General features: G+C 71.4%; 43 protein-coding genes and 2 tRNA genes (2 of these 45 running past the window's edge). 31 read left to right on the forward strand and 14 right to left on the reverse strand.

All coding sequences use genetic code 11. The features are described from left to right. Window positions 1-985, forward strand: partial view of a LysR family transcriptional regulator gene (locus V2J85_RS13535; protein ID WP_261951453.1) — the 3' portion only. 32 nt of this gene lie to the left of the window's left edge; 985 of the gene's 1,017 nt are visible here — the last part of the coding sequence; the start codon falls outside the window, past its left edge; the stop codon is at window positions 983-985. Window positions 986-1,072: 87 nt separating this feature from the next. Next, window positions 1,073-2,218, forward strand: coding sequence for an allantoicase (alc, locus tag V2J85_RS13540; RefSeq protein WP_261951454.1), 1,146 nt, complete (start codon window positions 1,073-1,075; stop codon window positions 2,216-2,218). 282 nt (window positions 2,219-2,500) lie between these two features. Here alc and pepN (V2J85_RS13545) read toward each other — a convergent pair whose 3' ends face one another. Next, window positions 2,501-5,077, reverse strand: a complete 2,577-nt coding sequence (pepN, locus tag V2J85_RS13545; protein ID WP_330821716.1) for an aminopeptidase N — start codon at window positions 5,075-5,077, stop codon at window positions 2,501-2,503. 209 nt (window positions 5,078-5,286) lie between these two features. Here pepN (V2J85_RS13545) and V2J85_RS13550 point away from each other — a divergent pair, with 209 nt between their 5' ends. Next, window positions 5,287-5,808 carry a DUF1203 domain-containing protein gene (locus V2J85_RS13550; RefSeq protein ID WP_261951456.1) on the forward strand — a complete coding sequence of 174 codons (522 nt, stop codon included), beginning with the start codon at window positions 5,287-5,289 and terminating at the stop codon, window positions 5,806-5,808. A 20-nt stretch (window positions 5,809-5,828) separates the two neighbouring features. Here the strand turns inward: V2J85_RS13550 and V2J85_RS13555 are convergent, their stop codons facing one another. Beyond that, the gene (locus tag V2J85_RS13555) at window positions 5,829-6,860 is read right to left on the reverse strand and encodes an aspartate-semialdehyde dehydrogenase (protein WP_330821717.1); all 1,032 of its coding nucleotides are present in this window, start codon (window positions 6,858-6,860) and stop codon (window positions 5,829-5,831) included. Between the two features lie 508 nt (window positions 6,861-7,368). Between V2J85_RS13555 and V2J85_RS13560 the strand changes: the two genes are divergently transcribed. Then, the gene (locus V2J85_RS13560; protein ID WP_330821718.1) at window positions 7,369-9,108 is read left to right on the forward strand and encodes a TIGR03767 family metallophosphoesterase; all 1,740 of its coding nucleotides are present in this window, start codon (window positions 7,369-7,371) and stop codon (window positions 9,106-9,108) included. Window positions 9,109-9,739: 631 nt separating this feature from the next. Here V2J85_RS13560 and V2J85_RS13565 read toward each other — a convergent pair. Both V2J85_RS13565 and pepN (V2J85_RS13570) read right to left on the reverse strand, forming a co-directional pair. Beyond that, window positions 9,740-10,759, reverse strand: a complete 1,020-nt coding sequence (locus V2J85_RS13565) for a hypothetical protein (protein ID WP_330821719.1) — start codon at window positions 10,757-10,759, stop codon at window positions 9,740-9,742. Between the two features lie 124 nt (window positions 10,760-10,883). Continuing rightward, window positions 10,884-13,487 (reverse strand): aminopeptidase N, encoded by a 2,604-nt coding sequence (pepN, locus tag V2J85_RS13570; RefSeq protein ID WP_261951460.1) that lies wholly within the window; start codon window positions 13,485-13,487, stop codon window positions 10,884-10,886. 134 nt (window positions 13,488-13,621) lie between these two features. Between pepN (V2J85_RS13570) and V2J85_RS13575 the strand changes: the two genes are divergently transcribed. Beyond that, window positions 13,622-14,266, forward strand: a complete 645-nt coding sequence (locus tag V2J85_RS13575) for a DsbA family protein (RefSeq protein ID WP_261951461.1) — start codon at window positions 13,622-13,624, stop codon at window positions 14,264-14,266. 129 nt (window positions 14,267-14,395) lie between these two features. Here the strand turns inward: V2J85_RS13575 and V2J85_RS13580 are convergent, their stop codons facing one another. The 3 genes from V2J85_RS13580 to V2J85_RS13590 form a co-directional block, all read right to left on the reverse strand. After that, window positions 14,396-15,037 (reverse strand): superoxide dismutase, encoded by a 642-nt coding sequence (locus tag V2J85_RS13580; RefSeq protein ID WP_261951462.1) that lies wholly within the window; start codon window positions 15,035-15,037, stop codon window positions 14,396-14,398. A 210-nt stretch (window positions 15,038-15,247) separates the two neighbouring features. After that, window positions 15,248-16,687: an amino acid permease gene (locus tag V2J85_RS13585; protein WP_261951463.1), complete on the reverse strand. Its 1,440-nt coding sequence runs from the start codon at window positions 16,685-16,687 to the stop codon at window positions 15,248-15,250. Between the two features lie 224 nt (window positions 16,688-16,911). After that, entirely contained in the window at window positions 16,912-18,396 is a 1,485-nt protein-coding gene (locus tag V2J85_RS13590; protein WP_261951464.1) for an amino acid permease, read from the reverse strand. Window positions 18,397-18,742: 346 nt separating this feature from the next. Here V2J85_RS13590 and V2J85_RS13595 point away from each other — a divergent pair, with 346 nt between their 5' ends. Further along, the gene (locus V2J85_RS13595; protein ID WP_330821720.1) at window positions 18,743-19,339 is read left to right on the forward strand and encodes a biotin transporter BioY; all 597 of its coding nucleotides are present in this window, start codon (window positions 18,743-18,745) and stop codon (window positions 19,337-19,339) included. 76 nt (window positions 19,340-19,415) lie between these two features. On the opposite strand, the gene V2J85_RS13600 is transcribed toward V2J85_RS13595, so the two are convergent. Continuing rightward, complete coding sequence (locus V2J85_RS13600; RefSeq protein WP_330821721.1) at window positions 19,416-20,837, reverse strand: amino acid permease; 1,422 nt, start codon at window positions 20,835-20,837, stop codon at window positions 19,416-19,418. A gap of 222 nt (window positions 20,838-21,059) precedes the next feature. On the opposite strand from V2J85_RS13600, the gene V2J85_RS13605 reads away from it, so the two are divergent. From V2J85_RS13605 to V2J85_RS13620, 4 genes are all read left to right on the forward strand, one after another. After that, on the forward strand, window positions 21,060-21,545 hold the full coding sequence (locus V2J85_RS13605; RefSeq protein WP_261951467.1) for a ribose-5-phosphate isomerase: 486 nt from the start codon (window positions 21,060-21,062) through the stop codon (window positions 21,543-21,545). A 75-nt stretch (window positions 21,546-21,620) separates the two neighbouring features. After that, the gene (locus tag V2J85_RS13610; protein ID WP_330821722.1) at window positions 21,621-22,484 is read left to right on the forward strand and encodes an Fpg/Nei family DNA glycosylase; all 864 of its coding nucleotides are present in this window, start codon (window positions 21,621-21,623) and stop codon (window positions 22,482-22,484) included. Window positions 22,485-22,642: 158 nt separating this feature from the next. Beyond that, window positions 22,643-23,788 carry a PP2C family protein-serine/threonine phosphatase gene (locus V2J85_RS13615; RefSeq protein ID WP_261951469.1) on the forward strand — a complete coding sequence of 382 codons (1,146 nt, stop codon included), beginning with the start codon at window positions 22,643-22,645 and terminating at the stop codon, window positions 23,786-23,788. 164 nt (window positions 23,789-23,952) lie between these two features. Beyond that, window positions 23,953-24,693 carry an ABC transporter ATP-binding protein gene (locus V2J85_RS13620; RefSeq protein WP_261957123.1) on the forward strand — a complete coding sequence of 247 codons (741 nt, stop codon included), beginning with the start codon at window positions 23,953-23,955 and terminating at the stop codon, window positions 24,691-24,693. On the opposite strand, the gene V2J85_RS13625 is transcribed toward V2J85_RS13620, so the two are convergent. Then, a complete protein-coding gene (locus tag V2J85_RS13625) occupies window positions 24,678-25,859 on the reverse strand; it encodes an acyltransferase family protein (protein ID WP_419836777.1) in 1,182 nt (393 codons plus the stop codon). The two genes, V2J85_RS13620 and V2J85_RS13625, sit on opposite strands and share 16 nt — an antisense overlap. Window positions 25,860-26,442: 583 nt before the next feature. Here V2J85_RS13625 and V2J85_RS13630 point away from each other — a divergent pair. Continuing rightward, window positions 26,443-26,637: a hypothetical protein gene (locus V2J85_RS13630; RefSeq protein WP_030415520.1), complete on the forward strand. Its 195-nt coding sequence runs from the start codon at window positions 26,443-26,445 to the stop codon at window positions 26,635-26,637. An 83-nt stretch (window positions 26,638-26,720) separates the two neighbouring features. Here the strand turns inward: V2J85_RS13630 and V2J85_RS13635 are convergent, their stop codons facing one another. Together V2J85_RS13635 and V2J85_RS13640 are read right to left on the reverse strand one after the other, a co-directional pair. Next, window positions 26,721-27,101: an arsenate reductase family protein gene (locus tag V2J85_RS13635; protein WP_330821724.1), complete on the reverse strand. Its 381-nt coding sequence runs from the start codon at window positions 27,099-27,101 to the stop codon at window positions 26,721-26,723. A 106-nt stretch (window positions 27,102-27,207) separates the two neighbouring features. Beyond that, window positions 27,208-27,278, reverse strand: a tRNA-Gly gene (locus tag V2J85_RS13640). Between the two features lie 216 nt (window positions 27,279-27,494). On the opposite strand from V2J85_RS13640, the gene V2J85_RS13645 reads away from it, so the two are divergent. The 5 genes from V2J85_RS13645 (at window position 27,495) to clpX (ending at window position 32,304) form a co-directional block, all read left to right on the forward strand. After that, window positions 27,495-27,571: transfer RNA gene (locus V2J85_RS13645), tRNA-Pro, on the forward strand. A gap of 251 nt (window positions 27,572-27,822) precedes the next feature. Then, a complete protein-coding gene (gene tig / locus V2J85_RS13650) occupies window positions 27,823-29,205 on the forward strand; it encodes a trigger factor (RefSeq protein WP_261951472.1) in 1,383 nt (460 codons plus the stop codon). Window positions 29,206-29,501: 296 nt separating this feature from the next. Beyond that, the gene (locus V2J85_RS13655; protein ID WP_030415517.1) at window positions 29,502-30,104 is read left to right on the forward strand and encodes an ATP-dependent Clp protease proteolytic subunit; all 603 of its coding nucleotides are present in this window, start codon (window positions 29,502-29,504) and stop codon (window positions 30,102-30,104) included. Between the two features lie 67 nt (window positions 30,105-30,171). Next, window positions 30,172-30,849 carry an ATP-dependent Clp protease proteolytic subunit gene (locus tag V2J85_RS13660; RefSeq protein WP_030415516.1) on the forward strand — a complete coding sequence of 226 codons (678 nt, stop codon included), beginning with the start codon at window positions 30,172-30,174 and terminating at the stop codon, window positions 30,847-30,849. 171 nt (window positions 30,850-31,020) lie between these two features. Beyond that, window positions 31,021-32,304, forward strand: a complete 1,284-nt coding sequence (gene clpX, locus V2J85_RS13665) for an ATP-dependent Clp protease ATP-binding subunit ClpX (protein WP_030415515.1) — start codon at window positions 31,021-31,023, stop codon at window positions 32,302-32,304. Between the two features lie 568 nt (window positions 32,305-32,872). Here clpX and V2J85_RS13670 read toward each other — a convergent pair. Continuing rightward, on the reverse strand, window positions 32,873-33,823 hold the full coding sequence (locus V2J85_RS13670; protein ID WP_261951473.1) for a hypothetical protein: 951 nt from the start codon (window positions 33,821-33,823) through the stop codon (window positions 32,873-32,875). 149 nt (window positions 33,824-33,972) lie between these two features. Here V2J85_RS13670 and V2J85_RS13675 point away from each other — a divergent pair, with 149 nt between their 5' ends. Next, window positions 33,973-36,594, forward strand: coding sequence for a valine--tRNA ligase (locus V2J85_RS13675; RefSeq protein ID WP_261951474.1), 2,622 nt, complete (start codon window positions 33,973-33,975; stop codon window positions 36,592-36,594). Here the strand turns inward: V2J85_RS13675 and V2J85_RS13680 are convergent. Then, window positions 36,560-37,741, reverse strand: coding sequence for a hypothetical protein (locus V2J85_RS13680; protein ID WP_261957124.1), 1,182 nt, complete (start codon window positions 37,739-37,741; stop codon window positions 36,560-36,562). The genes V2J85_RS13675 and V2J85_RS13680 overlap by 35 nt on opposite strands. Window positions 37,742-38,074: 333 nt before the next feature. On the opposite strand from V2J85_RS13680, the gene V2J85_RS13685 reads away from it, so the two are divergent. The 9 genes from V2J85_RS13685 to rodA all read left to right on the forward strand — a co-directional run bounded on the left by V2J85_RS13685 (window position 38,075) and on the right by rodA (window position 49,030). Beyond that, window positions 38,075-39,529 carry a peptidoglycan D,D-transpeptidase FtsI family protein gene (locus tag V2J85_RS13685; protein WP_330821725.1) on the forward strand — a complete coding sequence of 485 codons (1,455 nt, stop codon included), beginning with the start codon at window positions 38,075-38,077 and terminating at the stop codon, window positions 39,527-39,529. A gap of 90 nt (window positions 39,530-39,619) precedes the next feature. Further along, entirely contained in the window at window positions 39,620-41,134 is a 1,515-nt protein-coding gene (gene folC / locus V2J85_RS13690; RefSeq protein WP_330821726.1) for a bifunctional tetrahydrofolate synthase/dihydrofolate synthase, read from the forward strand. A 2-nt stretch (window positions 41,135-41,136) separates the two neighbouring features. Next, window positions 41,137-41,457 carry a DUF4233 domain-containing protein gene (locus tag V2J85_RS13695; protein ID WP_261951477.1) on the forward strand — a complete coding sequence of 107 codons (321 nt, stop codon included), beginning with the start codon at window positions 41,137-41,139 and terminating at the stop codon, window positions 41,455-41,457. Between the two features lie 544 nt (window positions 41,458-42,001). Further along, window positions 42,002-42,415 carry a nucleoside-diphosphate kinase gene (gene ndk / locus V2J85_RS13700; RefSeq protein ID WP_261951478.1) on the forward strand — a complete coding sequence of 138 codons (414 nt, stop codon included), beginning with the start codon at window positions 42,002-42,004 and terminating at the stop codon, window positions 42,413-42,415. A 294-nt stretch (window positions 42,416-42,709) separates the two neighbouring features. Then, window positions 42,710-43,729 carry a rod shape-determining protein gene (locus tag V2J85_RS13705; RefSeq protein ID WP_003985182.1) on the forward strand — a complete coding sequence of 340 codons (1,020 nt, stop codon included), beginning with the start codon at window positions 42,710-42,712 and terminating at the stop codon, window positions 43,727-43,729. Between the two features lie 290 nt (window positions 43,730-44,019). Next, window positions 44,020-44,952, forward strand: a complete 933-nt coding sequence (gene mreC, locus V2J85_RS13710; protein WP_261951479.1) for a rod shape-determining protein MreC — start codon at window positions 44,020-44,022, stop codon at window positions 44,950-44,952. A gap of 3 nt (window positions 44,953-44,955) precedes the next feature. Further along, window positions 44,956-45,672: a rod shape-determining protein MreD gene (mreD, locus tag V2J85_RS13715; RefSeq protein ID WP_261951480.1), complete on the forward strand. Its 717-nt coding sequence runs from the start codon at window positions 44,956-44,958 to the stop codon at window positions 45,670-45,672. Beyond that, window positions 45,669-47,819, forward strand: coding sequence for a penicillin-binding protein 2 (gene mrdA, locus V2J85_RS13720; RefSeq protein ID WP_261951481.1), 2,151 nt, complete (start codon window positions 45,669-45,671; stop codon window positions 47,817-47,819). The genes mreD and mrdA overlap by 4 nt, the downstream gene beginning before the upstream one ends. A gap of 29 nt (window positions 47,820-47,848) precedes the next feature. After that, window positions 47,849-49,030, forward strand: coding sequence for a rod shape-determining protein RodA (rodA, locus tag V2J85_RS13725; protein ID WP_261957125.1), 1,182 nt, complete (start codon window positions 47,849-47,851; stop codon window positions 49,028-49,030). Window positions 49,031-49,054: 24 nt separating this feature from the next. Here the strand turns inward: rodA and V2J85_RS13730 are convergent, their stop codons facing one another. Then, window positions 49,055-49,522: an ATP-binding protein gene (locus V2J85_RS13730; RefSeq protein ID WP_261951482.1), complete on the reverse strand. Its 468-nt coding sequence runs from the start codon at window positions 49,520-49,522 to the stop codon at window positions 49,055-49,057. A gap of 188 nt (window positions 49,523-49,710) precedes the next feature. Here V2J85_RS13730 and V2J85_RS13735 point away from each other — a divergent pair, with 188 nt between their 5' ends. From V2J85_RS13735 to V2J85_RS13755, 5 genes are all read left to right on the forward strand, one after another. After that, the gene (locus V2J85_RS13735; protein WP_330821727.1) at window positions 49,711-51,360 is read left to right on the forward strand and encodes a CYTH and CHAD domain-containing protein; all 1,650 of its coding nucleotides are present in this window, start codon (window positions 49,711-49,713) and stop codon (window positions 51,358-51,360) included. Between the two features lie 92 nt (window positions 51,361-51,452). Continuing rightward, complete coding sequence (locus V2J85_RS13740) at window positions 51,453-53,375, forward strand: TIGR03960 family B12-binding radical SAM protein (protein ID WP_330821728.1); 1,923 nt, start codon at window positions 51,453-51,455, stop codon at window positions 53,373-53,375. Window positions 53,376-53,451: 76 nt separating this feature from the next. Continuing rightward, a complete protein-coding gene (locus V2J85_RS13745; protein WP_330821729.1) occupies window positions 53,452-54,051 on the forward strand; it encodes a GNAT family N-acetyltransferase in 600 nt (199 codons plus the stop codon). A gap of 133 nt (window positions 54,052-54,184) precedes the next feature. Further along, complete coding sequence (locus V2J85_RS13750; protein WP_261951499.1) at window positions 54,185-54,985, forward strand: TIGR03936 family radical SAM-associated protein; 801 nt, start codon at window positions 54,185-54,187, stop codon at window positions 54,983-54,985. A 223-nt stretch (window positions 54,986-55,208) separates the two neighbouring features. Next, window positions 55,209-57,671: the 5' portion of an Rne/Rng family ribonuclease gene (locus tag V2J85_RS13755; protein WP_330821730.1), read on the forward strand. 1,362 nt of this gene lie beyond the right edge of the window; only the first 2,463 of its 3,825 coding nucleotides appear in the window; the start codon lies at window positions 55,209-55,211; the stop codon falls past the right edge of the window.

Consider the following 57,671-nt stretch of genomic DNA (forward strand, 5'->3'; position numbering starts at 1 on the left):
CCTGCGCACCCTCCAGGAGCGGGGCACGGTCACCGCGACCGCCGAGGCGCTGCACATGACGCCGTCGGCGGTCTCCCAGCAGCTGACCGGACTGGCCAAGGCGCTCGGCGTGACACTCCTGGAGGCGCACGGCCGGCGGGTGCGGCTGACCGGCGCCGCCCAGCTGGTGCTGCGGCACGCCGAGGCGGTCTTCGCCCAACTGGAGCGCGCCGACGCGGAGTTGCTCGGCTACCTCCAGGGCGACGCCGGCCAGGTGCGGGTCGGGGCGTTCTCCACCGCCATCCCCGCGCTCGTGGTCCCCGCCGTCCAGGAGCTGCGCCGTACGCACCCGGGACTGTCGGTCGTCGTACGCGAGGCGGAGGCGGAGGCCGCGTACGAGCTGCTGGCGGAGGGCAGCGTCGATCTGGCGCTCTCGCTGGCGGCGCACGCACCCACCCCGCGCGACCCCAAGTTCAGCCGGGTCTCGCTGCTCGCCGATCCGCTGGACGTGGCGCTGCCGGCCGGGCACCCGCTGGCCGGCGAGCCCGGGCTGCGCCTCGCCGACCTGGCGGGCGAGCCGTGGATCTTCGGCAGCAGCGGGCCCTGGTCCCAGATCACCACCACCGCCTGTGAGAACGCCGGGTTCGTGCCCGAGCGGGCGCATGCCGCGGCCGACTGGAACGCGATCTGGGCGATGGTCGCGGCCGGGATGGGCGTCGCGCTGGTGCCCCGGATGGCGATGGCGGGCGGCATCGGCGCCCTGGAGCGGGGCGGCCCCGGTGACGGCGAAGGGCGTGGCGGGTCCGGCTCCGGGGTCGCGCTGCGGGTGCTCTCCGGCGACCAGCCGCGCCGCCATGTCGTCGCGGCCGTCCGGCGCGGCTCCGAAGGGGCGCCGGGGCTGGCCCGGGTGCTGGCCGCGCTGCGCCAGGCGGCGGTCGAGCAGGCGCCGGGCGAGGCCGGTGCCGACGGTCCCGGCTGGCACACCCAGACCATTCAGCCCAGCTGAATACATTCCTCAAAAACTTTCGATGGACCTGTGGGGTGGCCGCTGCGACCGTGGAGTGGTCCGCACCTCCTGCCACGAAGGGCAACGATGACCACCACCCCGGCCGCCCACTCCACTGATCCGCACGCCAACGACGCCCAGCCGTACGCCGGCGGCGACCCGTACGCCGACTACCGCGGCGGGGACTTCGCGTTCACCTCGCTCGTCGACCTCGCCGACCGCCGCTTCGGCGCCGGCGTGATCGCCGCGAACGACGAGTTCTTCGCCGAGCGCGAGAACCTGCTGAAGTCCACCCCGGCGGTCTTCGACCCCGAGCACTTCGGCCACAAGGGCAAGATCATGGACGGCTGGGAGACCCGGCGCCGGCGCGGTGCCGACGGCGACCACCCCTTCCCGACCGACGACGAGCACGACTGGGCGCTGATCCGCCTCGCCGCCCCCGGCGTGATCCGCGGCATCATCGTCGACACCGCCCACTTCCGCGGCAACTACCCCCAGCAGGTCACCGTCGAGGCCACCTCGCTCCCCGGCAGCCCCGGCCCCGAGGACCTGCTCGCCCCCGACGTGAAGTGGGAGGAGCTCGTCCCGCGCACCCCCGTCCGCGGGCACGCCGCCAACGGCTTCGAGGTCAGCACCGAGCGCCGCTTCACCCACCTCCGCCTCAAGCAGCACCCCGACGGCGGCATAGCCCGCCTCCGGGTCCACGGCGAGGTCGTACCGGACCCGGAGTGGCTGGACGTGCTCGGCACGCTCGACCTGGCCTCCGTGATGCACGGCGGCACCGTCGAGGACGCCTCGGACCGCTTCTACTCCTCGCCCACCCAGATCATCCAGCCCGACCTGTCCCGCAAGATGGACGACGGCTGGGAGAACCGCCGCCGCCGGGTCAGGGGCACCAACGACTGGGTGCGCTTCCGCCTCGCCGCACAGGGCGAGATACGCGCGGTGGAGATCGACACCGCCTACCTCAAGGGCAACTCCGCGGGCTGGGCCGCCCTGTCGGGGTGCGACGGCGACCCGGCCGACGAGTCCTCCTGGTTCGAGATCCTGCCGAAGACCAAGCTCCAGCCGGACACCCCGCACCGCTTCACGCTGCCGCAGACCGTCACGGCCACCCACATCCGCCTGGACGTCTTCCCCGACGGCGGCCTCGCCCGCATGCGGGTGCACGGCACCCTCACCGAGGCCGGCCGCGCCGAGCTCGGCCGCCGCTTCGACGCGCTGAACGGCTGAGCGGCGCAGCGGTCCAGCGGCCGAGCAGCCCATCGCTCGGGCGGTTGGGCCACTGAGCCGCACCTCGCTCGCCCACCGGGCCCGTAGGAGGGGCCCGGGCCCGGGGGCCACGGCTCGCCCGGCGGACGGCAGCGCATCAGGCGCCCTCCCCCAAGCTCTCAAGGAGCAGGGGGGACCCCCACGCCGGGCGTCACCAACTCCGGCGGAATGACCGGCCGGTCACTCCGGCCGGTCGTTCCGCCGGTGACGTCGGCCGGTCACCCCGGCCGATGACGTCGCCGGTTACGCCGCGCCGGTCGCCGCGTCCGCCGCCTGGGCCTTGAGCGCCCGCTCGATCCCGGCCCGGGACTCGGTGACCAGCCGGCGCAGCGCCGGGCTCGGGTCGGCCGCGTCCAGCCAGGCGTCCGTGGCGTCCAGCGTCTCCTGCGAGACGTGCAGCGACGGGTAGAGACCGACCGCGATCTGCTGGGCCATCTCGTGGCTGCGGGCCTCCCAGATCTCCTTCACCGCGGCGAAGTACTTCATGGTGTACGGCGCCAGCAGCTCCCGCTGGTCGGTCTGCACGAAGCCGCCGATGACGGCCTCCTGCACGGCGTTGGGCAGCTTGTCCGACTCCACGACCGACGCCCAGGCCTCGGCCTTCGCCTCCGCCGTCGGACGCGCCGCGCGCGCCGTCGCGGCGTGCTGCTCGCCCGCCGACGTCCGGTCCCGCTCCAGCTCCGCCGCGATGGCCTTCTCGTCCGCCCGGCCGGTCGCCGCCAGCCGGTGCACCAGCGACCAGCGCAGCTCGGTGTCCACGGCCAGCCCGGCGATCTCCTCGGAGCCGTCCAGCAGACCCTGCAGCAGGGCGAGCTGCTCGTCCGTACGCGCCGCCGCGGCGAACGCCCGGGCCCACGCCAGCTGGTGGTCGCTGCCCGGCTCGGCCGCCCGCAGGTGCGTGAGCGCGGCCTCGGTCCAGGCGGCCAGGCCCGTCTCGCGCCACTCCGGCGCCGCGTACAGGTCCAGGGCCAGCTTCACCTGGCGGTGCAGCGACTGGACCACGCCGATGTCGGACTCCTTGCCGATGCCCGACAGCACCAGCGACAGGTAGTCACGGGTGGCCAGTTCGCCGTCCCGCGTCATGTCCCACGCCGACGCCCACGACAGCGCCCGCGGCAGCGACTCGGTGAAGTCCCCGAGGTGCTCGGTGACCACCTTCAGCGACTCCTCGTCGAGCCGCACCTTCGCGTACGACAGGTCGTCGTCGTTGAGCAGGACCACGGCCGGGCGCCGCTGGCCCACCAGCTGCGGGACGGCGGTCAGTTCGCCGTCCACGTCCAGCTCGATCCGCTCGGTGCGGACCAGCTTGCCGGCGCCGTCCAGCTCGTACGCGCCGATCGCGATCCGGTGCGGCCGCAGGACCGGCTCGCCCTTGGCGCCGGCCGGCAGCGCCGGGGCCTCCTGCCGCACCGCGAACGAGGTGATCACGCCGTCCGCGCCCACCTCGATCTCCGGCCGCAGGATGTTGATCCCCGCGGTCTCCAGCCACTTCTTCGACCAGGTCGCGAGGTCCCGGCCGGAGGTCTCCTCCAGCGCGCCCAGCAGATCGCTCAGCCGGGTGTTGCCGTAGGCGTGCCGCTTGAAGTAGGCCTGCACGCCCTTGAAGAACTCCTCCATCCCCACGTACGCGACCAGCTGCTTCAGGACCGAGGCGCCCTTCGCGTAGGTGATCCCGTCGAAGTTCACCAGCACGTCGTCCAGATCACGGATCTCGGCCATGATCGGGTGGGTGGACGGCAGCTGGTCCTGCCGGTACGCCCAGGTCTTCATGGAGTTGGCGAACGTGGTCCACGAGTGCGGCCACTTCGAGCCCGGCGCGTACGCCTGGCAGGCGATCGACGTGTAGGTGGCGAACGACTCGTTCAGCCACAGGTCGTTCCACCACTCCATGGTGACCAGGTCGCCGAACCACATGTGCGCCAGCTCGTGCAGAATCGTCTCGGCGCGCACCTCGTAGGCCGCGTCGGTCACCTTCGAGCGGAAGACGTACTGGTCGCGGATGGTCACCGCGCCCGCGTTCTCCATCGCACCGGCGTTGAACTCCGGCACGAAGAGCTGGTCGTACTTCGCGAACGGGTAGGCGTAGTCGAACTTCTCCTGGAACCAGTCGAAGCCCTGCCGGGTGACCTCGAAGATGGCGTCCGCATCGAGGTGCTCGGCCAGCGACGGACGGCAGTAGATGCCCAGCGGCACGGTCCGCCCGTCCTTCTCGTACGTGCTGTGCACACTGTGGTACGGGCCCACGATCAGCGCGGTGACATACGTCGAGATCCGCGGCGTCGGCTCGAACCGCCAGATGTTGTCGGCCGGTTCCGGCGTCGGCGAGTTCGAGATCACCGTCCAGCCCTCCGGGGCCTTCACGGTGAACTGGAACGTGGCCTTCAGGTCCGGCTGCTCGAACGACGCGAACACCCGCCGGGCGTCCGGCACCTCGAACTGCGTGTACAGGTACGCCTGCTGGTCCACCGGGTCGACGAACCGGTGCAGGCCCTCGCCCGTGTTGGTGTAGGCGCAGTCCGCGACGACGGTCAGCTCGTTGCGGCCGGCCCGCAGCCCCGGCAGCACGATCCGCGAGTCCTCGAAGACCGAGGCCGGATCCAGCAGCTCGCCGTTGAGCGCCACCTTGTGCACGGCCGGCGCCACCAGGTCGATGGACGAGTCCGCGCCCGCCCGGGCGACGTCGAACCGCACCGTGGTCGTGGACCGGTACGTACCACCCTGCTGCGCGCCGGAGAGGTCGAGATCGATCTCGTACGCGTCCACGCTCAGCAGCTGCGCCCGCTGCTGCGCCTCGTCGCGGGTCAGATTCGTGCCAGGCACCAGGTCATCTCCTCGTAAGCGTCCTCGTATGCGCGTATCCCGCCATCCTTCCACGGCAGGGGCGCCACCCGATCGTGGACAGTGGCGAACATGCCGGCCCGGTCGTCCGGGCGTCTCGTCGGAGCGGACGACGAGGCGTGGTGCCGGGCCCCGGGGACGTCGTCCGATACCCGCCGGCGCCCGGCCGGTCCGCGCGGGAGCGTGGACCCATGACGACCTACACGCCGCTGCCCATCCCGCCCGCCGCGCTCAAGGAACTCCGCGAGACCGATGACGCCGGGCGGGCCGCCGAGCCGTACACCGCCCGGGAGGACGGCGTCCCGGTGGACTGCGTCGGCAGTCCGCTGCGGTGCTGTCTGCGGGCCATCCGGGCCGGGGAGCGGGTGGCGCTCGTGTCGTACGCGCCGCTGCGGCGGTGGGCGGCGGGCACCGGGGCCCGGCCCGGGGCGTACGACGAGCAGGGGCCGGTGTTCATCCACGCGGAGGACTGCGGGGGACCGGACGCCGGCGCGGACCGGTACCCCTTCGACCGGCCCGGCGCCCTGCGCACCCTGCGGCGCTACGACGCGGCCGGCCGGATCGTCGGCGGGCGGCTCCTGGAGATCCCCGAGGACGCCACGGCGGGCTTCGACACCGCCCTGGACGAGGCGTTCGCCGACCCGGAGGTGGCGCTGGTGCACGTCCGGGCCGTGGAGTACGGGTGCTTCCAGTTCGAGGTGCGGCGGGGCTGACCGGCCCGCGAGCGGACGGGTCAGCCGCGCAGCTCGGCGGCGACCAGCTCCGCGATCTGCACGGCGTTCAGCGCCGCGCCCTTGCGGAGGTTGTCGTTGGAGACGAACAGCGCCAGGCCGTGCTCGACGGTCTCGTCGGCGCGGATCCGGCCCACGAAGGAGGCGTCCTGGCCGGCGGCCTGGAGCGGGGTCGGCACGTCGGAGAGGGTGACGCCGGGGGCGCCGGCCAGCAGCTCCTGGGCGCGGGCCGGGCTGATCGGCCGCGCGAAGCGGGCGTTGATCTGGAGCGAGTGGCCGCTGAAGACCGGCACGCGGACGCAGGTGCCGGACACCTTCAGGTCCGGGATCTCCAGGATCTTGCGGCTCTCGTTGCGGAGCTTCTGCTCCTCGTCGGTCTCGCCCAGACCGTCGTCGACGATCGAGCCGGCCATGGGGAGCACGTTGAAGGCGATCGGGCGGACGTACTTGTCCGGCTCGGGGAACTCCACCGCGGAGCCGTCGTGGGTGAGCTTGGTGGCGTCCTGCTCGACGGCCTTGCGGACCTGCCCGTCCAGCTCCTCCACGCCCGCCAGGCCGCTGCCGGACACCGCCTGGTAGGTCGCGACGACCAGCGAGACCAGGCCGGCCTCGTCGTGCAGCGGGCGCAGCACCGGCATCGCGGCCATCGTCGTGCAGTTCGGGTTGGCGATGATGCCCTTGGGGCGGTCCGTGATCGCCTGCGGGTTGACCTCGGAGACGACCAGCGGGACGTCGGGGTCACGGCGCCAGGCCGAGGAGTTGTCGATCACGACCGGACCGGCGGCGGCGACCTTCTCCGCCAGCGCCTTGGACGTCGCACCGCCGGCCGAGAAGAGGACGATGTCCAGTCCCGAGTAGTCGGCGGTCGCCGCGTCCTCGACGGTGATCTCGGTGTCCTGCCACGGCAGCGTCCGTCCGGCGGACCGGGCCGAAGCGAACAGCCGCAGCTGCTCGACCGGGAAGTTCCGCTCGGCGAGAATGCCCCGCATCACGCCGCCGACCTGTCCGGTGGCTCCGACGATTCCGACCCTCATGGGACTCCTTCTTTCTGACCTGACTTAGGTGTCTGCTCGGAACACCTGCTCAGTAGTGCCTCCATCATGTGTGTGACACCCGTCGCCTTGTCCAATCCATTCCATTCTGTGGCGGTCGAGGTACGGGAGCGTGACGGTACGCATACGTAGCCGCGCGGTGTGTCGCGACTGCGAAGGGTGCGGCGCCCCGGGGGGTGGGATCGGCGATCACGGAAAGTGATGAGTGCGTGCGGTGCGTGGCGGCGACGGGCGGTGATACCCCGTGCGGTGAACGCGCGGTGACCGGCGGTCGCACCGCGGGACAGGGGGCCGTGGCGGTCCCGTGACCGGCAGATCCCTGTGCGGTGATGGGTTCCCGGCGTTGCGATGGCGTTCACGCGCAGGTCATTCCCGCTGCCAACGATCCCAGGTGACAGGGCAGTTGTGCCGCCGGAGGGCCGCGGGGAGTCCCACCCCCGCCGGCCACCGGTCCCGGCCGCCTTCGCGTTCGCACTCGGGGAGCTCGCGCATGTCCCGCATCCGGTCCACCGCCCGCATCGACCGCCGCACGTTCCTCACCGCCACCGGAGCCGCCGGCGCCGCCACCGGGCTCGGCCTCGCCTTCGGCATCGGCCCCGACCGGGCCGCCCAGGCCGCCACCACCGTCACCCCGGGCCCGGCCCCGGTCTCCGTCGAGGCCCCGGCCGTCCCGCGCGTCCCGTACACCAAGGGCACCACCCTCGGCGGCGTGGCCACCCCGCGCGGCAGTGGCGGCTACCGGCGGCTGGCCGACGGCCCGGGCTGGGGCCGGGTGGTCCGCACCGAGCTGGCCGCCGCCCACGGCGGACGCGACCGGCGCCGCACCGCCCTGGCGTCGTTCGTGCAGCTCACCGACCTCCACCTGGTCGACGTGCAGAACCCGCTGCGCTACGAGTACCTGCGCGCCCAGACGGCCAGCGCCTGGCGTCCGCAGGAGGCGCTGTCCGTGGCCGGCGTCGTCTCGCTGATCGAGCGGGTCAACGCGCTGCCGGGCGGGCCGGCCACCGGCGCCCCGCTGGCGTTCGTGATGACCACCGGCGACAACACCGACAACAACTCCAAGCTGGAACTGGAGTGGTTCCTCACCGCGATGAGCGGCGGGCGGATCACCCCCAACTCCGGCGACCCGCGCCGCTACGAAGGCGTCCAGGACAGCGGACTGGCCCTCTACTGGCAGCCGGACAGCCCGCTGCGCGACGCCGACAAGAAGCTGGGCTTCCCGCGGCTGCACGGCTTCCTGGACGCGGCGATCCGCACCGTCCACAGCCCCGGGCTGCGGCTGCCGTGGTACTCCACGGTCGGCAACCACGACTCGCTGCCCGGCGGCTGCTACGCCCCCGGTGACCCGTTCTGGACGGAGATCGCCACCGGGCACCGCAAGCTGGAGACGCTGCCCGCCGCCGAGGCCGCCAAGGTCTGGAAGGCGGTCAAGGACGGCCTCGACCCCAAGGGCGCGGACTTCAAGCGGCTGCTGAAGGCGCACGCGAAGCAGGCCAGGACGGTCACCCCCGACGAGCGCCGCGCCCCCTTCACCCGTGCCGAGTACCTCCGCGCCCACCTCGACCCGGCGCACACCGGCCACGGCCCGCACGGCCACGGCTACACCGCGGCCGCCCTGGAGGAGAACCGCCTCTACTACACCTTCCGGGTCTCCGACGACGTACTGGGCATCAGCCTGGACACCACCGATCCGGGCGGCCACTACACCGGCTCGATAGGCGAGACCCAACTGCGCTGGCTGGAGCGGACCCTGAAGGCGAACGAGCGGGGCGAGAAGGCGCACGTGCTGGTCTTCAGCCACCACACCGGCAAGACCATGACCAACACCCGGCCCGACCCGGCCCGTCCGCACGAGAAGCGGCACGGCGGCGCCGAACTGATCGAGCTGCTGGCCGCCCACCCCCGGGTCGTCGGCTGGATCAACGGCCACAGCCACAAGAACGAGATCGTCCCGCACGGCACCTTCTGGGAGGTCTCCACCGCCTCGCACATCGACTTCCCGCAACTGGCCCGGGTCATCGAGCTGGTCGACAACCACGACGGCACGCTGTCGCTGATCGCCACCCTCGTCGAGTCGGCCGCCCCGCACCGCACGGACTTCACCGACCTCTCCCAGACCGGCCTGGCCGCCCTCTACCGCGAACTGTCCTTCAACGCCCCCGAGGCCCGCACGGACCTGGCCGGCACGGCCCGCGACCGCAACGTCGAACTGCTGCTGAAGCGGGCGTGAGGGGCGGGAGTCGGGGGGCGGACCGGGCGTGGCCGGCCGGCGCCTGAGGGGCGGCGCGGCCTTGCGGGACACCGGGCCTCGGGACACCTAGGGCCTGGCCGAACGGATCCCGTAGGGGACACGAGCACCCCCTACGGGGCCACAACGAGGCGGGGTGGGGCGGGTATTCCGGGAGCGGGGACGCACCTGTCCCGGGGTCGCACCGCGAGGGGCCGGACCGCGAGGGGCCGGACCGGGCGGGGACGGCGTACGACGAGGGGCCGGGCCGGGCGGGGACGGCGTACGACGAGGGGCCGGACCGGGGCGTGGGACGGCGCACCGGGGCGAGGCCGCATCGGGAGCGTGGCCGGGTCGGGGCCGTATCGGGAGCGTGGCTGGTTCGGGGACGGCGTGCCGGGACGGGGCCGTATCGGGCGCACGGCCGGGGTCGGGGACGGCGTATCGGGGCAGGGGCGCACCGGGAACGTGGCCGGGCCGGGGACGACGTACCGGGAGCGTGGCCGGGCCGGGGACCGCGTACCGGGGCAGGGCCGGACCAGCCGCGCGGCCGGATCGAGGACCGCGTACCCGGGCAGGGTGCACCGAGTGTGTGGCCGGAGCGCGAGTTCAGGTGTCGGGTCGGGACGGCCGCTCAGCGTGGCAGTGCCACCACGTACGCGCTCGGTTCGCGGTCCGGGGCGGCCATGAGGGCCGTGCGGACGACGGCGGCCTGGTGGGCGGGGGTCTCGCGGAGGGTGCGGGGGAGGCAGCGGACGACGGTGATGCCGAGGCGCTCCAGGTGTTCGCGCTTGTGGTCGAAGGCCGAGTGGAGCGGGTCCTCCTCGGGGCGTGGTGCGCGGGTGTCGATCTCCAGGGCCACCCCGTGCTCGGGCCAGAAGGCGTCCACCCCGCCCAGGTGCGGTCCGCCCGGCAGCCGCAGGTCGACGTTCCACAGCGGGTCCGGCAGGTCGTGGTCGCGCACCATCGCGTACAGCCGCTGCTCGGCCAGCGCGCGGCCCTCGGCGAGCAGGGTGTCGACCGCGTCCACCACATGCGGACGGGTCAGCAGCCGGGCCCGGCTCAGCTCGCGCACCACCACCGGCGCCTCGCAGTGCCCGCCGCGCACCGCCTCGGTCAGCAGCCGGCGCACCGCCGAGGCGTCGGTAAGCCCGGCGACCGCGTCGGCCAGGGCACGCGCCACCGGGGCGGTCGGCACGCCGGTGACCTGCTGCGGCACCGGCAGCTCCACGGTCCGGACGATCTGCGCGAAGCCGGTCGAGCGCAGCCGCCGGGTACGGGCGACCAGCACCTCGATGCGGTCCAGGGCGAGCAGCGGGGGCGCCTCCGAGAAGCCGTGCAGGGCGAGCGCCGCCAGGCCGGTGATCATCGCCTCGGCGGGGGCGTCGGAGGAGCTCTGCCGGGGCACCGTCGGCCCCCGGTGACTGGCGTACAGCAGCACCGCCTGCAGCCGTTCCTCGCTGGTGGGCGGCCCGGGATGGAGCAGATAGATACCGGGGAGCACCTGCTGCCAGCAGCCGCCGGGGCGGCAGCGCTCGGTGGTCTCGGCCGCTGTCACACCGTGCTGGCGGAGCTGATGGGTGGTCAGGACCTTGCAGCGGACATCGGAGAGGTGACGGAGGGGAAGGGGCGAGAGCGGGGTGTCGTGGTTCATGCCGTGGCGATTCCCGCGCCCGCTCCGCCCCCTAACCGCTGTTACACGCCCGTGCCAGGAACCGGACAATCCTGGGCTAAAGTACGGGCGTTCGACTGCCGAAAAGAGCTGGTCGGCAGGGAGGTTACGGCCTCGCCCCGGCCGCCTCGTCACAAGCCTGTGCGCGCAGCGCCCGGGCCAGGTCGTCCCGCTCCTCCAGCACGATCCGGCGCAGCGCCGGCGCGGCCTGCGGATGCCCGTCCAGCCAGCCGTCCGCCGCCTCCAGGGTGGCGTGCTCCACCAGCCAGGCCGGGAACAGCCCGCGCACCACGTCCATCGCGATCTCGATGGACCGCTCGCGCCACACCCGCTCGATCGCGGCGAAGTAGCGCGGCGCGAACGGCGCCAGCAGCTCCCGCTGGTCCGGCTGCGCGAACCCGGCGATGGTCGCCTCCACCAGCGCGTTGGACAGCGCGTCGGACTCCACCACGTCCGCCCACGCCTGCTCCTTGACCTCCGCCGACGGCCGGGCCGCCAGGCACCGCACCTGGTGGCGCTTGCCCGACGCGGTGTCGTCGCGGGCCAGCTCCGCGGCGATCACCGCCTCGTCCGCCACCCCGTGCGCGGCCAGCGGCGCCAGGAGTGCCCAGCGCAGCTCCTGGTCCACCTCCAGCCCGTCGATCGTCCCGGTGCCGTCGAGCAGCCCCTGGAGCAGCGCGAGGTCCGCCGGCGAGGCGGCCACCGCGGCGAAGTGCCGCGCCCAGGACAGCTGATGGCCGCTGCCCGGCTCGGCCCGCCGCAGCTCCGCCAGCGCGCCCTCGGCCAGCTCGCGCCCGGCGGCCTCCTGGTGGTCCGGCGCGGTGTACTGCTCCAGCGCCGCCTGGGCCTGCCCGTGCAGCGACTGCAGCACGCCGATGTCGGTCTCCCGGCCGGCGAACCGCCGCACCAGGCCGAGGTAGTCCCGGGCCGGCAGCAGCCCGTCGCGGGTCAGCCCCCACAGCGCCGCCCAGCACAGCGCCCGCGCCATCGGGTCGGTCAGTTCGCCGAGCCGGCTCCGCAGCGTCGCCAGGGAGTCCGCGTCGAAGCGGACCTTGCAGTACGTCAGGTCGTCGTCGTTGACCAGGATCAGCTCGGGCCGCTCGGCGCCGGCCAGCTCCGGCACGGCCGTCCGCGGCCCGGCGACGTCCACCTCGGCCCGGGCGTACCGCACCAGCGCCGGGTGGCCGCTCCCGGACGAGGCGTCCTGCCGGCGGTAGAGGCCCACCGCGACCCGGTGCGGCCGCAGTTCGGGCTGCTCGGGCGCCGCCTCCTGGCGGACGGCCAGCTCCGCGATCCGCCCCTCGGCGTCGTAACGCACCTCCGGGGTGAGGGAGTTGACGCCCGCGGTCTCCAGCCAGGCCCGCGACCAGGCCGCCATGTCCCGGCCCGAGGTCTCCTCCAGTACGGCCAGCAGGTCCGTGAGCCGGGTGTTGCCGTACGCGTGGCGCTTGAAGTAGCGCCGGGCGCCCTCCAGGAACGCCTCCTGCCCCACGTACGCCACCAGCTGCTTGAGCACCGCGGCGCCCTTGGCGTACGTGATGCCGTCGAAGTTGAGCTTGGCGTCCTCCAGGTCACGGATGTCGGCGGTGACCGGGTGGGTGGACGGCAGCTGGTCGGCGCGGTACGCCCAGGCCTTGCGGCGGTTGGCGAAGGTGATCCAGCCGTTCGCGAAGCGGGTGGCCTCCACCAGCGCGAAGGCGCCCATGAAGTCCGCGTAGGACTCCTTGAGCCACAGGTCGTCCCACCACTGCATGGTCACCAGGTCGCCGAACCACATGTGCGCCATCTCGTGCAGGATGACGTTGGCGCGCCGCTCGTAGGACGCCTCGGTGACCTTGCCGCGGAAGATGAACTCCTCGCGGAAGGTGACGCAGCCCGGGTTCTCCATCGCGCCGAGGTTGTACTCCGGCACGAACGCGGTGTCGTACTTCCCGAACGGGTACGGGAAGTCGAAGTGGTCGTGGAAGAAGTCCAGGCCCTGCTTGGTGACGGTGAAGACGTCGTCCGCGTCGAAGTGCTTGGCCAGGCCCTTGCGGCAGAGCGCGCCCAGCGGGATCTCCAGCTCGGTGCCGTCGTCGAAGGTGCGGTGGTAGCTGTCGGAGACGTAGTGGTACGGCCCGGCGACCACGGCCGTGATGTACGTGGAGATCGGCTGGGTCGTGGCGAACCGGTGCGCCCCGCCCTCGGCCTCGCCCTCCTGGGCGCCGTTGCTCAGCACCACCCATCCCTCGGGGGCGGTCACCTCGAAGGTGAACGGCGCCTTCAGGTCCGGCTGTTCGAAATTGGCGAAGACCCGGCGGGCGTCGGCCGGTTCGTACTGGGTGTAGAGGTAGACCTCGCCGTCCTCGGGGTCCACGAAGCGGTGCAGGCCCTCGCCGGTCCGGCTGTAGGCGCACCGCGCGTCGACGACGAGGGTGTTCTCGGCGGCCAGGCCGTCCAGCGCGATCCGGGTGCCGTCGAAGACCTCGGCGGGGTCCAGCTCCCGGCCGTTGAGGGTGACCGAGGTGACCTCCGGCGCCAGCAGATCGGCGAAGGTGGCGGCGCCCGGCTCGGCGCAGCGGAAGCGGATCGTCGTGCGCGACCGGAACGTGGCCGCGGCGTCCCCCTCGGCGACCGCTGAGCGGACGTCCAGCGCCACGTCGTAGGCGTCGACGCTCAGCAGCCGGCCCCGCTGACGTGCCTCGTCCCGGGACAGATTCTCACCTGGCACGACGTGACTCCCTCGTCCTCGTCTCGAATATCGAACACGGGGAATCATGGCACGCCCGCCCGCGGTTGAACCGTCCGCGGCAGAACACCACCGATACACCATCGATCACACCGCTCTCACGAGGAGACGACGACGTGTCCGACACCCCGAAGACCCCGGCAGACTTCTGGTTCGACCCGCTGTGCCCCTGGGCCTGGATGACCTCCCGCTGGATGCTGGAGGTGGAGAAGGTCCGCCCGGTGGAGGTGCGCTGGCACGTGATGAGCCTGGCGGTCCTCAACGAGGACAAGCTCGACACGCTGCCCGAGGAGTACGCCGAGAACATGCGCCCCGGCGGCAAGGCGTGGGGCCCGGTCCGCGTGGTGATCGCCGCGCAGCAGCTGCACGGCGACGAGGCCGTCGGCCGGCTCTACACCGCGCTCGGCACCCGCTTCCACAACGAGGGCCTCGGCGTGACCCCCGAGAGCATCGCCGCCGCCCTCGACGACGCCGGCCTGCCCGCCGAGCTGATCGAGTACGCCGACAAGGACACCTACGACCAGGAGCTGCGTGCCTCCCACAAGGCGGGCATCGACCTGGTCGGCCAGGAGGTCGGCACCCCGGTCATCGCCGTGCCCGGCTCCGACGGCGAGCAGATCGCCTTCTTCGGGCCGGTGGTCACCCCCGCTCCCAAGGGCGAGGACGCCGCGAAGCTCTGGGACGGCACGCTGATGGTGGCGTCCATCCCCGGCTTCTACGAGATCAAGCGCACCCGCACCCAGGGGCCGATCTTCGACTGAGCCGCGGCACCCGACGTACCGCCCGCATGGGCGAGGCCCCACGAGTCACGTCCTCGTGGGGCCTCGCCGTTTTTCCGCCTGCCAGGTGAAGGGTGAGAAGACGATCACGAGGCAGGAGCCTGCCGGGTGTTACGGCGCCAGCAGCAGGTTGTGCGCGCGCTCCTTGGCCGACGCGTACCGCTTGGCCACGTCCTGCCAGTTCACGACCCGCCACATGGCCTCGATGAAGTCCACCTTCTGGTTCTTGTACTGCAGGTAGAACGCGTGCTCCCAGGCGTCGAAGACCAGGATCGGCACCGAGCCCTGGCCGACGTTGCCCTGGTGGTCGTAGATCTGCTCGACGATCAGCCGGCCGGTGACCGGCTCGTAGGCCAGCACGCCCCAGCCGGAGCCCTGGGTGGTCGCCGCGGACTTCGACAGCTGCGCCTTGAACTTGGCGAAGGAGCCGAAGGACTCGGCGATCGCGTCGGCCAGCTCGCCCACACCGTCCTTCTCCAGCGGCTCACCGCCGCCGTCACCGGTCATGTTGTGCCAGTAGATGCTGTGCAGGATGTGGCCGGAGAGGTGGAACGCGAGGTTCTTCTCCAGGCCGTTGATGCTGCCCCACTGGTCCTTGTCGCGGGCCTCGGCGAGCTGCTCCAGGGTGTCGTTCGCGCCCTTGACGTAGGCCGCGTGGTGCTTGTCGTGGTGCAGCTCGATGATCTCGGGGCTGATGACCGGTGCCAGCGCCGCGTAGTCGTACGGAAGTTCAGGAAGTGTGTAGGTGGCCATGCCGATCCCGCCTCCAAGCTGCGTCAAAGCAGTAGTTGCAATCAATGTGCAAGAGCACGCTACCAGCAGGAGCGATCTTCGGCCGGGTACGGGCACGGACCCGGTCCCAAAGACGTAAGGCGGGGCGGGACCTCGGATGGAGGTCCCGCCCCGCCTGCGCGGAATGCCGGGATGGGCGCCGGTGCGCGGCCGTTGGGCCGGCCGGGCCGGCTAGAAGTCGGCCGGCTCGCTCCGCCTGTTGCCGAGCGACTGCTGCCGCAGCAGCCCGACCAGGGTCAGCACGACCCCGAAGCCGCCGGTGAACAGCAGCTGGATGCGCTGGTTGTCGTCCCGCAGCATCAGCAGCAGCACGGCGACGATGCCCGCCAGCGCCACCCACGTCAGCACCGGGAAGGCCCACATCTTCACCACGAGCTTCTCCGGCGCCTCACGCTCCAGCTGACGGCGCATCCGCAGCTGGGCGACGGCGATGAAGCCCCACACCACCAGGACGGCGGCGCCGACCATGTTCAGCAGCCACTGGAAGACCGTGGTCGGCCACAGGAAGCTGAACAGCACCGCGAGGAAGCCGAACGCCGAGCACAGCAGCACCGCGCGGCGCGGCACCCCACCGCTGACCTTGCCCAGCACGGCCGGGCCCTGTCCGCGGGAGATCAGCGAGTACGCCATCCGCGAGGAGCCGTAGATGTTGGCGTTCACCGCGGACAGCAGCGCCACCAGGATGACCACGTTCATGATCTGGCCGGCCGCCGGGATCTTCAGGTAGTCCAGGACCGCCACGTACGGGCCGGACTTGGCGATCGACGGGGCGCTCCAGGGGATGACGGTGACGATGACGGCCATCGAACCGACGTAGAACAGGGCGATCCGCCACATCGCGGTGCGCACCGCGCGGGCCACCCCGCGCACCGGGTCCTTGGACTCGGCGGCCGCGATGGTCACCGTCTCCAGACCGCCGTACGCGAACACCGACGCCAGCAGACCGACCATCAGGCCGTCCACGCCCTTGGGCAGGAAGCCGCCGTCACCGGTGAGGTGCGAGGCGCCGGGCGCCTGGGTGCCGGGCAGCACGCCGAGGATCGCCAGCACGCCCAGGACCAGGAAGATGCCGATCGCGGCGACCTTCAGGGCGGCGAACCAGAACTCGAACTCACCGAAGTTGGAGACCGCGGCCAGGTTCGTCCCGGTGAAGATCACCATGAACAGCAGGACCCACATCCACGGTTCGGTGGACGGGAACCACTGGTGCATCACGTCCGCGGCGCCCAGCGCCTCGGCGGCCACCGCCACGCACAGCAGCGCGGTGAACATCCAGCCCACGGTGAAGCCGGCCCAGGAGCCGATGGACCGCTCGGCGTGCACGGAGAAGGAGCCGGAGGCCGGGTTGGCCGCGGCCATCTCGCCGAGCATCCGCATGACCAGCATGACCAGGGCGCCGGAGACGGCGTAGGCCAGCACGATCGAGGGGCCGGCCGCCGCGATGCCCTCACGCGAGCCGACGAAGAGGCCGGCGCCGATCACCCCGCCCAGGGCGATCATCGAGAGGTGGCGCTGCTTGAGGCCGTTGGACAGCGAGGGGCCGCCGTCGGCGCCCGCCGCCAGGTCGGTCTGCTCGCGCGCGGGTGCGGCGGACGAGGGTGTCCGATTCATGTCGTACCTGTCCCAGTAGATGAGAGCGGAGCAAGAGCGTTACTGCGTTCTCCCGGTGCCGCGACCGGCGCGACGTGCTGCCGGGTCCCCGGGCGGGCCCCTGCCGGGGCAGGCGGTCGCGCGGGGGCCGCCGACGGCTCAACTCCGGGGTCCTCGGCAAAGCTGGCTCAGTTTGGGTGCCGGTGTCCGCTCAGGGCAACAGTCGTGCAGCGAATGTTCGGTATTCAGACGTGATCGTCACCGTGCGTGCCTGAATCAGCGTCGATTGCGACACCCGGTGAAACCGGACCGGTGGCTTCACGGGTCCGCCGGCGCCGCTCCCGCAGCTCCCGCCCGCCGGCCACCAGCAGCACCGCCGTGGTCGCCCCGGCCGACCACAGCAGCTGCGGCCGGGCCGTGTCATCGGTCAGCATCAGCACCACGACCCCGCCCATGGCCAGCAGCGCCACCCACGTCAGATACGGGAACGCCCACATCCGCAGGGTCAGCTTCTGCGGTGCCTCGCGCTCGATCCGCCGGCGCAGCCGCAGCTGGGAGACGGCGATCAGCCCCCACACGAACAGCAGTACCGCGCCGACCGCGTTGAGCAGATAGAGGAAGACCGAATCCGGCCACTTCAGATTCAGCAGCACCGACACGAACCCGAACGCCACCGACGCCAGCACGGCCCGGCGCGGCACCCCGCCCGACACCGCCAGCAGCCAGCGCGGCGCCTCGCCCCGCTCGGCCAGCGAGAACACCATCCGCGACGAGCCGTAGAGGTTGGCGTTCAGCGCCGACAGCAGCGCCACGAACACCACCACGTTCATGATCTGCCCGGCGCCCGGCACCCCGATGTGGTCCAGCACCGCGACGTACGGGCTCTGGCCCGGCCGGATCGACGACCACGGCAGCAGCGCCACGATCACCAGCATCGAGCCCACGTAGAAGAACAGGATCCGCCACACCGCGCTGCGCACCGCCCGGCCCACCGCCCGCGCCGGGTCGTCCGACTCGGCCGCGGCGATGGTGACGACCTCCAGCCCGCCGAAGGCGAACACCACGGCCAGCACGCCGGAGACCACCCCGGCCCAGCCGTGCGGCAGGAACCCGCCCTGCCCGGTGAGGTTCGACGTCCCCACCGGTGCGGTCCCGGGCAGTACCCCGAAGACCGCCAGCAGGCCCAGGCCCAGGAACAGCACGATCGCGAAGACCTTCAGTGCCGCGAACCAGAACTCGAACTCGCCGAAGTTCTTCACCGCCGCGAGGTTGGCCGCGGTGAAGACGACCATGAAGAGCAGCACCCAGCCCCACTGCGGCACCGCCGGCAGCCAGCCGTGCGCGATCTGCGCCGCACCGGTCGCCTCCACGGCGAGCACCACCACCAGCAGGAACCAGTACAGCCAGCCCACGCTGAACCCGGCCCAGCGCCCCAGCGCCCGCTCCGCGTGCACCGAGAACGCCCCCGACGCCGGCATCGCCGCCGACATCTCGCCGAGCATCCGCATGATCAGCATCGCCAGCGCGCCCGCGATCAGGTACGACAGCACGATCCCCGGGCCGGCCACCGCGATCCCCGCGCCGGACCCCACGAACAGGCCCGCGCCGATCACCCCGCCCAGCCCCAGCATCGTCAGATGGCGCTGCTTGAGCCCGCCGGACAGGGGCTCCTTCTCGCCGGCGCCCGCGCCGGACGCGGTCGGCCCGGCGGTGGTCGGTGTCTCGTGCATGGGTGCGTAACTCTCACAGGGGCGAAGGCGGCCGGGCACACGCTCCGGGCCGCCGGCGGGTTTGGGGGAACTCCACAGGTCACCGCGGGGCGGACCCAGTGTCGCCGCACCTCGCGCGCTACCACAAAACCGGCGCCCGGAAGCCGCCCGCTCCGTGATGAGCATCACGTGACCTGCAAAGACGCCGCGCGCCCCAACTGAGGCGGGCATTCTGGCGGTTGTTCGGAAGTCTCCAAGCGGGCCCCCGCGGCTTTGTCGCCGCCACACGATGATCGCCGGCGGCCCGCTGGACTAACGTCACAGCGTCCCCACCCGTCCCGATCCCTCTCACACCCGCGGAGTCCCGATGAGCACCGCCGCCCTCACCCGCCCCGGCACCGTCCTGGCCGACCTGCTGCCGGCCGCCACCGCCTCCCGCGCCCGCGCCCGCGACGCAGCCCTGGTCGCCGGCGGCGCCGTGCTCACCGGCCTCGCGGCCCAGATCGCCCTCCCGGTCCCCGGCTCCCCGGTCCCGGTCACCGGCCAGACCTTCGCCGCCCTCCTGGTCGGCACCGCGCTCGGCGCCCGCCGCGGTCTGCTCTCCCTGGCCCTGTACGCCCTGGCGGGCATGGCCGGCATGCCCTGGTTCGCCGACGGCACCTCCGGCTTCGCCGGCCCCACCTTCGGCTACATCGTCGGCATGCTGCTCGCCTCCGGCCTGGTCGGCGCGCTGGCCCGGCGCGGCGGGGACCGCGGGGTGCTGCGCACCGCCGCCACGATGGCCGCCGGCACCGCCGTGATCTACGCCCTCGGCGTGCCCTACCTCGCGCTGAGCACCGGCATGTCGCTCGACAAGGCCGTCGCCGTCGGCCTCGTTCCCTTCCTGTTCGGCGACGCCCTCAAGGCCGCGCTGGCCATGGGCGCGCTGCCGACCGCGTGGAAGCTCGCCGGCCGCCGCGACTGACCGCCGGCCGGACGACGACGAAGGGCGGGGCCCGCACCGATCCCGGTGCGGGCCCCGCCCTTGCCTGTTCCCGCGGTTACCCGCGGTCGGCGGCCTCGACTGCCTCGGCGGCATCGCCGGGTACCACCGTCGGCTTCTCCCGCCCCCGCCGCCGCTCCAGCACCAGCCCGACCGCCAGCACCACCACGGCCGCGACCACCGAGAGCACCATCTGCTCCCGGCCGTCCGGGTCGTAGAACATGTAGCCCACGACGAACACGATCAGCGCGATCGTCGCGTACGTCAGCCAGGGGTACAGCCACATCCGCACGGTCAGCCGCTCCGGCGTCTCGCGCTCCAGGGTCCGGCGCATCCGCAGCTGCGAGAAGCAGATGACCAGCCACACGAACAGCGCCACCGCGCCGGACGAGTTCAGCAGGAACTGGAAGACGGTGTCCTTCGACGTGTAGCTGAAGATCGTCGCGATGAAGCCGAACGCGACCGACGCCCAGATCGCCACCGCCGGCACCCCGCCCTTGTTGACGGAGGCGAACGACTTCGGCGCATCGCCGCGCTGCCCCAGCGAGAACGCCATCCGGGAGGCCGTGTACAGCCCGGAGTTCAGACAGGACAGCACCGCGGTCAGCACCACGACGTCCATCACGGTGCCGGCGTACGGGATGTCCAGCGACTTGAGCACCGCCACGTAGGGGCTCTTGTTCACCGCCGGGTCGTTCCACGGCAGCAGCGTCACGATCACCGCGATCGAGCCCAGGTAGAACAGCGCGATCCGCCAGATCACGCTGTTGACGGCCTTGCGGACGGCCTGCACCGGGTTGGGCGACTCGCCCGCCGCCAGCGTGACGATCTCGCTGCCCATGAAGGAGAAGACCACCAGCAGCATGCCGGAGAGGATCGCGCCCGGCCCGTGCGGCAGGAACCCGCCGTGCCCGGTCAGGTTCGTCATCCCCACCGCGCCGTCCCCCGGCGGCAGCCCGAAGATCGCCAGCGCGCCGACCACGATGAACACCACGATCGCCACGACCTTGATCCCGGCGAACCAGAACTCGAACTCGCCGAACGAGCCCACCGAGATCAGGTTGGTGCCGGTCAGCACGATCATCACCAGCAGCGCCCAGGCCCACTGCGGGACGGCCGGGATCCACCCGGTGAGGATCGCACCGGCCGCGGTCGCCTCGACGGCCAGCACCACCGACCAGAAGAACCAGTACAGCCAGCCGATCGTGAACCCGGCCCAGCGGCCCAGCGCCCGGTCCGCGTACGCCGAGAACGACCCGGACGTCGGTGAGGCCGCGGCCATCTCGCCCAGCATCCGCATCACCAGCACGACCAGCAGCCCGGTCAGCGCGTAGGAGAGCAGGATGCCCGGCCCGGCGGCCGCGATACCGGCGCCCGAGCCGACGAACAACCCGGCTCCGATCACCCCGCCGATGGCGATCATCGACAAATGGCGGTTCTTCAGACCGGCCTGCAGCCCGTCCGGCGGGTGCGCGCCCATGGGCACCGTCCTTCGTGGTTGGCGGATGCAACCCCCGCATTAGATCTTCGTTGACCCGATGATTGGAAGGTCCAATCCGGGATTGTTGTCCGAAACACTGGGCAGTTGCGCCTTGAGCATGCGTACGGAAGGCGGGGGGCGGTTCCCTGCGCGATTTCGGGGGCACGACCACCGGCGGACCCGGCGGCGCCTACCCCGGGCGGCGCGTGTCACACTCATCGCATGCGCGTGTACCTCGGTTCCGACCATGCCGGCTTCGAACTCAAGAACCACCTCGTCGAGTGGCTCAAGGCCAACGGCCACGAGCCCGTCGACTGCGGTCCTCACCTCTACGACGCCCAGGACGACTACCCGCCGTTCTGCCTCCGCGCCGCGGAGAAGACCGCTGCCGACCCGGACAGCCTCGGCATCGTGATCGGCGGCTCCGGCAACGGCGAGCAGATCGCCGCCAACAAGGTCAAGGGCGTACGCGCCGCGCTGGCCTGGAGCGAGGAGACCGCCAAGCTCGGCCGCGAGCACAACAACGCCAACGTCATCTCCGTCGGCGGCCGGATGCACACCCAGGACGAGGCGACCAGGTTCATCGAGGTCTTCCTCAACACCCCGTACTCCGGCGAGGAGCGGCACACCCGCCGCATCGAGATGCTCTCCGCGTACGAGACCACCGGCGACCTCCCGGCCATCCCCGCACACCACCCGCAGGGCTGACCCACCCGTTCGTCGCCGCCGCCCGCCCGCCCCGCCGCCCCGGGGCGGGCGGGCGCGCCCACCGGAGGACACCGCGTGCCCGAGGGCCACACCATCCACCGCCTCGCCGCGGACTACGCCGAGCGCTTCCTCGGGCAGCAGGTCCGGGCGACCAGCCCCCAGGGCAAGTTCTCCGACGGCGCGGCCCTCGTCGACCGCCAGGTGCTCGACACCACCGAGGCGCACGGCAAACACCTCTTCCTCGGCTTCGGCCCGGACCGCTGGATCCACATCCACCTCGGTCTCTTCGGCAAGGTCGGCTTCGGCACCGCCCCGTCCCCCAAGGACCTCCGACAAGCTCCGGTCCAGGGGGGACCCCCCTCGCCGCCCACCGACACCGTCCGGCTGCGGCTGGCGAACCCGGACGCCTACGCCGACCTGCGCGGCCCCACCACCTGCGCACTGATCACCGACGCCGAGAAGCAGGCCATACACGACCGGCTCGGCCCCGACCCGCTGCGCCCCGACGACGACGGCGGCCGCGCCTGGCTGCGGATCTCCCGCAGCCGGACGACCATCGCGGCGCTGCTCCTCGACCAGAAGATCATCGCCGGGGTCGGCAACGTCTACCGCGCGGAGGTCCTCTTCCGCCACGGCATCGACCCGTACCGCGCCGGCCGCGACCTCACCCGCGCGCAATGGGACGCCATCTGGTCGGACCTGGTCGCCCTCCTGCGCGAAGGCGTCCGCCACAACCGCATCGACACCGTCCGCCCCGAGCACACCCCCGAGGCCATGGGCCGCCCGCCCCGCGTCGACGACCACGGCGGCGAGGTCTACGTCTACCGCCGCGACCGGCAGGGCTGCCACATCTGCGGCACCGAGATCCGCACCGCCGGCCTCGCCGCCCGCAACCTCTTCTGGTGCCCGGGCTGCCAAGGGCCTGGCGGCGCCGCGTAATACCCGCGATCGCACCGCCCCACACCCCCTCCGACCACGGCTCATCGGACGATCCCCGGCCGCGCGACCGCATTTCGAACGGGGTTTCCCGGCAATTGGCCGGCGCGACGTGCGGCGAATCGACGCGCCGCCGAACGGGTGGATAAGGTCCCAGAGCGATGACGAGTGGCCCGGGAACCGAAACCCTGACGGCCCGGGTGCACAAAGGTCTGCACCGGGCCCGCGTCGGCGTGCGCAAGGCCGGGGTCGACTACTTCCGCGGCGAGGGCTCCGACCACTTCGCACTGGCCGCCCTGCTGTTCGCCATCCCCGCCATCGCCGCCGGCACCCTCTGGCGCCCCGAATGGATCGCCCCGACCGCCCTGGTCCTCCCCGTCATCGCCGGCGGCCTGCTCCTCCGCCCCGCCAACCTCCTCGTCCTCTACGGCGCCTCCGCCGCCGCCCTCGTCGTCGAGGCCGCGCTCTTCGGCCCGTACGAGGAAGGCCCCGACCGGATCACCCCGGGCACCGTCCTGGTCGTCGCCGCGGTCGGGCTCTTCGGCCTGCTCATCGCCCAGTTCCGCAGCCGCGTCGGCGTGCCCTGGCGGCGCGGCGGCACCATGCTCTTCGACCTGCGCGAACGCATCCGGGTCCAGAGCAAGCTGCCCCGGCTCCCGAAGGGCTGGCACCACGAGATGGCGCTGCGCCCGGCCGGCGGCCAGTCCTTCTCCGGCGACTTCGTCGTGGCCTCCCGCACGCACGGCGGCAACATCCTCGAAGTCGTCCTCACCGACGTCTCCGGCAAGGGCATGGACGCCGCCTCCCGCGCCCTGCTGCTCTCCGGCGCCTTCGGCGGACTGCTCGGCTCCCTCCCGCCGCACGGCTTCCTCCCGGCGGCCAACGGATACCTCCTCCGCCAGGACTGGGACGAGGGCTTCGCCACCTCCATCCACCTCGTCCTCGACCTGGAATCCGGCGACTACGAACTCCTCTCCGCGGGCCATCTGCCGGCCCTCCAGCTCAGCGCCGGCAGCGGCCGCTGGGAGGAGAAGCCCGGGGACGGGCCGCTGCTCGGCGTCTACGACGGCGCCCAGTTCGACCCGGTCAAGGGCACCCTGCGGCCCGGCGACGTCCTGATGCTCTTCACCGACGGGCTGGTCGAGGCCGCCGACCGCGACATCGCCGAGGGCATCGACCGCCTCACCGGCGAGGCGGACCGCTACGTCGCCAGCGGCTTCGCCGGCGCCGCCTGGCACCTCATCGAGGCCGTCGCCAAGGACGTCAACGACGACCGCGCCCTGCTCCTCATCTGCCGCGACGCCTGACGCCCACGAGGCCCGTCCGGGGGCTCCCGGTGGGGTTTCCCCCAGTCCGGCCCGGCGGCCCTCCCCATGGCCCGCCCCGCCCCCGGCTCCCTACCGTGAATCCGACGCCGGGCCGCCACGACGGCCGGGCCGAGCCCCCACCGGACACCACGGAGCGCCCCGCCATGCCCCCGACCGCACCCGCACCCACCTCCGCACCCACGTCCGCGCCCGCCGTCGAACTGCGCGGCGTACGGCGCCGGTACGGCCGCGGCCCGGCGGCCGTCGACGCCCTGCGCGGTATCGACCTGGCGCTGCCGCGCGGCTCGTTCACCGCCGTCACGGGCCCCTCGGGATCCGGCAAATCGACCCTCCTGCAGTGCGCGGCCGGCCTGGACCGCCCCACCTCCGGGTCCGTACGGGTCGCCGGCACCGAAATCAGCCGAATGAGTGAGCGCCGCCTCACCGCCCTGCGCCGCAGCCGGCTGGGCTTCGTCTTCCAGGCGTGCAACCTGCTGCCGGCCCTCACCGTCGAGGACAATGTCCTGCTGCCGATGCGCCTGGCCGGACAGCGCCCGGACCGCCGCCGGGCGGCCGACGTCCTCGCCCGGGTCGGCCTGGCCGACCACGCCCACCGCCGCCCCGGCCGGCTCTCCGGTGGTCAGCAGCAGCGCGTCGCGCTCGCCCGGGCCCTGGTCACCGCGCCCGACGTGCTCTTCGCCGACGAGCCCACCGGCGCCCTGGACACCGCCACCGCCGCCGAGGTGATCGGCCTGCTCCGGCACGCCGTCGACACCCTCGGCACCACGGTCGTCATGGTCACCCACGACCCGGTGGCCGCCGCCCGCGCCGACCAGATCCTCGTCCTCACCGGGGGCACGCTCACCGACCGCCTGCTCCCCGGGACGCCTCAGGCGGGGGACTGAGGCTGCTGCTGCCGCGGCACCGCGGGCGCCGGCTCGCCGGCCGGCTTGCGGAACGCCCAGTCCATGGTCGGTTCCATCGCGAACCGGAAGAGCCGGCGGACCGGCGGCGTGCACAGCGCCGTCACGATGCCGCCCGCGAGCAGCGTGACCGCGATCTCGCCGAGCGGCGAGTGCAGCCAGTCGTAGTCGTCGAACCAGCCCCAGAACCGCGAGCCCTTCGCCAGGAAGCCGTGCAGCAGATAGCCGTACAGCGTCCCGGCGCCCAGCACCGTGAACCAGGTCCGCCGCGTGGGCACCCAGGAGAAGAAGCAGGCCACGAGCACCATCGAGCACCCGAAGAGCGCCAGCGTCATCACGATGCCGACCCACCAGGTGGTGCCCAGCTCCTGGGCGCTGTCGCGGTGGTAGAACCACGCCGAGCTCATCCGCGGCGCCGCCCAGTAGGCCATCACCAGCGCCGCCGCGAAGATCGGCACGGAGGCGATCCGGACCGCCCGCCGCTGGACGAGCCGGAAGTGCTCCGGCCGCAGCGACAGTCCCAGCACGAAGAACGGCAGGAACTGCAGCACCCGCTGGAGGTCCAGGTCGTCACCGATGTCCGGCGAGATCGACGCGAGGACGGCGATGACCACCGCGAGCGGAATCGGCCAGCGCACGACCTTCCACAGCGGCGTGGTCAGCCGCCAGATGAACAGGGCGATCAGGAACCAGGTCAGGAACCAGGGGTCCAGCAGGCTGATCGGGTGCCCAGGATCGTCGTCCGCCCAGCGCTTGAAGAACGCGTACGCGGTCTCGAAGAGCACGTACGGGACGGCGACCCCGGTGACCAGGCGCTGCAGCCGGTCCCGGCGCATGTCGAAGCTGCGGGAGAAGTAGCCGGAGATGATGATGAACGCCGGCATGTGGAAGGTGTAGACGGTCATGTAGAGCGCCTCGGCGGCGCGGCTGCCGTCGGTCAGCGGCTCCCAGGCGTGCCCCATCGCCACCAGCACGATGGCCAGGTACTTCGCGTTGTCGAAGAAGGGGTTCCGCCCCCCGCTCTTCGCCGGAGGCGCCGGTACCCCCTCCGACTGCTCGGCGGCCTCCGTACGGCCGGAGTTGTTTGTACCCGCCGCCTCCCGGGCAGGCGGGAGCACGCGTCGCGGTGTGGGGGCAGCGGGAAACATTCCAGGCACGATAGCGGCGCCCGGCGAATGCGTAAAACCGCCGCCATGGCCTTCGCTATTTCATCCGGGGGGCCCGTCGATATGACCTGGATAAATGCTGCACGGGCGAGCGGTTGACGGGACGTCGCCGGCCACTCCGTTGCCCCTTTTGCGGCACTTGATACCTTCAAATCTGGTCATATCCCCTGAGAACGACGCCGAGGGAATGTCCACTTTCATGGTGTTGTGCGACGTCACACGTTCCCCCGTAGTGATGCTTTCCACTGCGCCCGTAAAACAGTGGCGGAGCTCACGGATAAACAATTGCCGGAGTGCGCGGCGAGTGATCGTTAATGGTCACGGAATGCGCGCGAGGCGTTAATTGCGGGGGAGGGGCGACGGGAGGAGGGTGCGGGAGTCGTCGCCGGCCCGCGGTGGCCCGGCCGCCCGCCGCCGCACCGACGGCCGGAATCGGGCAAAGCGTTGGCCGATGATTCGTCACCGGCCTGCAGTGGGCATGGAGTTGGTGGCACGATGGGTGCCGGGGGGTGTGCGCGGCATGCTCCCGGGCCGGTGAGGCGTTCCGACCAAGGGTGTGATCAGTGTGGCTCTGTCGCTGTCAGTTGTGCTGCTGTTGGGGATCATCCTGATCGTGCTGATCAGAGGAAAGTCGATCAAGGCGGGCCCGGCGCTCGTCGCCATACTGTTCGGCTTCTTCCTCGCCTCCACGGGCATGGCGCCGTCCATCAACAGGTTCCTCAACTCCCTGGCGGACACCATCAACCACATCACCTTCTAGGCGTCCGGACGCCCGGACATCGTCCGGCTGACCGGCCGCCCGGACGTCCCTCCGCCCACAAGGCTCCTCACGGCTCACGACGTTCAGAGGTCCTGTTCGCGCCCGGTCCGCGCCACCGCCTCGCGTACGGCTTCCGCGCTGCGGCCCACCACCGCCGAACCGTCGTCCGCGGTGATGATCGGCCGCTGGATCAGCCGGGGATGACCGGCCAGCGCCGCGATCCACCGCTCGCGCGCGGCCTCGGTGCGCTCCCACCCCCCGAGCCCCAGCTCCTTCGCCTCGGCCTCCTGGGTGCGGGTGATGTCCCACGGCTCCAGGCCCAGCCGGGTCAGGACCGCGCGCAGTTCCTCCGCGCTCGGCGGATCGTCGAGGTACCGGCGGACCGTGTACTGCGCGCCTTCGTCGTTCAGGATGTCGACCGCGGAACGGCACTTGGAACATGCGGGATTGAGCCAGATCTCCATGCGGCCACTTTATGGAAGCCGCCGCGCCGGGGGCGTAAAGGTCCGGCCGTTCCGGAATGCGGAAAGCGAAAGGCCCCGGCCGGAGGGGCCAGGGCCTTTCGTCGAGAGCGGGCGACGGGAATCGAACCCGCGTAGCTAGTTTGGAAGACTAGGGCTCTACCATTGAGCTACGCCCGCAGGCGCCACAGGTCGTCGGACCGCGGCACGCAGTGCATCCTAGCGGGTCGCGGCGGTGTCCCGCACACCCCTTCCCGCGGACGGCGCCCCGTGCCGCGTACGCCGGCGCAGGTGTTCCGCGCGCCGCGCGCCGGGCGTCCGCCTTGCCGCTGCCCGGGCCTCGCAATAACTGGCAGCCGTACCGCGTCCGGCCATGTACCCTACGTGTCGCACCGACGGGGTGTGGCGCAGCTTGGTAGCGCGTCCGCTTTGGGAGCGGAAGGTCGTCGGTTCGAATCCGGCCACCCCGACCAGCAGGACCCTTCTCCGGCAAGGGCCCGTCCGGTCTCCGGCGGGGCCCGTCCAGCGGAACCCGGCCGGCCGGTCGGTCCGCCCGAGCGCCGGGCGTGCAAGATCACGTTGTCGGCGTCATCCTCCTTGCGGTTACTATGCAAACTGCGTGCCCGTGTGTCTGTGTACCGGGCGGATCGGCAGGGCCCGGATCAGCCGGGTGCCGGCGGATCTCAAGCAGAACCCCAGAAGTCAGCCCCAAGGAGACCGAACCGTGAAGAGCGCCGTGGAGACCCTGAACCCGACTCGGGTTCGGCTCACTGTCGAGGTGCCCTTCGAGGAGCTCAAGCCCAGCCTCGACGCGGCGTACAAGAAGATCAACCAGCAGGTCACGGTGAAGGGCTTCCGCCAGGGCAAGATCCCGGCGCGCGTCATCGACCAGCGGTTCGGCCGTGGCGCGGTGCTGGAGGAGGCCGTCAACGACGCGCTCCCGAAGTTCTACACCGAAGCGGTCAACGAGGCCGAGCTGAACGTCCTCGGCCAGCCCGAGGTCGACATCACCGAGCTGAAGGACGGCGAGACGCTGAACTTCACCGCCGAGGTCGACATCCGCCCCACCCTGGAGATCCCGGACTACTCCGGCATCGAGGTCGAGGTCGACGCCGTCGAGGTGTCGGACGAGGACGTCGACAAGTCGGTCGAGCAGCTGCGTGAGCGCTTCGCGACCACCAGCCCGGTCGAGCGCGCCGCCCAGGACGGCGACGTGCTGACCGTGAACCTCGAGGCCAAGGTCGACGGCGAGGTCCTGGAGGACGGCGTCGCCGAGGGCGTCACGTACACCGTCGGCTCCGGCGAGCTGCTCGACGGCATCGACGACGCGGTCACGGGCCTGGAGGCCGGCGGCAGCGCCACCTTCACCTCCGAGCTCAAGGGCGGCTCCGCCCAGGGCAAGGAGGCCGAGGTCAAGGTCGAGGTCACCGAGGTCAAGGCCCGCGAACTCCCCGAGCTGGACGACGACTTCGCGCAGCTGGCCAGCGAGTTCGACACCCTTGAGGACCTCAAGGCGGACAGCCGCAAGCGCCTCGCGCAGATGAAGAAGTACGACCAGGCCACCCAGGCCCAGGAGAAGGTCCTGGACGAGCTGCTGAAGCTCGTCGAGGTGCCGATGCCGGAGAAGCTGCTCGCGGACGAGATCCAGACCCGCAAGCACAACCTGGAGCACCACCAGCTCGGCCAGATGGGTCTCGACCTCGCGAAGTACCTGGAGATCCAGGGCAAGACCGAGGAAGAGTTCGACGCCGAGACCAAGGAGCAGGCGGAGAAGGGCATCAAGACCCAGTTCATCCTGGACGAGCTGGTCAACAAGGAGAAGCTGAACGTCAGCCAGGAGGAGCTCACCGAGCACCTCATGCGCCGCGCCCAGTCCTCCGGCATGTCCCCCGACCAGTTCGCCCAGGCCGTCGTCGAGGGCGGCCAGGTGCCGATGCTCGTCGGTGAGGTCGCCCGCGGCAAGGCCCTCGCGGTCGTCGTCGAGGCCGCCACGGTCAAGGACACCAACGGCGAGGTCGTCGACCTCGACGACGAGGACGAGACGGCCGAGACCGTCGAGGCCGAGGGTGCCGAGGCCGAGGCTGCGGACGAGAAGCCCGAGGCGTAAGCCCCGGCCGGTCCGCGACCCGCGCAGAACGACTGATCAACGGGCCCGAACACGCACGTCCGCGTGTTCGGGCCCGTCCGTCGTACCGGTCGGTGAGCCTGCGCTCACAGCGAACAGTTGACAATGCGGGATGGCGTTGTCCGACCTGCGCGTTAGGGTCCGTAGATACGAGGGCAGGGGAGTCCCTGAAACCGCGCCGGGGCGACATACGGCGCCCGATCCCCGCGCCCCAGAAGACGACGCTGTGACGGCCCCGAGCCGTCCGACAACGAGCAGGTGGACACGTGACGATCCCGATGCCTTCCGCCGCCGCTGAGCCGACCTTCGGTGGCCTCGGCGACCAGGTCTACAACCGGCTGCTCGGCGAGCGGATCATCTTCCTCGGCCAGCCGGTCGACGACGACATCGCCAACAAGATCACCGCGCAGCTGCTTCTCCTCGCCGCGGACCCGGACAAGGACATCTTCCTCTACATCAACTCCCCGGGCGGCTCCATCTCGGCCGGCTTGGCGATCTACGACACCATGCAGTACATCAAGAACGACGTGGTGACGATCGCGATGGGCCTCGCCGCCTCGATGGGCCAGTTCCTGCTGAGCGCCGGCACCCCGGGCAAGCGCTTCGCGCTGCCGAACGCCGAGATCCTCATCCACCAGCCCTCCGCGGGTCTGGCCGGCTCCGCGTCCGACATCAAGATCCACGCCGAGCGGCTGCTGCACACCAAGAAGCGGATGGCGGAGCTGACGGCCTTCCACACCGGCCAGACGGTCGAGCGGATCACCCAGGACTCCGACCGCGACCGCTGGTTCTCCGCCGATGAGGCCAAGGAGTACGGCCTCATCGACGAGGTGATGACCTCCGCCGCCGGCGTTCCGGGCGGGGGCGGCACCGGGGCCTGAGCCCCGTACCACTCGCCCCTCAGCCACCCCAGCCCACTTGATCGCCACCAGGACGGTGAACACCACGATGAACAACTTCCCCGGCAGCGGCCTCTACCAGCGCCCGGAGTCCGAGTTTTCCGGCCCGCGCGCGGAGTCCCGCTACATCGTCCCGCGCTTCGTCGAGCGCACGTCCCAGGGCGTGCGCGAGTACGACCCGTACGCGAAGCTGTTCGAGGAGCGAGTGATCTTCCTCGGCGTGCAGATCGACGACGCCTCGGCCAACGACGTCATGGCGCAGCTGCTGTGCCTGGAGTCGATGGACCCGGACCGCGACATCTCGATCTACATCAACAGCCCCGGCGGCTCGTTCACGGCGCTCACGGCCATCTACGACACGATGCAGTTCGTGAAGCCGGACATCCAGACGGTCTGCATGGGCCAGGCGGCCTCCGCCGCGGCCGTGCTGCTCGCGGCCGGTACGCCCGGCAAGCGGATGGCGCTGCCGAACGCCCGCGTGCTGATCCACCAGCCGTACAGCGAGACCGGCCGCGGTCAGGTCTCCGACCTGGAGATCGCCGCCAACGAGATCCTGCGGATGCGCACCCAGCTGGAGGACCTGCTGGCCAAGCACTCCTCGACGCCCATCGAGAAGATCCGCGATGACATCGAGCGTGACAAGATTCTGACCGCCGAGGAGTCCCTGGCGTACGGTCTGGTCGACCAGATCGTCTCGACGCGCAAGTCGTCCGTCTCGATCGGCTAGCGGTTCTGCGCACAACGCGCCGGAGCGTTGCCTCCTTGGACCGGTTCGGGATCGAGTGAACCGAGTCGGTCCAAGGGGGGCCCGTACGGGGGGCCCGGCAAGGTACCGTCGATAGGCAAGCACCCGGGTCCGTTGGAGCAATGCGGATCCCAGGCGAAGGGGAAGCACCTCGTGGCACGCATCGGTGACGGCGGCGACCTGCTCAAGTGCTCATTCTGCGGAAAGAGCCAGAAGCAGGTGAAGAAGCTCATCGCGGGACCTGGTGTGTACATCTGCGACGAGTGCATCGACCTCTGCAACGAGATCATCGAGGAGGAGCTCGCCGAGACCTCCGAGGTGCGGTGGGAGGAGCTCCCCAAGCCCCGGGAGATCTACGAGTTCCTGAACGGCTACGTCGTCGGCCAGGAGCCCGCCAAGAAGGCGCTGTCGGTCGCCGTCTACAACCACTACAAGCGGGTCCAGGCGGGCGAGAACGGCCCCGGCCGCGGGGACGACGGCATCGAGCTCGCCAAGTCCAACATCCTGCTGCTCGGCCCCACCGGCTCCGGCAAGACCCTGCTCGCGCAGACCCTCGCCCGGATGCTGAACGTCCCCTTCGCGTTCGCCGACGCCACCGCGCTGACGGAGGCCGGGTACGTCGGCGAGGACGTCGAGAACATCCTTCTGAAGCTGATCCAGGCCGCGGACTTCGACATCAAGAAGGCCGAGACCGGCATCATCTACATCGACGAGATCGACAAGGTCGCCCGGAAGAGCGAAAACCCGTCGATCACCCGTGACGTCTCCGGCGAGGGCGTCCAGCAGGCCCTGCTGAAGATCCTGGAGGGCACCACCGCCTCGGTCCCGCCCCAGGGCGGCCGCAAGCACCCGCACCAGGAATTCATCCAGATCGACACGACGAACGTGCTGTTCATCGTGGGCGGTGCCTTCGCCGGCCTGGAGAAGATCATCGAGGCCCGGTCCGGCGCCAAGGGCATCGGCTTCGGCGCGACGATCCGCTCCAAGCGGGAGATCGAGTCCAAGGACCAGCTCCAGGACGTCATGCCGGAGGACCTGGTCAAGTTCGGCATGATCCCCGAGTTCATCGGCCGCCTCCCGGTCCTCACCTCGGTCCACAACCTCGACCGCGAGGCGCTCCTGCAGATCCTCGTCGAGCCGCGCAACGCGCTCGTCAAGCAGTACAAGCGCCTCTTCGAACTCGACGGTGTGGAGCTCGACTTCGACCGCCCGGCCCTGGAGGCCATCGCCGACCAGGCCATCCTCCGCGGCACCGGCGCCCGTGGCCTGCGCGCCATCATGGAGGAGGTCCTCCAGGCGGTGATGTACGAAATCCCGTCCCGCAAGGACGTGGCCCGCGTCGTCATCACCGAGGACGTCGTCCACTCCAACGTGAACCCGACCCTGGTCCCGCGCACCCGCGGCGACTCGGGGGAGCCGCAGGAGAAGAGCGCGTAGGACGCGCCCTCCGCGACGGACATACGAGAGCCGCCCGGCAGCTGGTGCTGCCGGGCGGCTCTGTGCTTACTAGATGTGACCCGAGGGGCCGTCGGTACCGAGTTCACAGGCCCTCTGGGAGATCACCCACTTGATCCCGAGTGACGTCAGGGAAGCTGCGCAGAAGGGGACGTTGTTATTCCGTACTATGAAGCCACCCTCTCCCGTCATCTTGCATGCTGCGCGGACCTTCGGCCCCACCTTGTACCCGCCTTCGGCAATGAATGACGTGCACTGCTTCGTCGTGGCTTGAGCCGATCCGGTCGCCACGAGCGGAAGTGCCGCTGCCGTCAGCAGCACCCCTGTGGCCGCGGCCAGGCGGCGGGTTGTCTTACGCATGGCAAACCCCCTTGTTGTTGATCTTGGGTCGGCATGAACATATCAGCCGATAGGTCAGCCCTCCGGACTTAAAGGGGATTTCCGCCATTGATTGGCCAGGGTGCATAGTTTCGGCGACCGACAAAGAAAAAGCGCTCGACGGGGGAGATCCCCGTCGAGCGCCGTGAAGGAGCCAGCGCCGAGCGCACAGCTACTTCTCCTTGCGAACCTCGTTGCGTACCTTGGCCGCCTTCTCCGACAGCTGCTCGGCGCTCAGGGCCTCGGAGGACGGGACGCCGCCAGACGCCGACGGCGGCGCGGCGTGCGATTGCACGATGCCGATCGCGCTGCTGTCCCCCCAGATGCACATGGAGAACTTCTGTGACGCGGTGACACCGCCCATCGAGGCGGTTGCCTTCTGCACCTTGCACTTCATCACCGCGCCGTCGAAATCGTCGGGTGAGTACTCGGTCTCGGGCGTGACGGTTTCGATCTTGGCGTTGCCTGCCGACTTCTTCTGGTTCTCGTCGAGCTTGGCGTACAGCTGGTCCACTGCGCTCTCCGGGTCGTTCACCTTCCCGTAGATGCCCGCCACGCCGAGGATGAGCTTGCTGTCGTTGGCGTAGGCGCCCTGCACGAACTTGCCGTCCACGATGCCCATGGCTCGGAGTTCCTTGTCGTTGGAGAAGTCCTCCGGCGTCTTCCCGGCAGCGTTGCCCGGCGCCTTGCTGTACTCGTTGTTCAGCAGCTTCTCCGGCAGCGAGATCGTGTACGGCTTCACGTCGCCGCCCGAGCCGAAGACGAAGTACGCGCCGACGCCGATGGCGGCGACGACGGCGACGGCGCCGATGATGAGGCCGATCTTCTTGCCGTTGCCGCCGGACTCCTCGGGGCCCTGGGGGATGACGCCGTAGGGGGTCTGCTGGCCGCCGTACGGGGCCTGCTGGCCGTAGGCGGGCTGGGCGGGCTGCTGGGGGTAGCCGTAGCCCTGCTGAGGGGCCTGCTGCGGGTAGCCGTAGCCCTGCTGACCGGGCACCTGGCCGCCTTGCTGCGGGTAGCCGTAACCGGGCTGGGGGGCCGGCGGCTGCTGCGGCTGGCCGTACGGACCGGGCTGCTGGGGCTGCTGGCCGTACGGGCCGGGAGGCGGCTGGTTGAAGCTCATGGAGCGGTTCCCCTCGTGACAACTGAGAACAGTTGAAGTCCTGCGATGTTTATGCGCTGCCGACATCCTGTACGACGGCACCGACAGCCGTTGCCCCGGGGGCGAAACCGATTCGAAGCTGGTACACGGGCGCCCGTACACTGTCCGTCGTGACCGAGAACACTCAGCAGAGCAAGCACAGCGCCCCCGAACTGCCGACTCAGTACACGCCGGCCGATGTAGAGGGGCCGCTGTACGAGCGCTGGGTAGAGCGGGGCTACTTCGAGGCGGACGAGAAGAGCGACAAGCCGCCGTACACGATCGTCATCCCCCCGCCGAACGTCACCGGCAGCCTCCACTTGGGCCATGCCTTCGAGCACACCCTGATCGACGCCCTCACCCGCCGCAAGCGGATGCAGGGCTACGAGACGCTGTGGCAGCCGGGCATGGACCACGCCGGCATCGCCACCCAGAACGTCGTCGAGCGCGAGCTCGCCAAGGAGGGCGTCTCGCGGCACGACCTCGGCCGGGAGGCGTTCGTCGAGCGCGTCTGGCAGTGGAAGAACGAGTCCGGCGGCCAGATCTCGGGCCAGATGCGGCGCCTGGGCGACGGCGTAGCCTGGTCGCGTGAGCGGTTCACGATGGACGAGGGCCTGTCCAAGGCCGTCCAGACGATCTTCAAGCGGCTCTACGACGACGAGCTGATCTACCGCGCCGAGCGCATCATCAACTGGTGCCCGCGCTGTCTGACCGCCATCTCGGACATCGAGGTGGAGTACCAGGACGACGACGGCGAGCTCGTCTCCATCCGCTACGGCGAGGGCGACACGTCGATCGTCGTCGCGACGACGCGGGCCGAGACGATGCTCGGTGACACCGCGGTCGCCGTCCACCCCGACGACGAGCGGTACGCCCATCTCGTCGGCACCGAGATCGAGTTGCCGCTGACCGGCCGCCGGATCCCGGTCGTCGCGGACGAGCACGTCGACCCCGAGTTCGGCACCGGCGCCGTCAAGGTCACCCCGGCGCACGACCCGAACGACTTCGAGATCGGCCGGCGGCACGACCTCGCCAGCCTGGCCGTCCTCGACGAGCGCGGCGTCATCACGGCGCACGGCCCGTTCCAGGGCCTGGACCGCTTCGAGGCCCGTTCCGCGATCGTCGGGGCGCTGCGCGCCGAGGGCCGGATCGTCGCCGAGAAGCGCCCGTACACGCACTCCGTCGGGCACTGCTCGCGCTGCAAGACGACCATCGAGCCCCGGCTGTCGATGCAGTGGTGGGTCAAGGTCGGCCCGCTGGCCAAGGCCGCGGGCGACGCCGTCCGGGACGGCAAGGTCGCGATCCACCCCAAGGAGATGGAGTCGCGGTACTTCGGCTGGGTGGACAACCTCCACGACTGGTGCATTTCCCGGCAGCTGTGGTGGGGTCACCGCATTCCGGTCTGGTACGGGCCGAACGGCGAGGTCGTCTGCGTCGGACCGGACGAGGAGCCGCCGAGCGGTGCGGGCTGGCACCAGGACACCGACGTCCTGGACACCTGGTTCTCGTCGGGCCTGTGGCCGTTCTCCACGCTCGGCTGGCCCGAACAGACCCCGAGCGTCGAGAAGTTCTACCCGAACTCCGTCCTGGTCACCGGCTACGACATCCTGTTCTTCTGGGTCGCCCGGATGATGATGTTCGGCCTGTACGCGATGGACGGCACCCCGCCGTTCCACACCATCGCGCTGCACGGCATGGTCCGTGACCAGTTCGGCAAGAAGATGTCCAAGTCCTTCGGGAACGCGGTCAATCCGCTGGACTGGATGGACGCGTACGGTTCGGACGCCGTCCGGTTCACGCTGGCCCGCGGGGCCAACCCCGGCGTCGACGTCCCGATCGGCGAGGACTGGGTCCAGGGCTCCCGCAACTTCGCCAACAAGATCTGGAACGCCACCCGCTTCGCGCTCATGAACGGCGCGACCGTGGAGGGCGAACTCCCGCCCGCGGAGGCGCTGTCGGCGACCGACCGGTGGATCCTCTCCCGGCTGAACTCGGTCGTCGCCGAGGTCGACGCGTACTACGACGACTACCAGTTCGCGAAGCTGTCGGACACCCTCTTCCACTTCGCCTGGGACGAGGTCTTCGACTGGTACGTCGAGCTGTCCAAGACCACCTTCATGGCGGGCGGCCCGGCCGCCGACGCGTCGCGCCGGGTCCTGGGCGAGGTCCTGGACGTCACGCTGCGGCTGCTGCACCCGATCGTCCCGTTCGTCACCGAGACGCTGTGGACGACGCTGACCGGCGGCGAGTCGGTCGTCATCGCCGACTGGCCGAAGGACTCGGGCTTCCGCGACGCGGCAGCGGAGCAGGAGATCGGGACCGTTCAGCAGGTCGTCACCGAGGTCCGGCGGTTCCGCTCCGACCAGGGCCTCCAGCCCGGCCAGAAGGTCCCGGCGCAGCTGGACCTGTCCGGTACGGCGCTGGCGCCGCACGAGGCCGCGATGCGGGCGCTGCTGCGGCTGCAGCCGGCCGGTGACGGCTTCCACGCCACCGCCTCGCTGCCCGTCGCGGGCGCCACGGTCGCGCTGGACCTGTCCGGCGCCATCGACGTCGAGGCGGAGCGCAAGCGGCTGACCAAGGACCTGGCCGCCGCCGAGAAGGAGAAGGCGCAGGCCACCGCCAAGCTCGGCAACGAGGCGTTCCTCGCCAAGGCGCCCGAGAAGGTCGTGGACAAGATCCGCGGCCGGCTGGGGGCCGCGGAGGCCGACATCGAGCGGATCACCGCGCAGCTGGCGGCTCTGCCCCAGGCGTAGCACCGTTCCACGTCGCAGGCCCCTCGTCCGTACGGGCGGGGGGCCTGCGCCGTCCCCGCCCCCGTCCCCGCTGCCCCCGTTCGCGGACCGGCCAGAGCAGGACATACGCCGTGGAGACCGCCACGAAGCCCAGACGGATCAGGCCGCGGGCCGAGTCGTCGGGGACCGCGAAGACACTGCCGTAGAGGATCAGCAGCGCGAGCCAGCTCCACCAGGGGACCAGACGGCGCTGCCCGATCACGTCCCACAGCAGGGTGCCGAGCAGCACCGACGCCGTGTAGTACGTGTAGACGCTGGGGTCGAGGACGATCCGGGCGTTGGCGCCGAGCAGGACCACGGCCGCCCAACGGCCCCGCCAGACGGCGATCGAGCCCAGGGCCAGCCCGAGGGCGGCCTGTGCGGGGCGGTCCCAGCCGGGAGTCTCCGGGTCGCCGACGCCCAGCCAGCGCAGCGCGGACGCCGGGTGGTTGGGGATGGCGAACTTCGCCGCGGCGAACGACTGCGGGTCGCCCAGGAAGAACGGCAGCCAGGCGACCGCCACCAGGCCCGCGCACCACAGGCCGGCCCGCAGCCACTTCTCCCGCGGCAGCGCGAGCAGCAGCGGGACGAAGGCCAGGGCGGTGGGCTTGGAATCCATCGCCAGGGCCAGGAAGGCGCCGGTGAGGGCGGCGTCGCCGCGGGTGACGGCGCGTACCGCGAGGGCGGTGAAGAACAGCGCGAGGACGTCGTCAAGGTGCCCGAAGCGGACCGCGACCTCGATCCACATGGGGATGAAGGCCAGCCCCGCGATCAGGACGCGCTGCCGCAGCCGCTGGTGGTTGGTGCCGGTGCCCAGGAAGTGGTGGGCGGCGCTGCGCCCGGCCAGGACCACGATGACCAGGCCGAGCAGCGACATCAGGGCAGCGGCGAGGAACTGGCCGGTGGCCTCGGGGAACGGGTTGAACAGCCCGGCGGTCAGGAAGCTGAGCGGGCCCATCTGGAGCTCGGGGTGGTGCGCGTAGAGGTTGAGGCCGCCGGTGCCGTCGCCCGCGGCGCCCTGGTAGATCAGCTCACCGCCGGTGCGCAGGTAGTGCCAGGAGAACCCGCCGTGCGGCTCGACGACCGCGAACCACAGCACGGTCCAGGCGGTGAGCAGTACCAAATGCATCCGCTGACTGATTGCCGGCACGCCTGTTCAGCTCCTGCTTTCCCGTTCGCCGTCGTCCTGTGGTGCGTTTCCGGAGGACGTGCTGGCGCCTCCGGGGTGCGGGGGAGCCGCACAGCCCGCCGTGGAAGAGGGCGGAGCGGGGCAGAAAGTTGTCCCGGCCGGGCAGGTGCGGTCGATTCGGACCGTTAAGACCGTTCTCATGGCGTTCTCATGAAGCCGAGGCACGGTGGACCGGAATGCCGGGCTCCTGCCTGCCGGACCGCCGGAGCGCCGGCCTGCCGGCGGGCAGGAGTCCGGCGGAAACCGCCCGTCCCGTCCCAGGAGCCGCGCCCCATGAACAAGCCACTGCGCCGGGTCTCGGTGTTCTGCCTCGCCCTGATACTCGCGCTGATGGGCTGGGCCACCTGGATCCAGGGCGCGAAGGCCAGCGACTACAAGGAGGACTCGCACAACCCGCGGGTGACCATCGGCAAGTACGCGGCGCCGCTGGGCAACATCCTCGTCGACGGCGAGCCGGTCACCGGCTCCGCCGCCACCTCTTCCACCCTCAAGTACAAGCGCACCTACAAGGACGGCCCGCTCTACGCCCCGGTGACCGGCTTCACCTCGCAGATCTTCGGCAGCAACCAGCTGGAGAGCCTCTACGGCGACCTCCTCGACGGCTCCGACAGCCGGCTGCAGAGCCCCGCCGACGCCCTGACCCGCACCCGGGCCAAGGGCGGCGACGTGGCCACCACCATCGACGCCGCGGTGCAGAAGGCCGGCTATCGGGCGCTGGACGGCAAGAAGGGCGCGGCCGTCGCCCTCGACCCGGCCACCGGGCGGATCCTCGGCATGGTCAGCACCCCGTCGTACGACCCGGGGAAGTTCGCCGGGTCCTCCGCCGCCGACCAGAAGGCGTGGCAGCGGATGTCCGGCGACGGGGACCACCCCGAGGTCAACCGGGCGCTGCGGCAGCCGCTGCCGCCCGGTTCCACCTTCAAGCTGGTGGTCGCCGCGGCCGCGCTGGAGAACGGCCTGTACTCCTCGGTCGACGAGCACACCGACAGCCCCGACCCGTACACCCTCCCGCACACCCGCACCACGCTGAAGAACGAGAACACCGCCGCGCCCTGCAAGAACGCGACCATCCGCACCGCGCTGCGGTACTCCTGCAACACCGTGTTCGCGAAGATGGCCGTCGACCTGGGCAAGGACAAGGTCAAGGCGCAGGCCGAGAAGTTCGGCTTCAACGACGGCAAGGTGGACACCCCGGTGCGCGCCGCCAAGAGCGCCTACCCGGACGACATGGACGAGGCACAGACCGCGCTGTCCGGGATCGGCCAGTTCAACGACCAGGCGACCCCGCTCCAGATGGCGATGGTCACCTCCGCGATCGCCAACGGCGGCGAGCTGAAGACCCCGCAGCTGGTCGACCGGCTGACCGACGGCGGCGGCAACACCGTCCAGCAGAACGAGCCGGCGGCCTACCGGGACGGCCGGACCATGTCCGGTCGCACCGCCGCACAGCTGCGGTCGGCGATGCAGACGGTGGTGGACCAGGGCACCGGCTCGAACGCGAAGATCGGCGGACTGACCGTCGGCGGCAAGACCGGCACCGCCCAGCACGGCGTCGACAACAGCGGTACGCCCTACGCCTGGTTCGTCTCGTACGCGGAGGACGGCAACGGGCACCAGGTGGCGGTGGCCGTGATGGTCGAGGACGGCCACGCCGCCCGCAACGAGGTCTCCGGCAACGGTCTGGCGGCCCCGGTGGCGCGGGCGATGATGAAGGCGGCACTGCGGTAGTGGGGGACTTCCCGGTGGGCCGGCGCGGCGCGCGGCGGGCGGGGGCGACGCAGCGCGGCGCTGTCACAGGTGCCTCGTAGACTTGTCGTCGTGAGCGAGCGCCCCCGAAACGACGACCCCGACCCGACCGACGCCTTCGACGAACTGGTCGAGGCGGAGACCGACAGAGACCCCGACCTGGCGGTGATCGAGGCCGGCAGCCGGACCCTGCGCGCCCAGGCGGGACCGCCGCAGGGGGACCCGATCCCCACCCGGCCGGCCGATCCCGAGGTCGACCGCGGGCTGCGGGCCGTCGAGGAGGAGCTGGCGGGCCGCTGGGGCGAGACCAAGCTCGACCCGTCGGTGAAGCGGATCGTGGCGCTGCTGGACGTCCTGGGCTCGCCCCAGCGGGCGTACCCGTCCATCCACATCACCGGCACGAACGGCAAGACCAGCACCGCCCGCATGATCGAGGCGCTGCTGGGCGCCTTCGACCTGCGCACCGGCCGGTACACCAGCCCGCACGTCCAGTCGATCACCGAGCGGATCAGCCTGGACGGCAGCCCGGTCTCGGCCGAGCGCTTCATCGAGACGTACCGGGACATCGCGCCCTACCTGGAGATGATCGACGCCCAGCAGGAGTACCGCCTGTCGTTCTTCGAGGTGCTGACGGCCATGGCCTTCGCCGCCTTCGCGGACGCCCCGGTGGACGTCGCGGTCGTCGAGGTCGGCATGGGCGGCACCTGGGACGCGACGAACGTGATCGACGGCGACGTCGCCGTGGTCACCCCCATCTCCCTCGACCACACCGACCGCCTCGGCGAGACGCCCGAGGAGATCGCCGGTGAGAAGTCCGGGATCATCAAGAAGGACGCCACGGTCGTGCTGGCCCAGCAGCCGGTGGACGCGGCGTCGGTGATGCTCAAGCGCGCGGTCGAGGTGGACGCCACGGTCGCCCGTGAGGGCATGGAGTTCGGGGTGCTCTCCCGCGAGGTCGCGGTCGGCGGGCAGATGCTGACGCTGCGCGGGCTCGGCGGCGAGTACCCGGAGATCTTCCTCCCGCTGTACGGCGCCCATCAGGCGCACAACGCCGCGGTGGCGCTCGCCGCGGTCGAGGCGTTCTTCGGCGTGGGCTCGGACCACGCCCGCACGCTCGACATCGACACCATCCGCTCCGCGTTCGCCGCGGTCGCCTCGCCGGGCCGGATGGAGGTCGTCCGCCGCAGCCCGACGGTGGTGCTGGACGCCGCGCACAACCCCGCGGGCGCCCGCGCCGCGGCCGAGGCGGTCACCGAGGCGTTCGGCTTCAGCCGGCTGGTCGGCGTCGTCGGCACCAGCGACGACAAGGACGTCCGCGGCCTCCTGGAGGCGTTCGAGCCGATTTTCGCCGAGATCGTGGTGACGCGTAATTCCAGCCATCGTGCGATGGATCCGGACGAGCTCGCGGCCGTCGCGGTGGAGGTCTTCGGCGCCGAGCGGGTCCAGGTGGAACCGCGCCTGGACGACGCGCTGGAGGCGGCGATCACCCTCGCGGAGGAAGAGGGCGAGTTCTCCGGCGCGGGCGTGCTGGTGACCGGCTCGGTGATCACGGTCGGCGAGGCCCGACTGCTGCTGGGAAGGAACTGACCATGCGCACGCTCTGCGCGGGCACTCTGATAGGCGAATTCTTCGTGATCGGCTTCGCCGGCCTGGTCGCGATGCAGCTGACGGACATCCCGACGGCCACGATCTGGACGGTCAGCGGCATCGCGATGCTGCTCAGCCTCCTGCTGTGCGGCATGCTGACCCGCCCCGGCGGCGTCCAGCTCGGCTGGGCCCTCCAGATCGCCCTCATCGCCAGCGGCTTCGTCATCCCCACGATGTTCTTCCTCGGCGCGGTCTTCGCAGCCCTGTGGTGGGCCTCGGTCCACTTCGGCCGCAAGGTCGACGCCGCGAAGGCCTCTGCCTAGTTCGCCCCACGTACTCGGCTGCAGCGCCGTGGTGGTACCTCGCCGTTGCGCTTCGCGGCGCCCCGCACGTAGCCGTCTGTCCCGCCGCGGTTCGTCTCGCCGTTGCGCCTGGCGGCGGGCGTGGTGTTGTCGGGTGCGGTGCCGGCCCTCCAGACTTCGTCCTCCGGTCCACCCCCTCCCGTGAGTGGGAGGTGAGAGCTGGTTGGGGGCGTGCATTGTCTGTTGACCGCACGCGTGTGGGCATTACGTGCACCCCCACCGCCGTTTTCTTTCCCTCTCACGGGAGGGGGCGGGCCGGAGGGGCCGGTTGTGTGGACGTAAAGCGTCAGCAGTCCACACAACCGGCCCCGGAGGTCCGTCACCGCACCCAACAACCCACCTGGCCCGCCGCAGGCGCAACGGCGAGCAAGCCCCGCGGCGGGACAGGCAGGTACGTGGGAGGCGCCGCAAAGCGCGCAACGGCGAGAAGCCCCGCGGCGGGACAGCCAAGTACGTGGGGGTAGCCTCAAGCGCATCGCAACCCACACCCCCAAGGAGCCGTACCGTGAGCCAGCGCACCCTCGTCCTTCTCAAGCCCGACGCCGTCAAGCGCGGCCTGGTCGGCGAGATCATCGGCCGGATCGAGCGGAAGGCCGGCTGGACGATCAGCGCGCTGGAGCTGCGTACCCTCGACCGGGCCATCCTGGAGCAGCACTACGCCGAGCACGTCGGCCGGGACTTCTACGAGCCGCTGGTCGCCTTCATGTCGTCCGGCCCGGTCGTCTCGATGGTCGTCGAGGGGGAGCGGGTGATCGAGGGAGTGCGTGCGCTCGCCGGTCCGACTGACCCGATTGCCGCGCCGAGTGGGTCCATTCGTGGGGACTTCGGAACGATCACCCGGGAGAATCTGATCCATGCCTCGGATTCCGAAGAGTCCGCCGAGCGCGAGATCAAGATTTTCTTCCCCGGCATTTCCTGACGATTCATCAGCTGTACACCCCTCGTGACCAGGGGCGACCGAAAAATTCATCGGTCGCCCTTTGGTGTATGCGACACGATCGGGGGAACGCATCACCGCGACACGACGTCACCATTCAGGGGGGCGGGTACGTGTACGGCTGACAATGGCGAAACAGCCTCCCGACGTGTTCGAGTGGGTGCACTACGAACTACGATGGAGGCTTCCGCGCCGTACAGCGCATCACCTCCTGCCGACCTCCAGTAAGCATTCGCTCCAGTTGGGAAGGCCAGACGTATCCTCATGGGGAACAACATGTCGTTCATCGGCCGTGACATGGCTGTCGACCTCGGGACCGCCAACACGCTGGTGTACGTCAGGGGCCGCGGAATCGTCCTCAACGAACCGTCGGTCGTGGCCATCAACACCAACACCGGCGGGATTCTCGCGGTGGGCGCCGAGGCCAAGAAGATGATCGGGCGCACGCCCGGCAACATCGTCGCCGTACGGCCCCTGAAGGACGGCGTGATCGCCGACTTCGAGATCACCGAGCGGATGCTCCGCTACTTCATCCTGAAGATCCACAAGCGTCGCTACCTGGCCCGGCCGCGGGTCGTGGTGTGCGTTCCCTCCGGTATCACGGGAGTTGAGCGCCGCGCCGTCATCGAGGCGTCGACCCAGGCCGGCGCGCGCCAGGTGCACATCATCGAGGAGCCGATGGCCGCCGCCATCGGGTCCGGTCTGCCGGTCCACGAGGCCACCGGCAACATGGTGGTGGACATCGGCGGTGGCACGACCGAGGTCGCCGTCATCTCGCTCGGCGGGATCGTCACCGCCCAGTCGATCCGGGTGGCCGGCGACGAGCTCGACAACGCGATCATCCAGCACATCAAGAAGGAGTACAGCCTTCTGCTGGGCGAGCGCACCGCCGAGAGCATCAAGATCACCATCGGCTCGGCGTACGACCTGGAACAGGACGAGCACACCGAGATCCGCGGCCGCGACCTGGTCTCCGGCCTGCCCAAGACCGTGGTCATCTCGGCAGCCGAGGTCCGCAAGGCCATCGAGGAACCGGTCAACTCCATCGTCGACGCGGTCAAGACGACCCTCGACAAGTGCCCGCCGGAGCTGTCCGGTGACGTCATGGACCGCGGCATCGTGCTCACCGGAGGCGGCGCCCTGCTCCGCGGCCTCGACGAGCGGCTGCGCCGCGAGACCGGCATGCCCATCCACATCGCCGAGGACCCGCTGGACTCGGTGGCCCTCGGTTCCGGCAAGTGCGTGGAGGAGTTCGAGGCGCTGCAGCAGGTCCTCGACTCCCAGCCGCGCAGGTAACACCCCGGTTCCCGGCCCCGCCGCGGCCGTCCTGCGGCGTCCGCGGCGGTCGGGCACCATGGCGAGTGCGGCCCGTCCGCCCGGCGGGCCGCTACGCACCGGCGGTCCCGGTCGTTGATCCGGATCGTGGCTGCGAATCGCTGATATACAGGCACAACATCCCGACAGACACGGTGCCCTGACGCTTCACCACCGGGCCCGTCACAGCAAGGCACAACGCTCAACTCCCGAACGAGACCGGCGGGGCCCGCAGCCGGCCGGTCCTACGAGGAAGGACACGGCCGCCGCACGTGAGGGACACACGAGAGAGCCGGCTGTTGCTGGTGCTGCTGGTCGCGATCGCGTTCGCGCTGATCACGGTCGACATCCGCGGCGGCGAACAGTCCCCGCTCGATGGCGCCCGGCAGGCCGCGGCCGCCGCCTTCGGGCCGGTCGAGGCCGGTGTCGCCCGCGTCGTCGACCCGATCGGCAACGCCGTCAGCGCCGTACGGGACTCCGGCGGGCGGCACAGCAGGATCGCCCGGCTGCAGCACGAGAACGAGGCGCTGAAGGCCAAGCTCGGCTCCTCCGACCGCAACCGCAACCGCGCCGCGGAACTCGACAAGATCCTCAAGACCGCCGGCACCGGCCAGTACGCCATCAAGGGCGCCCAGGTCATCGCCATCGGCTCGGCCCAGGGCTTCTCCTGGACCATCACCATCGACGCCGGCAGCCGCGACGGCATCGCCCGCGACATGACCGTCCTCAACGGCGACGGTCTGGTCGGTCGGGTCACCACCGTCGGCCCCGACACCTCCACCGTCCTGCTGGCCGCCGACCCCGACTTCACCGTCGGCACCCGCATGGAGAAGACCAACGAGATCGGCTTCGCCAACGGGCAGGGTGTCCGCTCGCTGCGCGTCCAGCTGCTCAACGGCCGGGCCACCGTCAAGAAGGGCGACCGTCTGGTCACCTTCGGCTCCAGCAAGGACAAGCCCTTCGTCCCCGGCGTGCCGGTCGGCCGGGTCGTCAAGGTCGAGCCGTCCAACGGCGATCTGACCCGCACCCTCCAGGTCCGTCCGTTCGTCTCGTTCTCCCAGCTCGACATCGTCGGCGTCGTCGTGCAGCCGCCCCGCCAGGACCCGCGGGACACCGTCCTGCCGCCCGCGCCGGCCAAGCCCAAGCCCACGCCGACGGTCACCGTCACGGCCACGCCGTCCGCGAGCGCCTCCCCCAGGAGCTGACCGATGCGCATCAACCGGATCCTGCTCTCGGCCCCGCTGGTGGTCGTCGCCCTCATCATCCAGGTCAGCATCCTCGGCAGACTCCAACTGCCCGGCGCGGTACCGGACCTGCTCCTGCTCGTCGTGCTCGGCCTGGCGCTGGTGTACGGCCACGTCGCCGGCTCCCTCGTCGGCTTCTTCGCCGGGCTGCTGGCCGACCTGGCCCCGCCGTCCGACCACGCCATCGGCCGCTACGCGCTGGTCCTGTGCGTCATCGGCTACATCGCCGGGCTGACCAAGCCCGACTCCGGCCAGCACCGCTCGGCGACCGTGCCGCTGATGGTCGTCATCGGCGCCGCCATCGGCTCGACCCTGATGTACGCCGGCGTCGGCTCGCTCGTCGGCGACACCGCCGCCCGGCACGTCGGCCTGGTCGGACTGCTGCTCAGCGCCACCCTCTACGACCTGCTGCTGGCGCCGTTCACGGTCCCGCTGGTGATGGCGCTGGCCCGCCGCACCGAGCACGACTCGGTGGTCGGCGACGGTTCCCCCAGCCCGAGCGGCACCGCCACCCGTGACTCCGCGTACGGCTGGCTCACCACCGGCACCGGGCTCAAGGCCAGCCGCGGCGCCATGAAGTCGGTCCGCACCAAGGCCCACATCGGCAGCCAGCGCGGCGGGCTGCTCGGCAAGTCGGCCCGCGACAAGGCCGGCCGGATCAAGGGGGTCAAGCGGCTGTGACCCATCTGCCCGAAACCCGCACGTCGCGGGTGAGCGTCCGGCTCATCGCGATCCAGATCCTGGTCTTCTCCCTGCTGCTCACCCTCGGCGGCCGGCTCTGGTACCTGCAGATCCGCAACGGCCGGGAGTACGCCACCGAGGCGCGCAACAACCACGTCCAGCAGGTCGTCGACCCCGCCACCCGCGGCTCCATCCTCGACGCGCGCGGCGTGCCGCTGGCCGACAACCAGACCCGGCTGGTCGTCTCCGCCAGCCGCACCGACCTGCTGAAGATGAAGGACGACGGCAAGGCGGTGCTCGGCCGGCTCGCCAAGGTGCTCGGCATGTCCGAGAAGGAGATCCGCAACAAGGTCCGGCTCTGCGACTCCAAGACCCCGCAGCCGTGCTGGAACGGCTCGCCGTACCAGCCGATCCCGATCACCGACGAGGCCACCACCCAGCAGGCCCTGCAGATCCGCGAGCGGTCCGAGGACTTCCCCGGCATCATCGCCGAGCCCACCGCCGTCCGCCGCTACCCGGCCCCGGTCGGCGCCAACACCGCGCAGGTGCTCGGCTATCTCTCGCCGGTCACCGACGAGGAGATCAACAAGGCCAAGAACACCCACTCGCCGCTGCTCCGCTCGGACCAGATCGGCCGCTCCGGCCTGGAGCGCACCTACGACAAGTACCTGCGCGGCAAGGCCGCCGTCACCCGCTACGAGGTCGACAACCTCGGCCGGGTCATCGGCCAGGCCAAGAGCGAGAAGGGCCAGGCAGGTTCGTCGATAGTCACCAGCATCGACGCCCGGGTGCAGGCGCTGGCGGAGAAGCAGCTGGACCAGGCCATGAAGGACGCCCGTAAGGTGCACGACAAGAACACCGGCACCAACTACAAGGCGGACTCCGGTGCCGTGGTCGTGATGGAGGCGAAGACCGGCCGGGTGGTGGCGATGGCCTCCAACCCCAGCTACGACCCCAACGCCTGGGTCGGCGGCATCTCGGGCAAGGACTACGCCCGCCTCACCGGCAAGGACTCCAACTACCCGCTGCTGAACCGCGCCATCCAGGGCCAGGCCGCCCCCGGCTCGATCTTCAAGGTCATCTCGACCACGGCGGCGGTCAACGCGGGCTACGACTTCAACGGCCACTACCCCTGCACCAGCTCGTACAGCATCGGCGGCCAGGTCTTCCGCAACTTCGAGGGCGAGGGCCACGGCGACATCAGCCTGGGCCGGGCGCTGGAGGTCTCCTGCGACACCGTCTTCTACCGGCTCTCGCACGAGGAGTGGAAGAAGGACGGCGGCGACAAGCCGAAGAAGGACCCCAACGACTGGTTCTACCGGACCGCCCACCAGTTCGGGCTCGGCAAGGAGACCGGCATCGACCTCCCCAACGAGGTCAACGGCCGGGTCCCCGACCGCCGGTGGAAGCACAACTTCTGGAAGGCCAACAAGGACGGCTGGTGCCAGCAGGCCAAGGCCTGGCCGAAGAAGAAGGACTACACCACCAAGCTCGCCCGTGAGGGCTGCCTCGAAGGCATGAAGCTGCACGCCTACGACTCGATCAACTACGCCATCGGCCAGGGCGACACCCTCGTCACCCCCATCCAGATGGCGACGATCTACGCCGCGATCAGCAACGGCGGCACCCTCTTCAACCCGACCGTGGGCAAGGCCATCGTCAGCCCCGACGGCAAGCACATCCAGCCGATCGCGCCGCAGTCGCACGGCAAGCTGCCGGACAGCCCGCACACCCTCAGGCAGATCGACTCCGCACTGGCCGGCGTCGCCACCCGCGGTACCGCCGCCTGGCGCTTCCAGGGCTGGCCGCAGGACAAGATCCCGATGCACGCCAAGACCGGTACCGCCGAGGTCTACGGCAAGCAGACCACCTCGTGGTTCGCGACGTACACCAAGGACTACACGATCGTCATGACGATCTCCCAGGGTGGTACCGGATCCGGAGCCTCCGGCCCGGCCGTGCGCAACATCTACAACGCCCTGTACGGCGTCGACGAGAAGGGCGGCATCGACCCCAAGGCCGCCCTGCTGCCCAGGCCGCAGGGCAAACTGCCCAAGATCGAGAGCGACGGCACCATCGAGGCCCAGCCCATCAAGCCCTACGCCCCGCCGTCCCCGTCGCCCTCACCCTCGGGGAGCCCCCAGTGACCTCAAGCCACACCTCCCGGGCGTTCTCCATCCGCCGCTACACCCCGGAACTCGGCACCTGGGGAAAGCTGACGGCACGTGACTCCGTGCTGCGCAAGCTGGACTGGATACTGCTGCTGTCCTGTCTGCTGCTGTCGCTCATCGGCTCGCTGCTGGTCTTCTCCGCCACCCGCAACCGCACCGAGCTCAACAAGGGCGACGAGTACTACTTCTTCCTGCACCACCTGCTCAACCTCGGCATCGGCCTGGCGCTGGCCGGCGGCACGATCTGGCTCGGCCACCGCACCCTGCGCGGCGCGATCCCGGTGCTGTACGCCCTGTCGGTGGTGCTCGCCCTGCTGGTGCTGACCCCGCTCGGCGCCACCATCAACGGCTCGCGCTCCTGGCTGGCGATCCCCGGCGGATTCTCCCTCCAGCCGGCCGAGTTCGCGAAGATCACCATCTCGCTCGGCATGGCGATGATCCTGGCCTCCCGGGTCGACGCCGGCGACCGCCCGTACCCCGGCCACCGCACCGTCGTCCAGGCCCTCGGGCTCGCCGCCGTGCCCGTCGGCATCATCCTGCTGATGCCCGACCTCGGCTCGGTCATGGTGCTCGGCGCCGTCATCCTCGGCGTCCTGCTCGCCTCCGGCGCGTCCAACCGCTGGATCCTCGGACTGGTGAGCGCCGGAGTCGTCGGCTGCGTCGCCATCTGGCAGCTGGGGCTGCTCGACGCGTACCAGATCGCCCGCTTCGCCGCGTTCGCCAACCCGAGCCTGGACCCGGCCGGCGTCGGCTACAACACCAACCAGGCCCGGATCGCCATCGGCGGCGGCGGGCTGACCGGCTCCGGGCTCTTCCACGGCAGCCAGACCACCGGCCAGTTCGTCCCGGAACAGCAGACGGACTTCATCTTCACCGTCGCCGGCGAGGAGCTGGGCTTCCTGGGCGCGGGCCTGATCATCGTCCTGCTCGGCATCGTCCTGTGGCGCGCCTGCCGGATCGCCCGCGAGTCGACCGAGCTCTACGGCACGATCGTGGCCGCCGGCATCATCGCGTGGTTCGCCTTCCAGGCCTTCGAGAACATCGGCATGACGCTCGGCATCATGCCGGTGACCGGCCTGCCGCTGCCCTTCGTCTCCTACGGCGGCACGTCGATGTTCGCGGTCTGGATCGCCATAGGGCTGCTCCAGTCGATCCGGGTCGGCCGCCCGATGTCGGCGTCCCGCTGACACCGGGGCCCGGCCCGCGCCGGGTCACCGCCCGGTGTACAGCTCGAACCACAGCGACGCGGACCGCGGCCCGCCGGCGTACGGCGTGCTGCCCCAGTCGTCGGCGAGCTCGCCGGTCAGCCACAGCCCGTGATCGGCGTCCTCGGCCACCGGGTCGTACGGCGGCCGGGCCTGCGACGGGACGGCCGTCGACGGGAGGAGGACCGCGGCCCCGTCGTGCACGCTGATCCGCAGACCGTGCCCGGCCGTGAGCAGCCGCAGCAGGATGTCCGCCGACCGCGAGGTGCGCCGATGGGAGCGGGTGACCGCCTCCGAGGTGAGCAGCACCGCCGTGTCCAGCAGCGGGGCGAGCGGGGTACTTCGCAGGACGGCCCGGACGAAATCGCGGGCGATCTTCGGGCTGGTGGGTTCGCTCGGCGCCGTCAGCAGGAACGGGCGGGCTCCTGCCGAGACGCGGATGGGTGACCGGGCGACGGCTGCGTGGGGATGCACGGGTGTCTCCCTCCCCGAGGGGTCGAGTGAGCGCCGATCGCCACCCTGAGTGGGCGACTAGTAACACACCGTAAGCCACCTTCCCGGGCATGTGCCACCCGCCCTTCCGGATGCTGGAACGCCCCCCACGGAGAGCGATCCTGTCCGGGTGGCTGGTCCCCGTAAGGGCCGCTGGCTACATTCGAGTCATGGCGGACACCGTGCGGGAGATCGAGCGGAAGTACGAGGCCGACGACGACACCCACCTGCCCGACCTGGCCGGCGTCGACCGGGTCGCGACCGTGGAGGAGTGCGGCACCGACAGCCTGGACGCCCTCTACTACGACACCGCCGACCAGCGCCTCGCCGCGGACGGCGTCACCTTCCGGCGGCGCACCGGCGGCCCGGACGCCGGCTGGCACCTGAAACTCCCGGTCGAGCCCGGCGTGCGCGAGGAGATCCGGGCACCGCTCTCGGACGCCCCGCCCCCCGAACTGACCGCCCTGGTCCGCTCCCGGACCCGAGGCCAGGACCTGATCCCCCTCGTACGGCTGCGGACCCGGCGCACGGTCCGGGTGCTGCGCGACGCCGCGGGCACACCGCTCGCCGAGGTCGCGGAGGACGCGGTCACCGCGCGGCGGGTGACGTTCGCGGCCCCGCAGGCGGCGGCGTCCGGGCAGGCCACGGCGTCCGACGCCACCGGCCCGAGGGAGGCCCGCTGGCACGAGATCGAGGTCGAGCTGGCCGACGCCGGCGGCGACGCCACGGGCAAAGGCGGAAACGGTACGGGCAAAGGCGGCACCGGACTGCTGGACGCGATCGGCCGGGCGCTGGCCGACGCCGGCGTGCGGCCCGCCTCGGCGCCCTCCAAGCTGGCCCGGGCGCTGACCGAGACCGGCCTGCGCGCCGAGGGGGCCGAAGCGGCCGCCGGGTACCCCGCGCACGCCCCGTCCGCCCGCTCCGGCGGGAAGCCGCGCACCGCCGCCGACCTCGTCCTGGACTACGCCGCCGCACAGGTGCGCGCGATCACCGCCCTCGACCCGGCGGTCCGCCGCGACCTGCCCGATTCCGTGCACCAGATGCGGGTCGCCACCCGCCGCCTGCGGAGCGCCTTCCGCTCCTACGCCAAGGTCCTCGACCGCGCCGTCACCGACCCGATCGGCGACGAACTCAAGTGGCTGGCAGGGGAGTTGGGAGTGGGTCGGGACCAGGAGGTACTGGCCGAGCGGCTGCGCGCGGGGCTCGCGGAGGTGCCCCGGACGCTCCGGCTCGGTCCGGTGGCCGCCCGGCTGCGGCTGTGGTCGCAGCGCAACCGGGCCGGCGCCCGGGACCGGGTGCTCGCCGTCCTGGACGACCCCCGCTACCTGGCCCTCCTCGACCGGCTGCACGCCCTCCTGGCGGAGCCGCCGCTGCGCACCGCCGCCGAGCGACCCGCCTCCGAGGCGGCGGCCCGGGCCGTCCTCAAGGACTACCGGCGGCTGGCCGGCCGCATGGAGGCCGCGCTGGACGCCCCCGCCGGCCGCGACCGGGACGAGGCGCTGCACAGCGCCCGCAAGGCCGCCAAGCGGACCCGGTACGCGGCGGAGGCGGCCCGCCCGGCGCTCGGCAAGCCGGCGAAGAAGTTCGCCAAGCGGATCAAGAAGGTGCAGCAGCTGCTCGGCGACCACCAGGACAGCGTGGTGGCCCGCGGCGCCCTCCGCGACCTGGCCACCCAGGCCCACCACGCCGGCGAGGGCGGCTTCACCTTCGGCCTCCTCTACGGCCGTGAGGAGGCCCTGGCCGCCGGGCGGGAGCGCGACCTCCCGGCCACCTGGGCGAAGGCGTCCCGCAAGAGGCTGCGGGCGCGGCTGGGGGCCTGAGACGGAGGGTGCAGCGTCCGCCGTGCGATTTCGGGTGCCGCCGAGCGGGTTACGCTTGAGAGTCGCCCCTTGTCAGCCCACGAAGGTTCGAGATGTCCGAGTCGGTTTTCCCGCAACTCGAAGCTCTGCTCCCACACGTGCAGAAGCCGATCCAGTACGTCGGCGGTGAGCTCAATTCCACGGTCAAGCCGTGGGAGAGCTGCGACGTTCGCTGGGCGCTCATGTATCCCGACGCGTATGAGGTCGGGCTGCCCAACCAGGGCGTCATGATCCTCTACGAGGTCCTCAACGAGCAGGAGGGCGTCCTCGCCGAGCGCACCTACAGCGTCTGGCCGGACCTCGAAGCCCTGATGCGTGAGCACGACGTGCCGCAGTTCACGGTCGACGCGCACCGCCCCGTCGGCGCCTTCGACGTGCTCGGCGTCTCCTTCTCCACCGAGCTGGGCTACACCAACCTGCTCACCGCCCTGGACCTGGCCGGCATCCCGTTCGAGTCCAAGGACCGCACCGACGAGCACCCGCTGATCCTCGCGGGCGGCCACGCCGCCTTCAACCCCGAGCCGATCGCGGACTTCCTCGACTGCGCGGTGGTCGGCGACGGCGAGCAGGCCGTGCTGGAGATCACCGAGATCATCCGCGCCTGGAAGAACGAGGGCCGCCCGGGCGGCCGCGACGAGCTGCTGTTCCGCCTCGCGAAGACCGGCAGCGTCTACGTCCCCAAGTTCTACGACGTCGAGTACCTGGCCGACGGCCGGATCTCCCGCGTCGTGCCCAACCGCTCCGGCGTCCCGTGGCGGGTCTCCAAGCACACCGTCATGGACCTGGACGAGTGGCCGTACCCCAAGCAGCCGCTGGTTCCGCTCGCCGAGACCGTGCACGAGCGGATGTCGGTGGAGATCTTCCGGGGCTGCACCCGCGGCTGCCGTTTCTGCCAGGCCGGCATGATCACGCGCCCCGTGCGGGAGCGAAGCATCACCGGCATCGGCGAGATGGTGGACAAGGGTCTGAAGGCCACCGGATTCGAGGAGGTCGGCCTGCTGTCGCTGTCCTCCGCGGACCACACCGAGATCGGTGACATCGCCAAGGGCCTCGCCGACCGGTACGAGGAAGACAAGATCGGCCTGTCGCTGCCCTCGACCCGCGTCGACGCCTTCAACATCGACCTCGCCAACGAGCTGACCCGCAACGGCCGCCGGTCCGGCCTCACCTTCGCCCCCGAGGGCGGCTCCGAGCGCATCCGCAAGGTCATCAACAAGATGGTCTCGGAGGAGGACCTGATCCGTACGGTCGCCACGGCCTACGGCAACGGCTGGCGCCAGGTGAAGCTGTACTTCATGTGCGGTCTGCCCACCGAGACCGACGAGGACGTGCTGCAGATCGGCGACATGGCGGTCAACGTCATCGCCAAGGGCCGCGAGGTCTCCCGCTCCAACGACATCCGCTGCACGGTGTCCATCGGCGGCTTCGTCCCCAAGCCGCACACCCCCTTCCAGTGGGCCCCGCAGCTCTCCGCCGAGGAGACGGACGCCCGGCTCGAGAAGCTCCGCGACAAGATCCGCGGCGACAAGAAGTACGGCCGCTCCATCGGCTTCCGCTACCACGACGGCAAGCCCGGCATCGTCGAGGGCCTGCTCTCGCGCGGCGACCGCCGCGTGGGCTCGGTCATCCGCGCCGTCTACGAGGACGGCGGCCGCTTCGACGGCTGGCGCGAGCACTTCTCCTACGACCGCTGGATGCGGGCCGCGGAGAAGACGCTGCCGGAGTTCGGCGTGGACGTCGCCTGGTACACCACCCGCGAGCGGGAGTACGAGGAGGTCCTGCCCTGGGACCACCTGGACTCCGGCCTCGACAAGGACTGGCTCTGGGAGGACTGGCAGGACGCCCTCGACGAGACCGAGGTCGAGGACTGCCGCTGGACTCCGTGCTTCGACTGCGGGGTGTGCCCTCAGATGGACACCCAGATCCAGATCGGCCCCACGGGCAAGAAGCTGTTGCCGCTGACGGTCGTCAAGTAGCGCTTGCCGTAAGGCGGTTCGGCCCGGTCCCGCGTCCGCGGTGGCCGGGCCGTGGCGTGCTCGGCACAATGATCCGATGTCCGCACCGCACACGCCGACGTCAGGGCGGCTGGTCGCTCCCTCCGTCGAGTTCCACGACTCGTTCCTCGCCGCGATGGACGAGTTCCGGGCCGACGGCGCCGAGCACACTCCGCAGTCCAACCTGGCGCGCGAACTGCGGACCTGGCGCACCCGCTGGCCGACCCCCGAGGGGTTCGCCGCGTATGTCGCCGCGGTGGGCGGCGCCGCGTACGACGAGCGCGCCGACGGCCGGGTGGCGATGTCCACCCGGTGGTGGGTGGTGGACGGCAGCTATCTGGGCCGCGTCACCTTCCGGCACCGGCTCACCCCCTCCCTGCGCACCTGGGGCGGTCACATCGGGTACGGGGTGCGCCCGGGGGCCCGCCGGCAGGGGCATGCCACGGCGATGCTGCGCGCTGCCCTGCCGATCGCCCGCGACGAGCTGGGCATCGATCCGGTGCTGGTCACCGTGGCCGCGGGCAACACCGGATCACGCAAGGTCATCGAGGCCTGTGGCGGGGTCCTCGAGAATCAGCGGGACGAGAAGCTGCGGTACTGGATCGGCGCGACGGCGCCCGCCGGCGGCCCCGGCGGCGGCCCCGGTGGGCAGGGCTGAGGGTGGTCGGGACGCCCTTGGGGAACCTGGGGGCCGTGAGCCACGTACTCTAGGTAGCAGTACGACCGCACTCACGAAGGACTGAACGACACTGGGCAAGCGACAGCCCGAAGGCCCGCCGCCCGCACCGGCGGTGCAGCGCATCCGACTGCGCTACACCAAGCGCGGCCGCCTCCGGTTCACCAGCCACCGCGACTTCCAGCGCGCTTTCGAGCGGGCGCTGCGCCGCGCCGAGGTCCCCATGGCCTATTCGGCGGGTTTCACCCCGCACCCCAAGGTGTCGTATGCGAACGCCGCCCCGACGGGCACGGGCAGTGAGGCCGAGTATCTGGAGATCCAGCTCGCCGAGCGCCGCGACCCGGACAAGCTTCGCGAACTCCTCGACGAGTCGCTGCCGGCCGGGCTCGATGTGATCGAATCGGTCGAGGCGCGCACCAGCGGCCTGGCCGACCGGCTGCAGGCGTCGGTGTGGGAGCTCAGGCTCGACAAGGTCGCCCCCGAGGCCGCCGCCCGCGCCGTCGAGGCGTTCCTCGCGGCCGAGGAGGTGCTGGTCGAGCGCCGCACCAAGAACGGCATGCGGACCTTCGACGCCCGGGGCGCGGTGGCGCATCTGGAGGCGGCCGGTTGCCAGGGCGATAGGCCCGACGGCGATGCCTGTGCGATACTGCGGCTGGTTGTTCGGCATGTGACACCCGCCGTTCGACCCGACGACGTCCTGTCCGGCCTCCGAGCTACGGCCGACCTGGCGCCGCCGGTCCCCGCTGCGGTGACCAGGCTGGCGCAGGGGCTGCTCGATGAGGAGACCGGCGCGGTGACCGACCCGCTTGCGCCCGACCGCGACGCTGCCACGGCCGCCCCACCCACGGCCGCCGGGCAGAGTGCCGCGAAGGCGCCGGGCGGGGCCTCCCCGGCAGCCGGGGACGGTACTGCGTAGGACCGCCGTCGTCGCGTCGCCGATCAACCAGGGCGCCACCCCGGTCCGGCAGACGCACTGACCAGGAGACTTTCGCCGGTCCCCACCCCAAAAAAGGGGCCGGCGAGCGAGACGACAGCTCCCGTGCGGCGCCCACGCCCCGGACAGCGGGCCCGCGCTCATCACGCGGACCGCTACCGGAATCAGGCGCGGCGCCCGGGAGCGTGACGGGAGAACCGCCCGCATGCTCGAGCCCATTGAGCCCACTGAATCCACGTCGTCCCCGGACCGCGGTCCGGACGACAACCACTCACCCAGTGACACGCTGCCCCCGCGCCGCCGGCGCCGGGCGGCGTCCCGGCCGGCCGGTCCGCCGGTCGCCGGCGAGGCCTCCGCGGCCACCGTGGTGAGCACCGAGCCCGCCGCGCCGGGGGCCGCCCAGGCCGCCGCCGAGGAGTCCACCGCGTCCGCGGTGAGCAGCGGTGACGAGGCCAAGCCGGCCCGTACCCGCCGACGGGCCACCCGTAAGGCCACCGCCCCCGCCGGGGCCCCGTCCGCGGCCGCCGAGGCGCCCGCGGAGACGCCGGTGGAGGCTCCTGCCGAGGCCGCTGCCGTGGCCGCCGCCGAGACGCCCGCCGAGGCGCCGCAGGCCGAGGAGGCCGCCCCGCGCCGTACCCGCCGCCGGGCGACCCGCAAGGCGACCGCCCCCGCCGGGGCCCCGCAGACCGAGGCCGCCCCGGAGCCGGTCGTCGCGGAGGCGCCCGTCGCTGAGCCGGCCGAGGAAGCGGAGGAGGCCGAGGAAGCCGAGGAGACCGCGCCGGTCGCGGAGGAGCCCGCGAAGTCGGCCCGTACGCGTCGCCGCGCGACCCGTAAGGCGACCGCTCCCGCCGGTGCCCCCCAGGTGAGCGCCGAGGAGCCCGCCGAGGCCCCGGCCGCGCCGGCCGCCGCCGAGGAGGCGCCCGCGGCCGCGGAGGCCGTCGAGGAGGCCAAGCCGGCCCGTACCCGCCGTCGCGCGACCCGTAAGGCCACCGCCCCCGCGGGTGCGCCGCAGGCCGCCGAGGAGCCCGTCGAGACGCCCGGGGAGGCGGAGGCCGAGGCCCCCGCCGCGCCCGCCGCCGAGGAGACCGAGGGCCCGCGCCGCCGGAGCCGCCGCCGTGGCGAGCGCGCCGCGGAGCCGGTCGCCGAGGCGCCGCGCGCCGAGGAGGAGCCCGCTCAGGAGGCGCCGGTGCGTGGCCGCCGCCGTGCCCAGCGGCCGCCGACCGCGGTCTTCCAGGCGCCGGTCTTCACCGAGCCGATGTTCCAGACCCCCGAGACCGCCGCCGCCGCGCATGCCGCGGCGCGCCAGGAGGCCGCCGAGGCCGAGCAGGTCTCCGAGGAGCAGCCGCCGGCCGGTGCCCGGCGCCGTCGTCGCCGGGGCGCCCCGGCCGAGGCCGAGCAGGCCGTCACCGCTCCCGTGGAGGAGCCGGAGGCCGCCGAGGAGGCCGAGGCCGAGGCCGAGGAGGCCGGCCAGGCCGAGGACGAGTTCGCCGAGCGTCCGTCGCGCCGGCGTCGCCGTGGTGGCCGTCGCCGCCGCCGCGGGGAGGCCGCCGAGGGTGCCGAGGAGCAGCCGGCCGAGGGCGCCGAGGAGGGTGCCCAGGAGGCCGAGGCCGAGGCCGAGGAGGCCGGCCGCCCGGACGAGGAGACCGCCGAGGAGGCGGAGGAGCACGCCGAGGGCGAGCAGGCGGGTGCCGGCTCCAGCAGCAGCCGCCGGCGCCGTCGCCGCCGCCGTCGCAGCGGGGACGCCGCCGAGGTCGAGGCCGGGCAGGCCGACGACCCCGAGCGCACGGTCGTCAAGGTCCGTGAGCCCCGCAAGAAGGAGGAGGGCACCGGCGCGGACGAGGTGCAGTCGATCAAGGGGTCGACGCGCCTGGAGGCCAAGAAGCAGCGTCGCCGCGAGGGGCGTGAGCAGGGCCGCCGCCGGGTGCCGATCATCACCGAGGCGGAGTTCCTCGCCCGCCGCGAGGCCGTCGAGCGGGTGATGGTGGTCCGCCAGAGCGGCGAGCGCACCCAGATCGCCGTCCTCGAGGACAACGTGCTCGTGGAGCACTTCGTCAACAAGGAGCAGGCCACCTCGTACGTCGGCAACGTCTACCTCGGCAAGGTGCAGAACGTCCTGCCGTCGATGGAGGCCGCCTTCGTCGACATCGGCAAGGGCCGCAACGCCGTGCTGTACGCCGGTGAGGTCAACTTCGAGGCGCTGGGCATGGCCAACGGCCCGCGCCGGATCGAGACCGCGCTGAAGTCCGGCCAGTCGGTGCTGGTGCAGGTCACCAAGGACCCGATCGGCCACAAGGGCGCCCGCCTGACCAGCCAGGTCTCGCTGCCCGGCCGCTACCTGGTCTACGTGCCCGAGGGCTCGATGACCGGTATCAGCCGCAAGCTCCCGGACACCGAGCGGGCCCGGCTGAAGCAGATCCTCAAGAAGATCGTCCCCGAGGACGCGGGCGTGATCGTCCGTACGGCCGCGGAGGGCGCGAGCGAGGAGGAGCTGGCGCGCGACGTCCAGCGTCTGCAGGCCCAGTGGGAAGAGATCCAGAAGAAGGCCAAGAGCAGCAGCTCCAGCGCGCCGACGCTCCTGTACGGCGAGCCGGACATGACCGTCCGGGTCGTGCGGGACATCTTCAACGAGGACTTCTCCAAGGTCATCGTCAGCGGTGACGACGCCTGG

This window comes from Streptomyces bugieae (assembly GCF_036352915.1).
In the GTDB taxonomy this organism is placed as follows: domain Bacteria; phylum Actinomycetota; class Actinomycetes; order Streptomycetales; family Streptomycetaceae; genus Streptomyces; species Streptomyces endophytica.

Excerpts from the sequence above, each read along its gene's own strand:
- V2J85_RS13660 (WP_030415516.1), top strand. The coding sequence starts at position 30,172 with ATGAACAACTTCCCCGGCAGCGGCCTCTACCAGCGCCCGGAGTCCGAG.
- V2J85_RS13585 (WP_261951463.1), bottom strand. The coding sequence starts at position 16,687 with ATGAATCGGACACCCTCGTCCGCCGCACCCGCGCGCGAGCAGACCGAC.
- V2J85_RS13745 (WP_330821729.1), top strand. The coding sequence starts at position 53,452 with ATGTCCGCACCGCACACGCCGACGTCAGGGCGGCTGGTCGCTCCCTCC.
- V2J85_RS13615 (WP_261951469.1), top strand. The coding sequence starts at position 22,643 with ATGACGAGTGGCCCGGGAACCGAAACCCTGACGGCCCGGGTGCACAAA.
- V2J85_RS13740 (WP_330821728.1), top strand. The coding sequence starts at position 51,453 with ATGTCCGAGTCGGTTTTCCCGCAACTCGAAGCTCTGCTCCCACACGTG.
- V2J85_RS13670 (WP_261951473.1), bottom strand. The coding sequence starts at position 33,823 with ATGAGCTTCAACCAGCCGCCTCCCGGCCCGTACGGCCAGCAGCCCCAG.
- V2J85_RS13560 (WP_330821718.1), top strand. The coding sequence starts at position 7,369 with ATGTCCCGCATCCGGTCCACCGCCCGCATCGACCGCCGCACGTTCCTC.
- V2J85_RS13605 (WP_261951467.1), top strand. The coding sequence starts at position 21,060 with ATGCGCGTGTACCTCGGTTCCGACCATGCCGGCTTCGAACTCAAGAAC.
- V2J85_RS13565 (WP_330821719.1), bottom strand. The coding sequence starts at position 10,759 with ATGAACCACGACACCCCGCTCTCGCCCCTTCCCCTCCGTCACCTCTCC.
- mreD (WP_261951480.1), top strand. The coding sequence starts at position 44,956 with ATGCGCATCAACCGGATCCTGCTCTCGGCCCCGCTGGTGGTCGTCGCC.
- V2J85_RS13620 (WP_261957123.1), top strand. The coding sequence starts at position 23,953 with ATGCCCCCGACCGCACCCGCACCCACCTCCGCACCCACGTCCGCGCCC.
- alc (WP_261951454.1), top strand. The coding sequence starts at position 1,073 with ATGACCACCACCCCGGCCGCCCACTCCACTGATCCGCACGCCAACGAC.
- V2J85_RS13595 (WP_330821720.1), top strand. The coding sequence starts at position 18,743 with ATGAGCACCGCCGCCCTCACCCGCCCCGGCACCGTCCTGGCCGACCTG.
- V2J85_RS13655 (WP_030415517.1), top strand. The coding sequence starts at position 29,502 with ATGCCTTCCGCCGCCGCTGAGCCGACCTTCGGTGGCCTCGGCGACCAG.
- V2J85_RS13680 (WP_261957124.1), bottom strand. The coding sequence starts at position 37,741 with ATGCATTTGGTACTGCTCACCGCCTGGACCGTGCTGTGGTTCGCGGTC.
- V2J85_RS13635 (WP_330821724.1), bottom strand. The coding sequence starts at position 27,101 with ATGGAGATCTGGCTCAATCCCGCATGTTCCAAGTGCCGTTCCGCGGTC.
- V2J85_RS13555 (WP_330821717.1), bottom strand. The coding sequence starts at position 6,860 with ATGAGGGTCGGAATCGTCGGAGCCACCGGACAGGTCGGCGGCGTGATG.
- V2J85_RS13695 (WP_261951477.1), top strand. The coding sequence starts at position 41,137 with ATGCGCACGCTCTGCGCGGGCACTCTGATAGGCGAATTCTTCGTGATC.
- V2J85_RS13685 (WP_330821725.1), top strand. The coding sequence starts at position 38,075 with ATGAACAAGCCACTGCGCCGGGTCTCGGTGTTCTGCCTCGCCCTGATA.
- V2J85_RS13705 (WP_003985182.1), top strand. The coding sequence starts at position 42,710 with ATGTCGTTCATCGGCCGTGACATGGCTGTCGACCTCGGGACCGCCAAC.
- V2J85_RS13550 (WP_261951456.1), top strand. The coding sequence starts at position 5,287 with ATGACGACCTACACGCCGCTGCCCATCCCGCCCGCCGCGCTCAAGGAA.
- V2J85_RS13580 (WP_261951462.1), bottom strand. The coding sequence starts at position 15,037 with ATGGCCACCTACACACTTCCTGAACTTCCGTACGACTACGCGGCGCTG.
- V2J85_RS13590 (WP_261951464.1), bottom strand. The coding sequence starts at position 18,396 with ATGCACGAGACACCGACCACCGCCGGGCCGACCGCGTCCGGCGCGGGC.
- V2J85_RS13600 (WP_330821721.1), bottom strand. The coding sequence starts at position 20,837 with ATGGGCGCGCACCCGCCGGACGGGCTGCAGGCCGGTCTGAAGAACCGC.
- V2J85_RS13625 (WP_419836777.1), bottom strand. The coding sequence starts at position 25,859 with ATGTTTCCCGCTGCCCCCACACCGCGACGCGTGCTCCCGCCTGCCCGG.
- V2J85_RS13735 (WP_330821727.1), top strand. The coding sequence starts at position 49,711 with ATGGCGGACACCGTGCGGGAGATCGAGCGGAAGTACGAGGCCGACGAC.